45 protein-coding genes (1 of these 45 running past the window's edge) are annotated in these 57,671 nt (G+C 70.1%); 25 read left to right on the forward strand and 20 right to left on the reverse strand.

Translation table 11 applies throughout. The annotated features are described in order from the left end of the window. The 4 genes from ACH442_RS04030 to araD form a co-directional block, all read left to right on the forward strand. Nucleotides 1-1,197, forward strand: a 1,197-nt coding sequence (locus ACH442_RS04030) for a DUF3320 domain-containing protein (RefSeq protein WP_396121085.1), incomplete at its 5' end; no start/stop codon positions are given. A gap of 259 nt (nt 1,198-1,456) precedes the next feature. After that, the gene (locus ACH442_RS04035) at nt 1,457-2,797 is read left to right on the forward strand and encodes a hypothetical protein (protein WP_396121086.1); all 1,341 of its coding nucleotides are present in this window, start codon (nt 1,457-1,459) and stop codon (nt 2,795-2,797) included. Nucleotides 2,798-2,807: 10 nt separating this feature from the next. Continuing rightward, nucleotides 2,808-3,857 (forward strand): phosphate ABC transporter substrate-binding protein PstS, encoded by a 1,050-nt coding sequence (gene pstS / locus ACH442_RS04040; protein ID WP_396121087.1) that lies wholly within the window; start codon nt 2,808-2,810, stop codon nt 3,855-3,857. Between the two features lie 109 nt (nt 3,858-3,966). Further along, nucleotides 3,967-4,683, forward strand: a complete 717-nt coding sequence (araD, locus tag ACH442_RS04045) for an L-ribulose-5-phosphate 4-epimerase AraD (RefSeq protein ID WP_396121088.1) — start codon at nt 3,967-3,969, stop codon at nt 4,681-4,683. A gap of 991 nt (nt 4,684-5,674) precedes the next feature. Here araD and ACH442_RS04050 read toward each other — a convergent pair. From ACH442_RS04050 to ACH442_RS04060, 3 genes are read right to left on the reverse strand one after another with little or no spacing between them, the layout of a single operon-like run. Then, entirely contained in the window at nt 5,675-6,367 is a 693-nt protein-coding gene (locus ACH442_RS04050; RefSeq protein WP_396121089.1) for a hypothetical protein, read from the reverse strand. A 60-nt stretch (nt 6,368-6,427) separates the two neighbouring features. Beyond that, nucleotides 6,428-6,907 (reverse strand): DUF3592 domain-containing protein, encoded by a 480-nt coding sequence (locus ACH442_RS04055; protein ID WP_396121090.1) that lies wholly within the window; start codon nt 6,905-6,907, stop codon nt 6,428-6,430. 22 nt (nt 6,908-6,929) lie between these two features. After that, nucleotides 6,930-7,928 (reverse strand): LacI family DNA-binding transcriptional regulator, encoded by a 999-nt coding sequence (locus ACH442_RS04060; protein WP_396121091.1) that lies wholly within the window; start codon nt 7,926-7,928, stop codon nt 6,930-6,932. Nucleotides 7,929-8,271: 343 nt separating this feature from the next. Here ACH442_RS04060 and ACH442_RS04065 point away from each other — a divergent pair, with 343 nt between their 5' ends. The 6 genes from ACH442_RS04065 (at nt 8,272) to ACH442_RS04090 (ending at nt 17,294) form a co-directional block, all read left to right on the forward strand. After that, the gene (locus ACH442_RS04065; protein WP_396337070.1) at nt 8,272-9,246 is read left to right on the forward strand and encodes an ABC transporter substrate-binding protein; all 975 of its coding nucleotides are present in this window, start codon (nt 8,272-8,274) and stop codon (nt 9,244-9,246) included. 67 nt (nt 9,247-9,313) lie between these two features. Continuing rightward, a complete protein-coding gene (locus ACH442_RS04070; RefSeq protein WP_396121092.1) occupies nt 9,314-10,846 on the forward strand; it encodes a sugar ABC transporter ATP-binding protein in 1,533 nt (510 codons plus the stop codon). Further along, the gene (locus tag ACH442_RS04075; protein ID WP_396121093.1) at nt 10,843-11,862 is read left to right on the forward strand and encodes an ABC transporter permease; all 1,020 of its coding nucleotides are present in this window, start codon (nt 10,843-10,845) and stop codon (nt 11,860-11,862) included. Before ACH442_RS04070 ends, ACH442_RS04075 begins: the two co-directional genes overlap by 4 nt. Further along, on the forward strand, nt 11,859-12,884 hold the full coding sequence (gene yjfF / locus ACH442_RS04080) for a galactofuranose ABC transporter, permease protein YjfF (RefSeq protein WP_396121094.1): 1,026 nt from the start codon (nt 11,859-11,861) through the stop codon (nt 12,882-12,884). The genes ACH442_RS04075 and yjfF overlap by 4 nt, the downstream gene beginning before the upstream one ends. A 172-nt stretch (nt 12,885-13,056) precedes the next feature. After that, nucleotides 13,057-14,541, forward strand: a complete 1,485-nt coding sequence (gene araA, locus ACH442_RS04085; protein ID WP_396121095.1) for an L-arabinose isomerase — start codon at nt 13,057-13,059, stop codon at nt 14,539-14,541. A gap of 188 nt (nt 14,542-14,729) precedes the next feature. Beyond that, on the forward strand, nt 14,730-17,294 hold the full coding sequence (locus ACH442_RS04090; RefSeq protein WP_396121096.1) for an EAL domain-containing protein: 2,565 nt from the start codon (nt 14,730-14,732) through the stop codon (nt 17,292-17,294). Nucleotides 17,295-17,380: 86 nt separating this feature from the next. On the opposite strand, the gene ACH442_RS04095 is transcribed toward ACH442_RS04090, so the two are convergent. After that, nucleotides 17,381-18,505 carry an LCP family protein gene (locus tag ACH442_RS04095; protein ID WP_396121097.1) on the reverse strand — a complete coding sequence of 375 codons (1,125 nt, stop codon included), beginning with the start codon at nt 18,503-18,505 and terminating at the stop codon, nt 17,381-17,383. 179 nt (nt 18,506-18,684) lie between these two features. Beyond that, entirely contained in the window at nt 18,685-19,383 is a 699-nt protein-coding gene (locus ACH442_RS04100; RefSeq protein WP_396121098.1) for a laminin G domain-containing protein, read from the reverse strand. 207 nt (nt 19,384-19,590) lie between these two features. Here ACH442_RS04100 and ACH442_RS04105 point away from each other — a divergent pair, with 207 nt between their 5' ends. Further along, nucleotides 19,591-20,298 (forward strand): hypothetical protein, encoded by a 708-nt coding sequence (locus ACH442_RS04105; protein WP_396121099.1) that lies wholly within the window; start codon nt 19,591-19,593, stop codon nt 20,296-20,298. 70 nt (nt 20,299-20,368) lie between these two features. On the opposite strand, the gene ACH442_RS04110 is transcribed toward ACH442_RS04105, so the two are convergent. From ACH442_RS04110 to ACH442_RS04125, 4 genes are read right to left on the reverse strand one after another with little or no spacing between them, the layout of a single operon-like run. Further along, nucleotides 20,369-21,202: a fumarylacetoacetate hydrolase family protein gene (locus ACH442_RS04110; protein WP_396121100.1), complete on the reverse strand. Its 834-nt coding sequence runs from the start codon at nt 21,200-21,202 to the stop codon at nt 20,369-20,371. Next, the gene (locus ACH442_RS04115) at nt 21,202-22,074 is read right to left on the reverse strand and encodes a fumarylacetoacetate hydrolase family protein (RefSeq protein ID WP_396121101.1); all 873 of its coding nucleotides are present in this window, start codon (nt 22,072-22,074) and stop codon (nt 21,202-21,204) included. Before ACH442_RS04115 ends, ACH442_RS04110 begins: the two co-directional genes overlap by 1 nt. A gap of 37 nt (nt 22,075-22,111) precedes the next feature. Continuing rightward, a complete protein-coding gene (locus tag ACH442_RS04120) occupies nt 22,112-22,711 on the reverse strand; it encodes a carboxymuconolactone decarboxylase family protein (RefSeq protein WP_396121102.1) in 600 nt (199 codons plus the stop codon). After that, nucleotides 22,708-23,505 (reverse strand): IclR family transcriptional regulator, encoded by a 798-nt coding sequence (locus ACH442_RS04125; RefSeq protein ID WP_396121103.1) that lies wholly within the window; start codon nt 23,503-23,505, stop codon nt 22,708-22,710. The genes ACH442_RS04120 and ACH442_RS04125 overlap by 4 nt, the downstream gene beginning before the upstream one ends. 118 nt (nt 23,506-23,623) lie before the next feature. Here ACH442_RS04125 and ACH442_RS04130 point away from each other — a divergent pair, with 118 nt between their 5' ends. Genes ACH442_RS04130 through ACH442_RS04140 form a run of 3 tightly spaced genes read left to right on the forward strand, consistent with a single transcriptional unit; the run spans nt 23,624 to nt 25,448 of the window. Beyond that, nucleotides 23,624-24,379, forward strand: a complete 756-nt coding sequence (locus tag ACH442_RS04130; protein WP_396121104.1) for an SDR family NAD(P)-dependent oxidoreductase — start codon at nt 23,624-23,626, stop codon at nt 24,377-24,379. Between the two features lie 11 nt (nt 24,380-24,390). Further along, entirely contained in the window at nt 24,391-25,176 is a 786-nt protein-coding gene (locus ACH442_RS04135) for an SDR family NAD(P)-dependent oxidoreductase (protein WP_396121105.1), read from the forward strand. A 53-nt stretch (nt 25,177-25,229) separates the two neighbouring features. Then, nucleotides 25,230-25,448, forward strand: coding sequence for a hypothetical protein (locus ACH442_RS04140; RefSeq protein WP_396121106.1), 219 nt, complete (start codon nt 25,230-25,232; stop codon nt 25,446-25,448). A gap of 21 nt (nt 25,449-25,469) precedes the next feature. On the opposite strand, the gene ACH442_RS04145 is transcribed toward ACH442_RS04140, so the two are convergent. Next, a complete protein-coding gene (locus tag ACH442_RS04145; protein ID WP_396337071.1) occupies nt 25,470-26,744 on the reverse strand; it encodes an MFS transporter in 1,275 nt (424 codons plus the stop codon). A 215-nt stretch (nt 26,745-26,959) separates the two neighbouring features. Between ACH442_RS04145 and ACH442_RS04150 the strand changes: the two genes are divergently transcribed. Next, a complete protein-coding gene (locus ACH442_RS04150; protein ID WP_396121107.1) occupies nt 26,960-28,222 on the forward strand; it encodes an amidohydrolase family protein in 1,263 nt (420 codons plus the stop codon). Continuing rightward, nucleotides 28,219-29,298: an alpha/beta hydrolase fold domain-containing protein gene (locus ACH442_RS04155; RefSeq protein WP_396121108.1), complete on the forward strand. Its 1,080-nt coding sequence runs from the start codon at nt 28,219-28,221 to the stop codon at nt 29,296-29,298. Before ACH442_RS04150 ends, ACH442_RS04155 begins: the two co-directional genes overlap by 4 nt. Here the strand turns inward: ACH442_RS04155 and ACH442_RS04160 are convergent. Both ACH442_RS04160 and ACH442_RS04165 read right to left on the reverse strand, forming a co-directional pair. Then, nucleotides 29,286-30,914, reverse strand: coding sequence for an amidohydrolase (locus tag ACH442_RS04160; RefSeq protein ID WP_396121109.1), 1,629 nt, complete (start codon nt 30,912-30,914; stop codon nt 29,286-29,288). The two genes, ACH442_RS04155 and ACH442_RS04160, sit on opposite strands and share 13 nt — an antisense overlap. A gap of 12 nt (nt 30,915-30,926) precedes the next feature. Then, nucleotides 30,927-32,054 carry a hypothetical protein gene (locus ACH442_RS04165; RefSeq protein ID WP_396121110.1) on the reverse strand — a complete coding sequence of 376 codons (1,128 nt, stop codon included), beginning with the start codon at nt 32,052-32,054 and terminating at the stop codon, nt 30,927-30,929. A gap of 375 nt (nt 32,055-32,429) precedes the next feature. Here ACH442_RS04165 and ACH442_RS04170 point away from each other — a divergent pair, with 375 nt between their 5' ends. Beyond that, the gene (locus ACH442_RS04170; RefSeq protein ID WP_396121111.1) at nt 32,430-33,023 is read left to right on the forward strand and encodes a TetR/AcrR family transcriptional regulator; all 594 of its coding nucleotides are present in this window, start codon (nt 32,430-32,432) and stop codon (nt 33,021-33,023) included. 16 nt (nt 33,024-33,039) lie between these two features. After that, nucleotides 33,040-35,217, forward strand: a complete 2,178-nt coding sequence (locus ACH442_RS04175; protein ID WP_396121112.1) for an MMPL family transporter — start codon at nt 33,040-33,042, stop codon at nt 35,215-35,217. Between the two features lie 246 nt (nt 35,218-35,463). On the opposite strand, the gene ACH442_RS04180 is transcribed toward ACH442_RS04175, so the two are convergent. The 6 genes from ACH442_RS04180 to ACH442_RS04205 form a co-directional block, all read right to left on the reverse strand. Beyond that, nucleotides 35,464-36,561: an arabinogalactan endo-beta-1,4-galactanase gene (locus ACH442_RS04180; protein ID WP_396121113.1), complete on the reverse strand. Its 1,098-nt coding sequence runs from the start codon at nt 36,559-36,561 to the stop codon at nt 35,464-35,466. Between the two features lie 35 nt (nt 36,562-36,596). Continuing rightward, nucleotides 36,597-37,676 carry an arabinogalactan endo-beta-1,4-galactanase gene (locus tag ACH442_RS04185; RefSeq protein WP_396121114.1) on the reverse strand — a complete coding sequence of 360 codons (1,080 nt, stop codon included), beginning with the start codon at nt 37,674-37,676 and terminating at the stop codon, nt 36,597-36,599. 100 nt (nt 37,677-37,776) lie between these two features. Beyond that, entirely contained in the window at nt 37,777-38,814 is a 1,038-nt protein-coding gene (locus ACH442_RS04190) for a LacI family DNA-binding transcriptional regulator (protein WP_396121115.1), read from the reverse strand. Next, the gene (locus ACH442_RS04195) at nt 38,811-39,674 is read right to left on the reverse strand and encodes a carbohydrate ABC transporter permease (RefSeq protein WP_396121116.1); all 864 of its coding nucleotides are present in this window, start codon (nt 39,672-39,674) and stop codon (nt 38,811-38,813) included. Before ACH442_RS04195 ends, ACH442_RS04190 begins: the two co-directional genes overlap by 4 nt. A gap of 3 nt (nt 39,675-39,677) precedes the next feature. Further along, nucleotides 39,678-40,646 (reverse strand): carbohydrate ABC transporter permease, encoded by a 969-nt coding sequence (locus ACH442_RS04200; RefSeq protein ID WP_396121117.1) that lies wholly within the window; start codon nt 40,644-40,646, stop codon nt 39,678-39,680. Nucleotides 40,647-40,704: 58 nt separating this feature from the next. After that, nucleotides 40,705-42,018, reverse strand: coding sequence for an ABC transporter substrate-binding protein (locus ACH442_RS04205; RefSeq protein ID WP_396121118.1), 1,314 nt, complete (start codon nt 42,016-42,018; stop codon nt 40,705-40,707). Between the two features lie 173 nt (nt 42,019-42,191). On the opposite strand from ACH442_RS04205, the gene galT reads away from it, so the two are divergent. Then, on the forward strand, nt 42,192-45,590 hold the full coding sequence (gene galT, locus ACH442_RS04210) for a galactose-1-phosphate uridylyltransferase (protein WP_396121119.1): 3,399 nt from the start codon (nt 42,192-42,194) through the stop codon (nt 45,588-45,590). 122 nt (nt 45,591-45,712) lie between these two features. Beyond that, nucleotides 45,713-47,119 (forward strand): aromatic acid exporter family protein, encoded by a 1,407-nt coding sequence (locus ACH442_RS04215; protein ID WP_396121120.1) that lies wholly within the window; start codon nt 45,713-45,715, stop codon nt 47,117-47,119. 69 nt (nt 47,120-47,188) lie between these two features. Here the strand turns inward: ACH442_RS04215 and ACH442_RS04220 are convergent, their stop codons facing one another. Together ACH442_RS04220 and ACH442_RS04225 are read right to left on the reverse strand one after the other, a co-directional pair. Continuing rightward, a complete protein-coding gene (locus ACH442_RS04220; protein ID WP_396121121.1) occupies nt 47,189-47,782 on the reverse strand; it encodes a hypothetical protein in 594 nt (197 codons plus the stop codon). Then, nucleotides 47,779-48,111, reverse strand: coding sequence for a hypothetical protein (locus ACH442_RS04225; RefSeq protein WP_396121122.1), 333 nt, complete (start codon nt 48,109-48,111; stop codon nt 47,779-47,781). The genes ACH442_RS04220 and ACH442_RS04225 overlap by 4 nt, the downstream gene beginning before the upstream one ends. A gap of 65 nt (nt 48,112-48,176) precedes the next feature. Between ACH442_RS04225 and ACH442_RS04230 the strand changes: the two genes are divergently transcribed. From ACH442_RS04230 to ACH442_RS04250, 5 genes are all read left to right on the forward strand, one after another. Continuing rightward, entirely contained in the window at nt 48,177-53,411 is a 5,235-nt protein-coding gene (locus ACH442_RS04230) for a caspase family protein (protein ID WP_396121123.1), read from the forward strand. Between the two features lie 41 nt (nt 53,412-53,452). Next, a complete protein-coding gene (locus ACH442_RS04235; protein ID WP_396121124.1) occupies nt 53,453-55,462 on the forward strand; it encodes a TRAP transporter permease in 2,010 nt (669 codons plus the stop codon). Further along, nucleotides 55,447-56,448, forward strand: coding sequence for a TAXI family TRAP transporter solute-binding subunit (locus tag ACH442_RS04240; protein WP_396121125.1), 1,002 nt, complete (start codon nt 55,447-55,449; stop codon nt 56,446-56,448). The genes ACH442_RS04235 and ACH442_RS04240 overlap by 16 nt, the downstream gene beginning before the upstream one ends. A 385-nt stretch (nt 56,449-56,833) precedes the next feature. Further along, nucleotides 56,834-57,331, forward strand: a complete 498-nt coding sequence (locus ACH442_RS04245; RefSeq protein ID WP_396121126.1) for a SigE family RNA polymerase sigma factor — start codon at nt 56,834-56,836, stop codon at nt 57,329-57,331. Between the two features lie 11 nt (nt 57,332-57,342). Continuing rightward, nucleotides 57,343-57,671: the 5' portion of a hypothetical protein gene (locus tag ACH442_RS04250; protein WP_396121127.1), read on the forward strand. Its footprint extends 496 nt past the window's final position; 329 of the gene's 825 nt are visible here — the first part of the coding sequence; the start codon lies at nt 57,343-57,345; its stop codon lies off the right edge, out of view.

Raw genomic sequence — 57,671 nt, forward strand, 5'->3', positions numbered from 1 at the left:
CGTGACGAGCCCGAAGCCGTCGAATGGCCCACCGCGAGCCGTGACGAGCCCGAAGCCGTCGAATGGCCCACCGCGAGCCGTGACGAGCCCGAAGCCGTCGAATGGCCCACCGCGAGCCGTGACGAGCCCGAAGCCGTCCAGGGGGCCACCCCGGCGGAGGAGACCGCCGCCAGCCAGGAGGACCTGGCCGAGGTCGCCGCCCGCTTCGGTGTCGGCACCGAGGAACTGGCCGCGGCCGCCGCCCAGTTCCTCGCCGGGCTGGACGAGAGCGCGGAACCCGCCGACCGCCTCGGCGCGATCACGCAGATCCGCGCGGAGCTGACCGGGGCCACGAACTTGCACCCCGGGCTGGCCGACGCCGCGGCCGCCGTCGCCGAACGCTCGGTGCGTTCCGGGCCGACCGGGCGTCACACCTGGTACGAGGAGATGGAGGGGCAGCCCGACATGGCCGCCGCGGTCGCCGAATTCGAGGAGACGATGGCCGCGCCGCCCGGCTGGACCCACCGTGAGCCGGAGCCGGCGGCCGGTCGGGACCTGGCCGCCCCGGCGGCCGAGGCGCCCATCGAGGTGGTGGCGCACACCGGCGAGTGGCTCCACCCTTACCGCCGGGCCGCCCTGGACCCGTTGCCGCAGGCGGCCTCCCTCACCGACCCGGCGTTGCGGCCGGAGCTGATCGCCGCCGTGCGACGCCTGGCCGAGGTGGAGGGCCCGGTGCACATCAGCGTCGCCCTGCAGCGGATGCGCGAGGAGTGGGGCCTGGCCCGGATCACCCGGCCCGCGCGCACCGCGATCGAAGCCGCGATCGAGGAGGCGGGGGTGGCCTGGGACGGCACTTTCCTCGGTGACCCGGACCAGGCGATCCCGCTGGTGCGGCACCGCGCCGACGGCGTGGCTCGCAAGGCTGACCAGGTCGCCGACGCGGAGTTGGTGATCGCGTGCGAGAACCTGGTGATCGACGGTGGTGTCGTGCCGATCGAGGATCTGCTCGCCGCGGTCGCCCGGCTTTACGGCTGGTCGTCGCGCCGCTCGACCGAGCTCGACGCGCGTCTGACCGGACTGCTGGCCGACCTGGTCGCCGAGGGCCACCTGCTGCAGCAGCCCAACGGGCTGGCCGCCGCGCACGGGCTGCCGGACGCCATCCAGCTGCCGCGGCACGACACCGCTCGCCGCCACGCCCATCACCCCTCCCACCGCTGACGATCCACTCCCGCCGACCGGCCGTTCCCGCAGAGAAGCGGGGCGGCCGGTTCGTCGCTGAGGCAAGGCTGAGGTCTGCCCCAGGGGCAGAGTCAAGCCCGATCAAGAAAGAGGCGAACAATTAATCGGAATGATGTGAACAAATCGCTTCAACCCCGCTTCTAGCTGCGAGAATGACATTCAGGGAAACGTCGGGTTAACGATTGAAAGAGTTGCCCGCGCGGCTGGACGAATAGCGGGAATGGATTACCGTGGCGGCGTGCAAGCGGTCATGGAAGCGACCAGAACCACCGTTCGTGATCTGGTCCGGAACGAGACACCCGCCCGCCTCCGCCTGTGGTCGGCGCTGGTGGTCCTCGCGGCCACCGCCCTGCTGATCGCGACCAGCCTGGTGATGGCCCGGGTGCAGGACCAGGTCCGGATCATCGGCCGGGAGGCGGCGCCCCAGGCGGCCACGGCGGCCGACCTCTACTTCACGCTCAGCGACATGGACGCGCAGGTCACCCGCTTACTGTTGACCGGCGACGCGGACGCGCTGGCCGGCACCCGCGTCGACGCGCAGGGGCAGTATCAGGCGCGTTCTCGTCAGATCGACGCCGACCTGCAGCGTTTCCTGACGACCGCGGCAGGTGAGGGGGAGCGGTCCGTCGCCCTCGATCTCCTGGACGGCCTCACCGCCTACCACCAGCGAGTCGGCCGGACGACAACGGCCGCGGCCGAGGCCGCCGGGGGGCAGGCCACGGGCAAACTCGCCGCCGACGCCCTCGGCTACTACACCCAGGCCACGAACATCCTGCACCTGCGCCTGCTCCCGGCCGCCCAGCAACTACGGGTCGCCGCCACCGCCCGCCTCGACCAGGCCTACGCCGACAAGCGCGCCGGCGAGGCCACCGGCTACACCCTGGCCGTCCTCTTCGGCGGCTCGCTCCTGACCCTCCTGGTCTTCCTGCAGATCTGGATGGCCCGGAGGTTCCGCCGCTCGTGGAATCCCGCGTTGCTCGCCGCCACGGCCCTGAGCCTGGTGCTCACCCTCGCCTCGATGATCGTGCTCGGCAGTCAGGCCGGCCGGATGTCGAGCGCTCGCTCCGACGACCTCAACCCGTATCTCGCGTTGTCCCGGCTGCGCGCCGTCGGCTACGACGCCGCCGCCGACACCAGCCGCTATCTGGTCAGTGCGAACCTGGCGTTCTACAAGGACGACTTCACCGCCAAGTCCGACTGTCTGGCCGCGGCGAACCCGGTGGCTGTCCACAAGTGCGGCCCGGGCATCGCCGAGCTGGCCGGCTCCGATGCGCTGCAGCGCTGGCAGGCCTATCAGCGCGATCACGAGAAGGTGGTCGCGCTCGCCGACGCGGGCCGTTCGGACGGCGCGGTGGAGGCGCTGACCGGCATCCGGCGCGGCGACGCGGCATTCGACTTCGCCTACTTCGACGCCGCGGTGGGCGCTGTCACCGACGTACGCAAGCAAGGTTTTGATCGTGCCCTGAGCGGCGCGGAACGCACGCTGCGCGGCTGGGTGGTCATCCCGATCGTGGTTCTCGGGCTGGTCGTCCTGCTGGTTCCGATCGGCGTGCGCCGCCGCCTGGCCGAATACCGCTGAGAGGTCCGCGATGAAGAAGGTCACGGCGGCCGTCGCGATGGCCGCGCTCTTGTCCGTCACCGCCTGCTCCGAGCCGGAGCGGAAGGCCGACCCGGTCGCGTGCGCGGACGGTTCGGCGGCCGGGCAGGGCTCGTCCGCGCAGGCCAACGCGGTCAACGAGTGGATCAAGCAGTATCAGATCGCCTGCGCCGGCGCGGCCGTGGCGTATGCGAGCGTCGGCTCCGGCGCCGGCGTCACGTCGTTCCTGTCCGGCACGGGTGACTTCGCCGGCACCGACGCCGTGCTCGGCGACGCGGACCGGTCGGCGGCCGCGAAACGCTGCGGTGGTGCCCCGGCGATCCACCTGCCGCTGGTGATCGGCCCGATCGCGCTGGCCTACAACGTTGCCGGGGTCGGTGAGCTGCGGCTGACGCCGGCCACGATCGCGAAGATCTTCAACGGCCGGGCCACCGCCTGGAACGACAAGGCGATCGCCGCGGACAATCCGGGTGTCGTGCTTCCGGCGACACCGATCCGGGCCGTGCACCGGGCCGACAGCTCCGGCACCACCTCGAACTTCACCCGCTTCCTGGCCGGGACGGCGAAGGCGGACTGGCCCTACGAGCCGGCCGGTGCCTGGCCCGCGCCGGGCGGGGTGGCGGTCAAGGGCAGTGACCGGCTGGCCGCGGCGATCGCCCGGACGGACGGCGCGATCGGCTACGTCGAGGCCTCCTACGCCCGGGTCGGCGAGCTGACCACGGCGCTGGTCGGGGACTCGCGCGGCGGTTTCGTGGCACCGACCGACGCCGCGGCGGCGGAGGCGGTGGCCACGGCACGGCCGGCCGACGGAGGCGACCTGCGCCTCGACCTGAATTACGACGACTTGTACGGTGGTGCCTATCCGCTCGTGCAGGTGACCTACGAGGTGGTCTGCCCGTCGGGTGCGTCAGCGGTGGCGCGCGGCTTCCTGTCGTTCGCGGCGAGTCCCGCGGGTCAGGCGGCGGCCGGCACGGTGGGTTACGCGGCGCTGCCCGACGCCCTGCGGGAGCGGGTCCACGCGGCGGTCGCGAGCCTGCGGTGACCTGCCGCGGCTTCTTCGTGTTGGCGCTCACAACCCGCCACTCCCAGCATTACGCTGGGGCGGGTGATCAAGTATGGTGAGCGCTAACATTCGGATGGAGGATGGCGACGTGACGATCGGCTCGGAGGCCCTGCGCCAGGATGTCTGGCTGGCCAACCAGGTGATCCCGAAGGCCGGGCTCGCGCAGCTCACCTGGGGCAACGTCAGCGGCGTCGATCGCGACGGCGGCTACTTCCTGATCAAGCCGTCCGGCGTCTCCTACGACGATCTCACGCCCGACATGCTCGTCCCGGTCGACCTGGAGACCGGCAAGGTGCTCGGCGGTGACCTGCGTCCCTCGGTCGACACCGAGTCGCACCGCGCCTTCTACCTGGCCTGGCCCTCGATCGGCGGCATCACCCACACGCACTCCACCAACGCGGTCGCGTTCGCCCAGGCCAACCGGGACATTCCGGTCCTCGGCACGACGCATGCGGACACGTTCAACGGCCCGGTGCCGGTGACCCGCGGGCTCACCCCCGAGGAGTGCGCCACCGACTACGAGTTCAACACCGGCCAGGTGATCATCGAGCTGATCGGTGATGACGAGGCCGCGGCCGGGATGCCGGGCGCGCTGGTCGCCAACCACGGCCCGTTCACCTGGGGCGTCAGCCCGAAGAAATCGGTCGAGCACGCGATCATCGTCGAGGCGGTGGCCGAGATGGCGATCAAGACCCTGGCGCTGAACCCGGACGCGTTCACCCCGCAGCACCTGCAGGAGCGTCACTTCAAACGCAAGCACGGCCCGGGTGCCTACTACGGGAATCCCGGCGCCACCAAGTCCTGACCAGCCTCACCCGGACAGCGAGCAGCACACTGTCCGGCCCCGAGACACGGCCCGGGTCCTGACCCGGCGCCACCCGAACGACCCGGGTCGTGAACTCCTGACCCGGGTCGAGCACGCGGCGCGGGTCCGAACGGCAGACCCGCGTCACCAAGTCGACCCGCCCAGGGTGCATCCGTAGCCGGCCGTCGCGGCAGCGAACGACCGGCGCCGAACAGTACGGCATGCGCCCCGGGGCGGGCCCTCTCGGGCCGCTGCGCCCCGGCTCCGTCGAGTAGCCGGAACGACGTGCGGCCCGCCGGCCCGGGCGTAGCTGGGAGCATCGCCCGGGCCGGCAAAAACCTTTCAACCCCTTTCCCCGTACGCCGTGAGCCCGGCCGCCCCGCGAACCCTCAACAGGTCGGCGCCCACGGGCCGCCCTCGCCGTTGACTGCCGCACCGGCCGCGCGGCAGCCGTGACCGTGACACCCGCCCACCTCGCGGGTCCGACCGGCAGCCGTGCCTCCGGTCACCGGCCCCCACCCCTCGCGGGTCCGACCGGCAGCCGTGCCTCCGGTCACCGGCCCCCACCCCTCGCGGGTCCGACCGGCAACCGTGCCTCCGGTCACCGCTGCCGCACCGTCCTCACCGGCCGCGAACTTCGCTCGGGCACCGGCCCGCAGCGCGGGTCCCGTCCCGGCCGGCTCTCACCGTTGTTATGCCGCAGAACGAATGACAACGGTGAGAACCAGCCGGAGGGGCGAGCGCGCCGCCCACTGGGACCACCCGCCCCGGTCGCGGACTCCGGCGGGCGGGCGCGCGCCGCACATACCTGAGCCGAGGACGGGTTTGCTGCTCTGAGCTCGACCCGCCACGGAGGCCGCCCTCGCGGGTCTCGCGTTCTGGGCCGCCTGCGGCCCTGCGAGGCCCGCGAGGGTCCCCGCGGGAGCGGCGGAGCAGGACCACAGCGGAGTTGGGACATGAAGCATTTGATCGTGGGTTTGACGCTTTTTGATCAGTGACGCGACGGGTGCGTGAGGTCTCGGACGAGGTCTTTGACCCGCTGGCGCAGGTTGGAAGTGGCCGAGCGGGGTCGCGGCGGGCGAGTGTTCCGGGCCGGGGCGGGATCGCGACTGGCCGAGGGCGCGTTATTGCTGGTGAAGCGGGTCGTGACCGGGCCGGTGCCACCGTGACCGGGATGGGGCTCGCCGCCGGGATCGGAGCTGGAGCCGGCGGAGAGGCCCGGGTCGCGGGGATGGGGGATGACGGCCGCGGCGGAGGCCGAGTGGTCCGCGCCGGAGGCTGCCGGGCCCGCGTCCGAGGCTGCCGGGCCCGCGTCCGAGGCTGCCGGGTCCGTGGCGGAGGCTGCCGGGTCCGTGGCGGAGGCCGGCTGGTCCGCAACAGGGCAGTGCCAGGTGAACGAGGCGCCGCCCAGTGTGACCGTGGCCCCGGCCGGGCAGAGGCCCGACTCCCGATCCCGAGCAGCCGCCGTGCGGCCGTAACTGATCATCAAGCTGGTCGTGGTGGCATCGGTGTCGGTGTGGACCGCCCAGACCTCGCCGTGGCCGGTCAGGCCGGTCCCGCCGGTGGTGAGGACGGCGGCGCGGCCGCGCAACGGGATCGTGATGTCGTGGCCGAGGGTGTCGCGGACGCGCAGGGTTCCGGAGAGCCGGGGGTGCCGGCGGCGGAGTCGGCCTGTCTCGAACACCCCTCGGACTGTAACGGGAGTGAGCACCGGGGTGCGGGTTCATTCACCGTTGCGGGTGAATTACGGCATGCCGCCGAAGGGGTTGCCGTTCGGCAGCAGCATCGAGCTGACCAGGTACAACGCGAACCCGGCGAAGAGCAGGAAGATCGATCCGAAGACGAGGGCCCGCGCGGCCCCGCCGGTCTGCCCGGTGGTGGCGACCGCCCGGTCCGGCTGTTCCGGATCGAAGGCCACCGTTTGCTGTGTTCCGGTGAGATGCGACCGGAAGCTGATCTGCTCGGTGAGCACGGTCCGCACCTCGCGTCCGGTCAGGGTGGTGAACGTGACGACCGGCCGGAAGGAGAGCGAGCCTTTGCTCCCGGACTGCACCTGGTTGTCGACGACCGTGGCGACGGCGTGTTCGCCGGTGCCGGTGAGGCGGCGGACGCGGTTCCAGTGCCGGAGACCGCCAATGATCATCGCGAGGCCCGCGGCGGCGGGCAGGAGCACCACCAGAGCCGACACGACCAGCGCGAACACCGTCATCTCACCATCGATCATGAGCGGCAATGTAGCCGACCTGTCAACGGGCCGGCGCGGTGCTGGACCGCAGGATCACCTCCGGCACGACGAGGACGTGCGAGGGCGGCGGCGCGTTCCCGTCGTCCTGCGACATGTGGTTGAGGAGCAGCGACAACGCCCGCCGCCCGAGTTCTCCGAAGTCCTGGTGCATGGTGGTCAGCGGCGGCAGGAAGTATCCCGAGTCGGGCATGTCGTCGAAACCGATCACGCTGACGTCCTGGGGGACGCGCCGGCCGGCTTCGTGCAGGGCCCGGAGCACGCCGAGGGCGATCCGGTCGTTGGCGCAGAAGATCGCGGTGACGGCCGGGTCGGCGGCGAGGCGGCGGCCCTGTTCGTAGCCGGCGGCCGCGTCCCACCAGCCGGGGGAGATGGGCGGGACGACCGCCCCGGCGGCGTAGAGGGTTTCGCGCCATCCGTCGACTCGGGCCTGGGCTTCGGGCCAGTCGGGTGGGCCGGCCGCGTGGTGCACGGTGGCGTGCCCGAGGTCGAGCAGGTGCTGGGTGGCGAGGCGGGCGCCGGTGGCGTTGTCGATCCGTACCGTCGGGAAGGGATCGGCTCCGGAGCCGGCGCCACCGACCGCTACGCAGGGCAGGCCGGTCGGGGCGTGGGTGAGCGCGGTGGTCACCGCCGGTTTGGGGGAGATCGCGATGATCCCGTCCACGTCGTGCTGGGCCAGGCGGTCGACCGCTTCGAGGACCGGCCGGTGGGCGAGCTCGCGCACGGTGGCGACGCTGACCAGGTATCCGGCGGCGCGGGCCGCGCTCTCGATGCCGTAGAGCATCGATTCGGGTCCGAAGAGGGTGGTCTCGAATCCGATGATGCCGAGGGTGCGGGACTCGCGGGTGGCCAGGGTGCGGGCCGCGAGGTTGCGCCGGTAGTTCAGCGAGCGCATCGCGGCGAGAACCCGTTCCCGGGTCTCGGCCCGAACATTGGGATGGTCGTTGATGACTCGCGAGACCGTCTGGTGGCTGACCCCGGCCAGTTTGGCGACGTCGCGCATGACGCTTCCCCGCTCCTTGCCGGATCGGCGCCGGGGAGTGGAAAAGAGCATCTGGGCAGCCGGTTCGGTGTCCGGCGCGGAGTCTGAGGTCGGCATTGGACGATGTTTACCAGGTAACCGTGTAGTGGCCGCGCGTGACATCGGAGTTCTTGCAATCTTCCGGAAACAACGATCCTGATCTCTTGACGAGCACGATGAGAACGGTAACACTCACGAAACGCAAGCTGTGACGCCGGTCGCAGCGGCTTAGAGATCTCCCCGGTGCAGGTCGGTACATGCCTGCCGCTGGTCAGTTTGTTAACGGTAACAAGTTTTCTTGGAGGTTAGGGTGCGCGTGAAGTTTATGGCGGCGGCGCTGACGGGCCTGCTGGCCGTGTCCGCGCTCGCCGGTTGTGGCGACAAGGGCGACGACGCCGGCTCGGGTAGCAGCGGGGGCGACGGCAAGCTCGTCCTCGGCTTCTCCCAGGTCGGTGCGGAGAGCGGTTGGCGTACCGCCAACACCAAGTCGATCCAGGAGGCGGCCGCGGCCGCCGGTTACGAGCTGAAGTTCTCCGACGCCCAGGGCAAGCAGGAGAAGCAGATCGAGGCGATCCGCAGCTTCATCACCCAGAAGGTCGACGTCATCGCGTTCTCGCCGGTGGTCACCTCGGGCTGGGACGCCGTGCTCAAGGAGGCCAAGGACGCCGACATCCCGGTGATCCTGACCGACCGGGCGGTGGACTCGCAGGACAAGTCGCTCTACAAGTCGTTCCTCGGCTCCGACTTCGTCAAGGAGGGCAAGGAGGCCGGCGACTGGCTGGTCAAGCAGTACGAGGGCAAGACCGACCCGGTCAACGTCGTCGAGCTGGAGGGCACCGTCGGCGCCGCGCCCGCGATCGACCGCAAGAAGGGTTTCGACGAGGCGATCACGGCCAACCCGAACATCAAGGTCGTCAAGTCGCAGTCCGGTAACTTCACCCGGGCCGAGGGCAAGACGGTGATGGAGAGCATCCTCCAGTCCACCCCGAAGATCGACGTGCTCTACGCCCACAACGACGACATGGGTCTCGGTGCGATCGAGGCGATCGAGGCGGCCGGCAAGAAGCCCGGCACCGACATCAAGATCATCACGGTCGACGCGGTCAAGGACGGCATGACCGCCCTGTCCGAGGGCAAGATCAACTACATCGTGGAGTGCAGCCCGCTCCTCGGCCCGCAGCTGATGGACCTGGCCAAGAAGGTCCACGCCGGTGACACGGTCGAGCCGCGGATCCTGACCGAGGAGACCACGTTCACCCAGGAGCAGGCCAAGGCCGCTCTGCCGACTCGCAAGTACTGAGTTGAGGTAGGTGCGGGCCACTCCGGGCGACCGGGGTGGCCCGCACGGCCGCGGAACGGAGTTCATCATGGGCGAACCCGCCACAAACCCGGTCCTCGAGATGACCGGCATTCGCAAGGTCTTCCCCGGCGTCGTCGCCCTGGACGGCGTCGACTTCCGTCTGTTCCCCGGCGAGGTGCACGCCCTGATGGGCGAGAACGGTGCCGGGAAGTCCACCCTGATCAAGGTACTCACCGGCGTCTACGAGATCGACGGCGGTGACATCCGGCTCGGCGGCGAACCGGTCCGCATCGCCGGCCCGCTCGCCGCGCAGAAGGCCGGGATCAGCACCGTCTACCAGGAGGTCAACCTCTGCACCAACCTCACGGTCGCGGAGAACATCTTCATCGGCCGTGAACCGCGGACCTTCGGCAAGATCCGCTGGGGCGTGATGCGCAAGCGCGCGGCCGAGCTGCTGAAACGGCTCGACCTGGACATCGACGTGTCGGCGCCGCTGAGCACGTACTCCCTCGCGATCCAGCAGATGGTCGCGATCGCGCGCGCGGTCGACATCTCGGCCCGGGTGGTGATCCTCGACGAGCCCACGTCCAGCCTGGACGCCTCCGAGGTGGAGCAGCTGTTCCGGGTGATGCGCCGGCTCAAGGCCGACGGGGTGGCGATCCTGTTCGTGTCGCACTTCCTCGACCAGATCTACGAGATCTCCGACCGGCTCACGGTGCTGCGCAACGGCCAGCTGATCGGCGAGTACAAGACCGCCGAGCTGCCGCAGGTCCAGCTCGTCGAGAAGATGATCGGCAAGGAACTGGCGACGCTGGAGGGGCTCGAGGACAAGGCCCAATCCTCCCGTACGAGGTCTGCCGCGGCCGAGCCGATCCTGGAGGCCAAGGGGGTCGGCCGGACGGGAGCGATCGCCCCGTTCGACCTGACCATCCACCAGGGTGAGGTCGTCGGCCTGGCCGGGCTGCTCGGCTCCGGCCGCACGGAGCTGGCCCGCCTGCTCTTCGGCGCGGACAAGGCCGACCAGGGTGAGATCAGCATCGACGGCAAGCCGGTGACGCTGCGCGACCCGCAGGTGGCGATGAAGCGGGGGATCGCCTTCTCCTCGGAGAACCGCCGCACCGAGGGCATCATCGGCGACCTCAGCGTCCGGGAGAACATCATCCTGGCGCTGCAGGCCGCCCGCGGCTGGACCCGCCCGATCCCGCGCCGCAAGCAGGACGAGATCGTCGACAAGTACATCAAGGCGCTGCAGATCCGGCCGGCCGACCCGGAACGCCCGGTGCGCAACCTGTCCGGCGGCAACCAGCAGAAGGTGCTGCTGGCCCGCTGGCTGATCACCGAGCCGCGGCTGCTCATCATCGACGAGCCGACCCGGGGCATCGACGTCGGCGCCAAGGCGGAGATCCAGAAGCTGGTCGCCGAGCTCTCCGATGGCGGCATGGCGGTGCTCTTCGTCAGCGCCGAGCTGGAGGAGGTCCTGCGGCTCAGCCACAAGATCGCGGTCCTGCGGGACCGTCGCCTCATCGAGGAGCTGGACAACAGCGTCGGGGTCGACGCCGATCGCATCATGCAGTCCATCGCCAGCGGAGCAACCTCATGACCATCCTCAAGAACCGGCTGTTCTGGCCGGCCGCCATCCTGTTGGCGCTGCTGATCGTCAACGTGTTCACGTCCAACCAGTTCATGACCCTGCAGGACGGACACCTGTTCGGGACTTTGATCGACATCCTCCGGGGCAGCGCGCCGCTGATCCTGGTCTCGCTCGGCATGACCCTCGTCATCTCGACCGGCGGCATCGACCTGTCGGTCGGCTCGGTCATGGCGATCTCCGGCGCGGTGGCCTGTCTGCTGATCAAGGACCTGGGCAACCAGAACGCCGTCGGCTCGGTCCTGCTGATCATGGCGGTCGCGATCGCCGTCTCGGCCGCGCTCGGGCTGTGGAACGGCGCGCTGGTCGCGGTCGTCGGCATCCAGCCGATCATCGCGACCCTGATCCTGATGGTGGCCGGGCGCGGGCTGGCCCAGCTGGTCACCGGCGGGCAGATCATCAACGTGCAGTCCAGCCCGTACGCGACGATCGCCACCGGGTTCTTCCTCACCCTCCCGGTCGCGTTCCTGATCGCCATGGCGGCGGTCGCGCTGATCACCGTGCTCACCCGGCGGACCGCGCTCGGCCTGCTGCTCGAATCGGTCGGCGGCAGCCCGAGTGCCAGCCGTCTCGCCGGCATCCGGGCCAGACGAATCACGATCATGGTGTACGTCGTGTCGGGCGCCTTCGCCGGCCTCGCCGGCCTGATCTACAGCGCCAACATCAAGAGCGCGGACAGCATCTACGCCGGCAACCTGATCGAACTCGACGCGATCCTGGCGGTCGTGATCGGTGGCACCGCGCTGATCGGCGGCCGGTTCTCCATCCTCGGCACCGTGCTCGGCGCCGTCCTGATCCAGACGTTGCAGGTGACCGTGGTCGGCATCGGCGTGCCGTCCAAGGCCACGATGCTGTTCAAGGCGGTCGTCGTCGTGGTGCTCTGTCTGTCCCAGTCCCCGATCTTCCGCGAGAAGGTCTTCGGCCGCTTCAAGCCGCGTCCCGCGGTCCGGGCGGAGGTGCCCGCATGACGACCATCGACGCCACGCCGCCGGCCGCGGACGAGAAGGGCACGGCGGTCAACCCGCGCCGCCGCGTCTACCGGCCGAACGGCAAGTACATCCCGATCCTGGCCACCCTGGCACTGCTGGTCGCCATGTACGTCGCCGGCATCGCCAACTACCGCAACTTCGACCAGCCCAGCGTCGTCGTCAACCTGTTCCGGGACAACGCGGTGCTGCTGGTCGTCGCGGTCGGCATGACGTTCGTGATCCTCACCGGCGGCATCGACCTGTCGGTCGGCGCGGTCATCTCGCTCACCACCACGCTGACCGCCACCCTGCTGCAGGGCGGCTGGCCTCCGCTGCTGGTGCTGCCGCTGGTGCTGCTCCTCGGCGCGCTCCTCGGCGCCGGGATGGGTGCGGTGATCCACTACTTCAAGGTGGAGCCGTTCATCGCGACCCTGGCCGGGCTGTTCCTGGCCCGCGGGCTGGCGCTCTTCATCAACCAGGAGTCGATCCCGATCCGGGACAAGCTCTGGACGACGCTCTCCGACATGCGCATCCCGCTCGGCGCGCACACCAAGACGACGCCGACCGCGATCGTGGCCCTGTCGGCGGTGCTGATCGCGGCCGCGATCCTGGCCTGGACCAGGTTCGGCCGCAACGTCTACGCGATCGGCGGCAGCGCCGACTCCGCACTGCTGATGGGTCTGCCGGTGGCCCGGACCCGGATCGCCGTCTACACCGTCAGCGGGTTCTGCGCCGCGCTCGGCGGGGTGCTCTACACGATCAACTCCACCTCGGGGCACGCGCTGCAGGGCAGCGGTACCGAGCTGGACGCGATCGCCTCCTGCGTCATCGGTGGCGTCCTGCTCACCGGCGGCGCCGGATACGTCATCGGAAGCCTGCTGGGCGTGCTGGTCTACGGCATGATCGGCACGATCATCAACTTCCAGGGTGACCTGAACTCGGCCTGGACCCGGATCGTCGTCGGCGTCCTGCTGTTCGGCTTCATCGTCCTGCAACGCCTGGTCACGCGGAGAGCGCGATGACCGAGTCGTACCTGCAACGCCTGGTCACGCGGAGAGCGCGATGACCGAGTCGTACCTACAACGCCCGGTCACGCGGAGAGCGCGATGACCGAGTCGTACCTACAACGCCCGGTCACGCGGTGGGCGCGATGACCGAGTCGTTCCAACCGCGCCTGGTCATCCGGAGGGCAAGATGAGTAACGGGGAAATCTGGTTCCTGACCGGCAGCCAGGGCCTCTACGGCCCGGAGACCCTGGATCAGGTCGCCTCCCAGTCCCGGGAGATCGCCGAGAAACTGAACGCGCAGCTCGACGCGGACGTCATCTGGCAGCCGGTGCTCACCAGCGCCGAGCAGATCCTCGACGTGTGCCGCCGCGCGTCGTCGACCCCCGGCGTGCTCGGCGTGATCACCTGGATGCACACGTTCTCGCCGGCCAAGATGTGGATCGCCGGCCTGGACGCGCTACGGGCCCCGCTGCTGCACCTGCACACGCAGCACAACGTGGAGCTGCCCTGGTCCGAGATCGACATGGACTTCATGAACCTGAACCAGGCCGCGCACGGCGACCGTGAGTTCGGGTTCATCGAGACCCGGCTCGGCGTGCCGCGCAAGACCGTGGCCGGGCACGTCAGCAACCCGGCCGTGGCCGCGCGGATCGCCACCTGGGTGCGGGCGGCCCGCGGCTACTCGGCGATGCGGTCGTTGAAGCTGGCCCGGTTCGGCGACAACATGCGCGACGTCGCGGTGACCGAGGGCGACAAGGTCGAGGCGCAGCTGCGGTTCGGGGTCTCCGTCAACACGTACGGCGTCAATGATCTTGTCGACGTGGTCGATCAGGTGCTGGATGCGGAGATCGACAAGCTGGTCGGCGAGTACTCGGACGTCTACGAGGTCGCCGGCGTCCTGCTCGACGAGAAGAAGGAGTCGCTGCGCTACGGCGCCAGGATCGAAATCGGACTCCGGCAGTTCCTCACCGACGGTGGCTTCAAGGCGTTCACCAGCAATTTCGAGGATCTGGGCGGGCTCAAGCAGCTGCCCGGGCTGGCCGTGCAGCGGCTCATGGCCGACGGTTACGGTTTCGGCGGCGAGGGCGACTGGAAGACGTCGGTCCTGGTCCACACCCTGAAGGCGATGGCGCCCGGTGGCGGCACGTCCTTCATGGAGGACTACACCTACGATCTGACCCCGGGCAACGAGGTCATCCTGGGCGCGCACATGCTCGAGGTCTGCCCGTCGATCGCCGCGTCCACGCCGAAGCTGGAGATCCACCCGCTCGGCATCGGTGGCCGTGAGGACCCGGTCCGCCTGGTCTTCGACGCCGCACCCGGCAAGGCGATCGTTCTCGGACTCGCCGACCTGGGGGAGCGCTTCCGCCTGGTCGCCAACGAGATCGAGGTGGTGCCGCCGACCGCGCCGCTGCCGAAGCTGCCGGTCGCGCGCGCGGTGTGGAAGCCGGCCCCGTCGCTCTCCACGTCGGCCGAGTGCTGGCTGACCGCGGGCGGCCCGCACCACACGGTCCTCTCGTCGGCGGTCGGCGCCGAGGAACTGGCCGACCTGGCCGACATGCTCGGCACCGAGCTGCTGCTCATCGACGAGAACACCACCACCAGGCAGTTCGCCAAGGAGGTCCGCTGGAACCAGGCCTACCACCGCCTGGCCCGCGGCCTCGCCCGCTGAGAGGCAGCCGAGCAGGCTGACGGCCGAGGCCGCCCGGAGGTGCCGGGCGGCCTCGGCGTCTCTCACCCCTTCCCGCGTACGTCTCTCCCCCCGCCCGTCGAGGCCGATCGCGCCAACGGCTCAGGTGTCAGCGCCGCCGGTCGATGGCATGACGGATACATCCGGCTTACACGGCAGGTGGAGTCACAGTGAGCGACGACGCATCGCGGGCGCGGGACCCGGAGAACCTGCGTACTGCCTTCGACCATGCCTCCACCGGGATGACGCTGGTCGACGACGCCGGCCGGTACGTCGAGGTGAACCACGTGTTCGCCGCCATGCTCGGCTACGCGCCCGAGGAGCTGATCGGACGGCATTTCGGCGACTTCACGCAAAGCGGCGATCACGACTCCGACGTGGCGATGATGGGCGATCTGATCTCCGGGACCCGGCGCTCGGTCGTCCGGGAGAAGCAGTACCGGCATCGCGACGGCACCCTGCTGACCGCCCTGGTCTCCAGCTACGTGGTCCGGCCGGACGACAGTGTCTCGTGGCGGCTGCTGAGCACGGTCGAGTCGCTGGCCGGGGAGCAGTCGGCAGCGCAGCGGCTGCTGGAGACGCGGGCCGCCGGCGACGGCATCGTCACGCTCGACGCCGCCGGGCACGTCGTCGCCTGGAACCCGGGCGCCCAGCGGGTGTTCGGCCATCCCGCCGCCGACATGCTCGGCGGGCCGCCCGGCCGGCTCGTTCCGGCTCACCAGGAGCGGACCTTCACGGTAGCCCTGCGCCGCCTGCTGGCCGGCGACAGCCGGCTCGTCGGCCGCACCGTCGAGGTGGTCGCCAGGCACGCCGACGGCCGGGAACTGCTCGTCGAGCTGTCACTGTCGGCGTGGATCCACGACGGCGACCCGCGGTTCACCGCGATCGCTCGCGACATCACGGTGCGCCGGCGTGCCGAGCAGGCCGCCGCGCTGATCCGGCACGCCGCGGTCACCGCCAACAGCGCCAACTCGTTCGCCGAGGCGGCGGCCGAGGTGGTGCGGGAGGTCTGCGCCCGGCTGCGGTGGCGTGCGGGGCAGGCCTGGACCGCCGGCTGCGGGCCGGTCGTCTGGCACGTCGAGGACCATTCCCACGAGGCGTCCGGCGGGGCGGAGCCCGGCTGTGGCCTGCGGCGGCTCGCGGCGCAGGGCAGCGCGCCGACCGCGGAGCAGGTGCCGGCCGACGCCTTCACCCGGATCGCCCGTCCGGAGGAGCTCACCGCGATGGGCGCCATCGTGGGGGAGTGCGGCATCGGGTCCGCGGTGGCGGTGCCGGTGCTGGCCGGTGGCGAGGTCGCCGGAACGCTGGGCTTCTACCTGCCCGCCGGCAGCCCGCCGCCGGAGCACGATCTGGTCGGTGCCCTGGAGCAGATCGGCCTCGCGCTGGGCCGGGTCGTCGAACGGCAGCGGACCAGTGAGGCCCTGGCCTGGCAGGCCACCCACGACCCGGTCACGGACCTGGCCAACCGGCGCCTGTTGCTGGATCACATCCGCCGGAGCGGGCGGGCCGCCGTTCGCCGCAGCGCCCTGCTGCTGATCAACCTGGATCGGTTCCGGCTGGTCAACGAGGCGCACGGGTACGCCATCGGTGACCAGTTCCTGCGGCTGGTCGGGGAACTGCTCCGGGCGACGGCGGACCCCGGTGACCTGGTCGCGCGGCTGAGCGCCGACGAGTTCGTCGTGGTCACCACGCCGGACGCGGCCCGGTCGGCCGGGACGCCGTACCTGATGCTCGCCGACCGGATCCTGCAGGCGCTGCGCCGACCCTTGATCATCGGCGGGCACGAGTTCCGGCTGCGGGCCAGCATCGGCATCCGGGTCATCACCGGCGACGACTCGGAACAGTTCCCGGCCGCGGTGCTGCGTGACGCCGATGCCGCGTTGCGGCAGGCGAAGAGCCGGGGCAAGGATCAGACGGTCGTCTTCGACGACGCCATGGCCGGCACCGCGGAACGGCGCATGGACGACGAGATCGCCCTGGCCCAGGGCATTCTCGACAGCCAGCTGGTGCTGCACTACCAGCCCATCATCGCGCTGGACACCGGATTGCCGGTCGGCGCGGAGGCGCTGGTGCGCTGGGACCGGCCCGGGCACGGCATGCAGTCGCCGGACCGGTTCATCCCGCTGGCCGAGGAGAGCGGCCTGATCATCGAACTCGGGCGCTGGGTGCTGAACCAGGCCTGTCGCGACGCCGCGGCCTGGCCGAGCGTGGTGCCGGCCATGGCCGGGGCCACGGTGAGCGTCAACGTCTCGGCTCGCCAGCTGACCCACCCACGGTTCATCGCGGATCTGCGCGAGGCGTTGTCCGGCAGCGGGCTCGCTCCCGACCGGCTGATTCTCGAGATCACCGAGACCGCGCTGATCAGCGAGCCCGATGCGGCGATGGACACCCTCCGGGCGGTGCGGGCGTGCGGCGTGCAGCTGGCTCTCGACGACTTCGGCACCGGCTACAGCTCGCTCAGCTACGTCCAGAAGCTGCCCGCGACCATCCTCAAGATCGACAAAAGCTTCGTCGACCCGATCACCGGGCCCGGCGCCGGCACGGCACTGAGCGAGGTCGTCATCAAGCTGGCGCAGGCGATCGGCATGCGGACCGTGGCCGAAGGCGTCGAAACGCCCGCGCAGGCCGCGGCGCTGCGCTTGCTCGGCTGCCATCGCGGCCAGGGTTACACCTGGTCACGGCCGGTTCCGCAGGCCGAGCTCCAAGCTGCCGCAGCACGGCTGGTGCCGGCCTAGGGTGCTTCCCCGTGCGCCCTCGCACGGGGAAGCACGGCGCCGCGACCCGATCCGCACGTCGCGATGCGCGCTCGCCCGCGAGTTGGTCAGTTGGCCGAGACGAACTTCGGGTGGGTCAGCAGGAAGTTGTCGATCTGATCCTTCTTGATGGCCCTCAGCAGCTGCATCGTGTCGTCGCTGAGCTTCTCCACGCTCTTCCCGTCGATGGTCGCGGAGTTCAGCCGGCCCTCGTTGGTCTTGATGGTGATCATCTTCTCCGGTTTGAGGTTGCGCATGGCCAGGGCCCAGTCGACGAGCTCGTGCCCGCGCGCGTCCACCGTCATCGCCTTGCCGAAGGCGCCGAGGATCGTCGGCAGCTTGGTCGGCGAGTCGAGGCCGTCCTTGATCGCCTGGTTGATGATCGCCTTGAAGAACTGCTGCTGGTGCCGCTGCCGCCCGTAGTCCAGCGACTTGTCCTCCAGCAGGTCACGCTGACGGACGAAGTCGAGCGCCTGGCTCGGGTTGAAGCACTGGTTGCCCTTCTTGTAGATGTTCGGCGTCACGCCGGCGATCTTGTGGTTGATCGTGCCGTTGCTGTTGATGACGTACGGCTTGGCGGTCTGACCGTTCTTGTCCTTGCCGAGGTGGATCGAGGTGGTCGTGGTGTCGACGGTCATGCAGACGCGGCCGAGCACGTTGACGACGGCCCGGAAGCCCTGGAAGTCGATGATCGCTCCGGCGTCGGGGGTGATGCCGGTCAGCTCCTTGATCGTCATGGTGAGCAGCTCGAAGCCGTGTTTCAGCGCCTCGTTGCCCTTCAGGCCCATGGTCCCGTACGCGAAAGCGGCGTTGATCTTGTCCTTGCCGGAGTTCCGGCTCGTCCTGCCGTTGTTGTAGGCCGGGATCGTCACCCAGCTGTCGCGCGGCAGCGAGATCATGTAACCGCTGCTGTGGTCCTTGTTGATGTGCAGCAGGATGATCGAGTCGGAGCGCAGCGCCTCGCCGTTGGTCTCGTCGGGGCGCTGGTCGATGCCGACGAGGAGGATGTTCTTCGCCCCGTCGAGGCTGGTGTCGACCTTCTCCGTGGGCTTGGGGTCGACCGGGATCAGGTCTTCCTTGTCGATCTGTTTCTCGGCCGCCTGCAGCGTCACCCTCATGGCGACCACGCTGCCACCGCCCGCCACCAGCAGTAACGCGCCCAGGATCGCGGTCCAGAGGGCCCATCGGGGCATTCGTCGTCGTTTGCCGGTGGCTGCCAAAACATCTCCCCGTGGTCAGGTGGTGGTTCCACCTTCAAAGACGGGGTTGACACGGCAAAATGCTGTCTGCGAACAGATGGATTATGGATGACTTTTAGGTTAACGGAAGTTGAACTTCATGCTGTGAGCACGTAACTTCGGTACGCGGTCGATCATGCGGTAGCGAGGCTCACGTAGTCCAGGTCCCCCGCGTAGTAATCGCATCCGACGGTCCGCTGGTCGCAGTCCAGCTTCCCGCCGATCGTCAGAGGCCAGTTGTTGCGGATGGCGCCGGTCCACCCCTGCCGTCCCGCGACCCGCTGCCCGTCGATGGCGAGCGCCACCCCGGTGCTCACCCGCACGCAGGTCACGACGTGCCAGGCGCCGTCGTTGATCGCGTAGGGCGCGTCCGCCTCCAGCACGCCCCGGTCGCCCCGGAACGAGCACTGCACCTTCCCGTTCGGGATCTGCAGCTTGAAGTTGCCGCCCTCGGTCGCGGACTGGCCTTTCTGGATGATATTGCCGAAATGGCCGGTGGTGCGCAGCCGCAGCGTCACCGCGAAGTCCCGGGCGCCGGGATTCATCGCCGGGTCGTCCGGAACCACGACCAGATGGCCGGGGTGGGCCGGCGGGGTGTCCGGTTCGAGCCGGTCGAAGCGGTACCCGGTCGCGCCCCGCACGGCCGTCCCGGTGCCGACCTCGCCGCCGATCTGTCCGTCAAGTCGGTTCCCGCTGCTGTCGGACATCCGGGTGGCGCCGTACGGCTCGTCCATGCCCCAGTACGCGATCGTGGCGACCGCCGAGGCGTGCGCCGGCATCGGCGTACCGGTCAGCAGGATCGTCGTGGCCAGCAGCGGGAACCATCGTCGCATCGGGGACCTCGGGGGATGTCGGAACAGAATCCTTACGAGACTAATCGCGCATACCCTGACTAATGCAAATAACCAGGCAAAACCCCATCCGTCGGGTGCTCGCCGACCCTGGCTGAGTGCCGGTTCAGCTTGGTAGCATCCCGCCGATCATGAGTGACAACCCCTCGGTCGTCATGGCGCTCCAGTGAAGATAAGGATCGTGGCGAAGTGCTGCTGAACGGGACTGACGGTGAGACCTCGGAGCACAAGGTGATCGCGCCCAACTCGGGCCTGCCGGGCCCCGGCCTGCCCAGCTCCGGCCTGCCCAACCAGGCTCTGCAGGTGCTCGCCCTCGCGCAGCGCACCGCCGAGGAGCACGTCGCCAGCGCTCAGCACCACGCGGACAAGATCCGCACCGACGCGCTCGCGGCCGCCGAGCAGATCGCCCGTGACGCGCAGGCCCACGCCAACAACGTGCGCCAGGAGGCCGACCGGGTGCTCGCCGAGGCGCGGTCCGCGGCCGAGCAGATGGCCCGGGAGGCGCAGTCGCGCGCCGAGGAGGCCCGCCGTGCCGCCGACAAGATCGTCGCGGACGCCCGTCAGCGGGCCGAGTCCATCGGCGCCGACGCGATGCACGGCGCCGAGCAGCTGAAACTGCAGGCCCAGCAGCGCTATGACGACGTGGTCGGCAGCCTCGGTGCCAAGCGTGAGGCGCTGCAGCAGCAGATCGAGGCGCTGGAGAACTTCGACCGGGAGTACCGGGGCCGCCTGACCCAGTTCATGCAGGGCCAGCTGCGCGCCCTCTGGGCCGACGCGCCGCAGGTCACCGCCGAGGTGATCGACGAGGAGCCGGTCGCCGAGGAGATCGAGGCCGGCCCCCGCCACGGCCATCACGCGGTCACCGGCGAGCCCGCGCAGCCGGACGAGGAGCACTGAGCTCCAGCGAGGCGAGAAACGGCCAGGACCGGCGTGGTCCTGGCCGTTTCGCTTGCCGCGGTACGCCGTGTCAGCGGAAGTGCTGGCGGATCTCCCCGATCCCGTCCACCCGGCTGACGAGCACCTCCCCGGGCTGGAGACAGCGCGGCGGTTCGCGCCGGTTGCCCACGCCGGCCGGTGTCCCGGTGAAGATCAGGTCCCCGGGCAGCAACGGGCACACCGCCGAGATCTTCACAACCAGTTCATCGATCGGAAAGATCATCTCGCTGGTCCGCCCGTGCTGGACGCGCTCGTCGCCGAGGAAGCACTCGAACCCGAGGTCGTCCCGGTCGCCGAACTCATCCGTGCTCACCGCGACCGGCCCGGTCGGCCCGAACCCGGGGAACGACTTGCCCAGCGAGAACTGCGCCGGCTTGCCCCGCGACTGGACCGCCCGCTCGGACAGATCCTGCCCCACGGTCAGCCCGGCCACCGCGTCCCACGCGTCGGCCCGCGCAATCCGGTGCCCGCCCGTCCCGATCACGGCGACCACCTCGATCTCCCAGTCCGGCTTCCCGGGCGGCAGCGTCACCTCGGTGACCGGCCCGGTGATGCAGCTGGGGAACTTGGTGAACAGCAGCGGCTCGTCCGGCGCCTGGAACCCGGCCTCGGCGGCGTGCGGCCGGTAGTTCAACGCGACCGCGAAGACCTGCCGCGGCCGCGGGGACGGCGCACCCAGCTCGTCGGCGGCGAACGGCACCGCCTCGGCGAAGTCCGCGGTCGCGGCCCACGCGGCGAACTCGGTGAACCGGGCGAGGGTCGTGTTGGCGTCCGCGGAGAACCGGCCGCCGCTGTGCTTCTCGACGTCGAGCGCGCGGTCGCCGTCGACGACGACCAGGCGCCCGGAAAGGGTCCCGAACCGCATCAGCTGTAGATCGAGCTGGAGTAGGGCTCGGTGTCGTGCGCCGACTTCCACGGCACCACCGTGTTGCGCAGCAGGCCCACGCCCTGGATCTCGGCCTCGACCACGTCTCCGGGCTTGAGGTAGCAGTCGAACGGGTTCGGCTGCACGGCCGCCACCCCGGAGATCGTGCCGGTGGTGATGATGTCGCCGGCCGAGTAACCCTGCGGCGAGTGGAACGCGACCAGGTCCGCCAGCTTGAGAACCATGTCCGAGGTGTTGCCGGACTGCCGCACCTCACCGTTGACCCGCAGCTCCATGCCCAGGTCGTGCGGGTCGCCGATCTCGTCGGCGGTGACGATCCACGGCCCGATCGGGCAGAACGTGTCGATGCCCTTGGAGAACGAGAACACGCCGGACTGCATCTCGCGCCGCTGGATGTCGCGGGCGGTGATGTCGTTGAACACGGTGTAGCCCGCGATGTAGTCGCCGGCTTCCGCACGCCCGAACCAGCGGCCGGATCTGCCGATGATCACGGCCAGCTCCAGCTCGTAGTCCAGCTCCTCGGTCAGCCCCTCCGGGTAGACGATGTCGTCCTCGGGGCCGATGATCGCGTCCACGTTCTGGAAGAACACGATGCCCTTGTGCACCGGGTGCGACCAGTTCACCTTCTGCAGTTCCTGGTGGTGCACGGCGAAGTTGCCGGCGGTGTGGAAGAACTTCTTCGGCTGGATCGGCGCGCGCAGCCGCACGCTTTCCAGCGGCAGCACCGTGTGGGTCTCGTCCACGACACCGCCGCGCTCGAAGTATTCGCGGGTCGAGCCGACCGCCAGCTCGACGACCTCGTCGCCCTCGATCCGGCCGACCCGTCCCTCGTCGAATGTCACCAGTCGCATGCTCGCCTCGTTTTCACTGTGTGAAAGTCTTTTTCATTTACGAAAAATCCTCCGTCGCGGAACCCGCGGTGTCAAGGGACCCCGGTGTTGCGACCCGGAACACCCGCAACTGGAGAGCAAGCGTGCAGTAGTAGCCGATCAGTGTCGTGAGCTCGAACAACACCGGCAGGCCGAGGTGATCGCGGGCGCTCGCGAACTCGTCGCCGGTCAGGTCACCGCGCTCGGCCAGCGCCGTCGCGAGATCGAGGACCAGCCGATCGGCCGGGTCGGGAAAGGCGCTGACGTCACCGTGCCGCAGACCGTTCACCTCGGACGCCGTGAAACCGGCTGCCGTGGCGACGGCTTCATGGGCGTACCGCTCGAAATCGGACTGCTGGACCCGGGCGACCGTGAGAATCGCGATCTCCCTGGCCCGGGTGGTCAGCGCGGTGCGGTAGCGCACCGCGCTGCCGAGTTGCTGGAGCGCGCCGCCCAGCGCGGGCTGCAACAGCATCGCGTTGAACGGCCCCTCCAGCCCGCCGTCCTCGTCCACGAGCCGGAACGCCGAGCCGCTCGCGCGGGGGCCGTCGGCGATCGCGTCGTAGACCGCGCGCTGCTCGTCGTCCAGTTCCTCCGGGCGGAACCTCGGCAGCCTCATCCTTGGTGGCCCAGCAGCGCCGAGATGTCCTGGCAGGCCTCGCTGATCAGCGGTTTGAGCTCGCGGACGATCCGCTGCGTGGACCAGTCGCGCGACTGCACGGCCAGGTTCGCCCCGGCGACGACGACCCCGTCGGCGTTGCGGACCGGTGCCGCGACCGACCGCAGCCCGTACGCCAGCTCCTCGTCCTGCATCGCCCAGCCGTCGTTACGGATCTTCGCCAGTTCGTCGCGCAGCTCGTCCAGGCTGACCTTCGCGTTCGGCCCGTGCAGGCGGGCGAAGGAACTCTCCGTCACTCGTGACTTCAGATCGTCCTCGTCGAGGTGCGCGAGCAGCAGTTTGCCGATCGACGTGTGCACGGCCGGCAGCGTCGAGCCGACCTGGATGTTCGCCGTCACCAGGTCCGAGTTGCGCAGCCGGACCAGGTAGAGCACCTGGTCGGCGGTGAGCACGGCCAGGTTGACCGTCTCGCCGGTCGCCGTGGACAGTTGCTGCAGCCGGGGCGTGGCCAGCTCGACCAGATCCAGGCTGCGCAGGGCGGCGGTGCCGAGGGTCAGAACTCGTACCCCCGGGCGGTAATCGCCGTTCGGCAGATGGTCGAGATAGCCCTCGGCGGTCAGTGTCATCACCACCCGGTAGACGGTGGGCAGCGGCATCCCGACCGCCGGGGCGATGTCGCTGACCCGCCAGGTGGGGCGCTGCTCGCTGAAGAGCGAGAGGATCCGCAGGCCCTTGGCCAGGGCCTCCACCCGGTACTCGGGTTTCTCCCCGTCCTTCTTCTCCGGCATTCGCATCCTCGACCTCCCTCTCGCACGGCTGGACAGAGGTCCGTGCCGCGGTCTAGCGTTGACGCAAGAAACCTACTTTCATCTAGTGAAAGTTAGCAAGTGCTTCCGGGAACGGTGAGGGCGGATGGACTGGTTGCAACTACGTGAGCGTCCCACCCTGGTGGTCGGCGCGGGCGGTCTTGGCGGCGCCGGCGCGCAGGCACTCGCCCTCGCCGGGGCGCGCGTGCTCCTGGCCGACGTCGACGCGGAGGCCCTGGAGGCAGTCCGGCTCCGCGTCAAGGAGTCAGGGGCGGAAATCCACACCGTCCACACCGATGTGCGTACGGCGTCGGCCTGCCGAGCCCTCGTCGCGGAAGCGGTCTCCCAGCTCGGGGGCCTCGACGTGTTCCTGCACGCCGTCGGGCGCAACGTGCGCAAACCACTCGTCGAGCTGGACGACGACGACTGGGAGTCGGTGCTGAACCTGAACCTGTCGACGGCCTACTGGACCGGTCAGGCCGTCGGCCGGGCCATGGTCACCCAGGGCTACGGCCGGATGGTCTTCTGCTCGTCGGTCTCCGGGCTGCTCGCCCACGCCCACCACGCGCCCTACGCGGCGACCAAGGGCGGGCTCAACCAGCTGCTGCGCGTGATGGCCCGGGAATGGGCACCGCACGGCGTTACCGTCAACGGGGTCGCTCCCGGCTACATCGAGACCGGCTTGACCAAGGCGTATCTCGACAAGGACGGCAACCGGGAGAAGCTCGAGTCGCTCGTCCCGGCCGGTCGGCTCGGCCGCCCCGCCGAGGTCGCCGACGCGATCACGTTCCTCGCTTCGGACCGGGCGGCGTTCGTCACCGGTCAGATCCTCTACATCGACGGTGGCCGCACCCTCGTCTAAGGAGTTCGCTCGTGTCCCACCCTGTCATCACTCAGCGCTTCCCGGGCCGGTCCGTGCTGGTCACCGGGGCCGGCACCGGCTTCGGGGCGGAGCTCGCGTTCCGCGCCGCCCAGGAAGGCGCCCGGGTCGGCGTGCACTACCGCAGCTCCAAGGACGGCGCCGAGCGGACCGCCGAGCGCATCCGTGCGATCGGTGGCGAGGCCCACCTGTTCCAGGCCGACATCACCAGCTGGGACGACATCAAGCGCCTGGCCGACGAGTCGTTCACGGCCTTCGGCGGCCTCGACGTCCTGATCAACAACGTCGGTGACGTCGCCCGCGACCAGATGTCGTGGCGCGACATCACCGAGGAGTCGATCGACCACGTCCTCGACGTCGACATCAAGGGCACGCTGCTCTGCGTCCACGAGTTCGGTGCCCGCATGCTGGACCAGGGCCACGGCAACATCGTCAACATCGGCTCGACGGTCGTGGTCCGCGGTTCCGCCCGCGCACCCCAGTACGCCGCCGCCAAATACGGCATCATCGGCCTGACGAAGTCGTATGCGGCGGCTTTCGCCCCCGTGGTCCGCGTGAACGTCTTCGCCCCCGGCTTCATCGAGACGGAGGCCACGCTGAAGCGCGACGACTGGAAGTCCGGCCGCGGCGACAAGCTCCGGGCGATGACCCCGATGGGCCGCATCCCGGGCCCGGCCGAGCTGGCCGGCGCCGCCCTGTTCCTGGCCACCGACGACGCCGCGCACATGACCGGCTCGTTCATGGTCGCCGACGGCGGCTACAACATGATCGGCGCTTGATCGTCAGCCGCATCCCTGCGAGCATCGGTCCCCTGTCCATCGATGGGGGACCGATGTCTCGTCGGGTGCGTGTTCTCACCCTGGCCCTGGCTCTGGCCGGCGTCGCGGTGGAGTTGTTCGTCCTGTTCGGCGGCGATGCCGTCGACCGCAGCTGGTTCCCGTTCGGTCTGGCCCTGATCGTGGTCGCCGCCGGTCTGACCATGATGCACCGCCAGAGGTCCAGAGACGCGGCCGGCGCTCACGGCCACTCCGGAGATGCGGAGCGGCGATGAGCGCCGGCTGAGGCCGTGGGGTCAGCGGATGCGCCGGACGAACCGGATCGTCACCGCGGAGAGCAGGCCGAGGACGGCCAGGACGGCGAAGAACGCCGGGTAGTTCGAGGAGCCGCCGGCGGCCAGAACGGCGACGGCCACGATCGGGGCGCCCACGTTCGGGAGCAGAGTGGCCACCTGGTAGACGCTCATGGCCTTGCCCGCGTGGGCCTGGTCCGGCACCACTTCCGCGGCGATGGCGATGTCCACGGTCAGGTAGACGGCCTGACCGGCCGAGAGGATCAGCCACGCGGCCAGGAAACCGTCGAGTGACCGCGTGACCGAGGCGACGACCAGGCCCACGGCCAGGATGACCGCGCCGGCCGTCACGAACGCCTTGCGCCGGCCGAGGCGGTCCGAGAGGTAGCCGGAGAGCAGGAAACAGACCACCGAGACCGGCGTGGAGATCGCGGTGAACGTCGCGTACTTCGCGGTGGCGTCGTCGATCGACATCCCGACCGTGTCGGTCAGGTAGTACGTCGCGTAGGTCTGCACGCCCACGTACGCCAGGCCGATCAGGAACCGGCTGATCCAGTTCCACGCGAAGTCGCGGTCGCCGCCGGTGCGGATCCAGTAACTGGCGGCGAAGTCCCGTATTCCGAAAGCCGGGAGATCACCGGTGGCGGGACGGTCGGCGTGGCGGATGACCTGGGCCAGGAGCAGTGCGGCGGCGACCGCGACGACGCCGGGCCCGGCCAGCATGAGCAGCTGCTGGTGGATGAGTTCGCTGCCGAGGAAGACGCCGCTGAGGACCGACAGGGCGACGACGAAACCGATCAGGCCGGAGAGGCGGGCGCGCAGCCGGTCGGGGACGAGTTCGGGGATCAGTGGCAGGAAGCCGGAGAACGCGGCGCTGACCCCGAGCGACCCGATCGCCCAGCCCACGGCGACGCCGCCGACGCTCGGGACGCTGCCGGCGATGATCAGGCCGAGCAGCGCGGCGATCGCACCGCCGACGAGCCAGGGGCGGCGCCGGCCGAAGCGTGACCGGGTTCGATCGCTGAGGGCGCCGAACAGTGGCAGCGACACGATCGACATGACCGCGCCGGCACCGATGACGGTGGAGAGCGCGACGGTCTTGCCGTCCGGGTCGATCTCGGTGATCCGGACGGCGAGCGTGACGATCTGCGGCGTGAGGCCGGCGAAGTAGAGGCCGAACGCGGCGAGCACGAGCGCCGGGACGAGCAGTTTCGTCTCAGGCCGGTCGGCGGGCGGCCGAACATCATCGTCAGGTGGGACGACCGAAGCGGGCGACATGTCGGACACGAAGGCCTCCCAGGCTGCACTTTCACTGTGCGAAAGCTGTTTTCAAGGTGATTGCCGCGACATTAAGCCCGGCAGTCGCGCATGTCCACCGATCAGGAGCCACGACCTGGAAGATCTTGTGGCGGTTGACACATGCGCGCGAACCGAGAAACACTCGGGTGACACGCACTGGAAAGTGATTCTCACCTAGTGAAAGTGGCGGAGCCATGGCGCGCACGGTTTTCACCAACGGACTGGTCTTCGACGGCTCAGGCTCCGCCCCGGCCCCCGGTGAGGTCGTCGTCGAGGGCGACCGGGTGACCGAGGTGCACGCCGGCCGGCGGGACACGCACGAGCCGGACGACGTGATCGTCGACGCGACCGGCTGCACCGTGATGCCCGGCATGATCGAGTCGCACTGTCACCTGACGTTCCCGTCCGCGGTCGGGCACATCGACCCGAGCTTCAACCCGCCGCTCGACGTCAGCTTCTTCACGCACATCGAGGGCCTGGAGTCCGAGCTGGCGCGGGCCGAGCGCAACGCGAAGATCCTGCTCGACCACGGCTTCACCTCGGCGTACTCGGCCGGGTCGATCCTCCCGATGCCGGTCGAGGTGATCCTGCGCGACAAGATCAAGGCCGGTGTCGTGCCCGGGCCGCGGATGCGCGCGGCGAGCATGGAACGTGACAACCACCCGGTCCGGCCGGACGGCCACGTCGAACCCGACTGGCAGGGGCCGGACGCGTGCCGCCGCTGGGTGCGCGACATGGCCGCGCAAGGCTACGACAGCGTGAAATTCCTGCTCAGCAACGACGACGTGTTCGTGCCGGGCGGCTCGCACCTCACCCAGTACACCGAGGAGGAGGCCCGCGCGGCCGGGGAGCAGGCGCGCGAGTCCGGCGTCTGGCTCAACTGCCACGCGCAGTCGGCCGAGTCCGTCAAGATCGCGGTGCGGGCCGGGTTCCGGTCGATCTACCACTGCACCTACGCCGACGAGGAAGCCCTGGACCTGCTGGAATCGGTCAAGGACACGGTCTTCGTCTCGCCCGCACCCGGCATCATCTACGCCAACGTGCACGAGGGCGAGGAGTTCGGCATCACCCGCGAGGTGGCCGAGAAGATGGGCTCGGTCGACGCGCTGGAGGGGATGGCCCGCGTCTACCCGGAGATCCGCAAGCGCGGCATCCGGGCGCTGCCCGGCGGCGACTACGGCTTCCCGAACAACCCGATCGGCCGCAACGCCCGTGACCTGCAGCTCTTCGTCGACGTGCTCGGGTACACGCCGCTGGAGATGCTGGTCGCGGCCACGAAACTCGGCGGCGAACTGGTCGGCTTCGGGAACCTGGGCATGCTCAGGGAGGGCTGGATCGCCGACGTGCTCGTCGTGCGCGGCAACCCCGCCGAAGATCTGCGCCTGCTGCAGGACTCCGGCAACCTGCTCGCGATCATGCAGAGCGGCACGTTCCACAAGACCCCGGTCGCCGCGTGAGCACCACGGAGTACAAAGCGGTCATCTTCGCGAGGCGGCCGGGCTTCCGGCCGCTCGCCCTCGACCTCTACGTCCCCGAGAACCCGGAGGCGCTCTGCGTCTACCTGCACGGCGGCGGCTGGCGCGCCGGCTCCCGCACCGCGGGCCCGGGCAACGTCACAACCGGGAAACCCGGATTCTTCCCGTACGCCGTGAGCACCGGCCTGGCCATCGCCTCCGTCGACTACCGGCTGTCCGCGGAGGCGCAGTTTCCGGCCCAGCTGGACGACGTGACGGCGGCCCTCGACTTCCTCGCCGAGCACCGCGCCGACTTCGGGATCACCACCGACCGCACCGTGATCTGGGGTGTCTCCGCCGGCGGCCACCTCGCCGCCCTCGCCGCTCTCACGCAGCCGCCCGCGCTCACCCCGCCGCCCGCGCTCACCCCGCCGCCCGCGCTCACCCCGCCGCCCGCGCTCACCCCGCCGCCCGCGCTCACCCCGCCGCCCGCGCTCACCCCGTCGCCCGCGCTCACCCCGTCGCCCGCGCTCACCCCGTCGCCCGCGCTCACCCCGTCGCCCGCGCTCACCCCGTCGCCCGCGCTCACCCCGCCGGCTGCGACCACCCTGCCGGCCGCACCCGCTCAGCTGGCCGCGCAGGAGCCCGCACCCACGTCCGACCGGCCGGCCCGCCCCCGCATCAGCGCCGTGGTCTGCTGGTACCCGGTCACCGACCTCGACGCCCTCGCGAAGGACATCGCGGAGGCCGGCGGCCGGCCCGACCGCAGCGCCGCGTCCCGTGAGGGTTCGCTGCTCGGCGCGGCTCTCGACGACGTCCCGGACCTGGTCGCCGCCGCGAGCCCGGTCCACCACGTCCGCCGGGGCGCGCCGCCGTTCCTGTTCCTGCACGGCGACGCGGACCTGGCCGTCCCCGCCCGCCAGTCGGAGCGCCTGGCCGAGGCCCTGCGCGCGGCCGGCGGCACAGCGACGGTCGTGCTGGTCCCAGGCGCCGGCCACATGTTCCCGGAGCTGGACGAGCCGTCGACCCGCGCCGTGACGGACAGGTCGGTGCGCTTCCTGCTGGATCACGCCGTATAGACGGGCCTCCCGTCGACGAAGGTCATCGCCACCGACGCGTCCCCGATCTCGCCGGGCGGCCCCGCGAACGGGTCCCGGTCCAGCACGACGAGGTCAGCCCGGAACCCGGGCCGGATGCTCCCGGTGTCGTCGAGCCGGTTCACGAATGCCGACCCGGCCGTGTACGCCGTCAACGCCGTGGCCAGATCGAGTTCCTGCCCCGGCAGGAAGGCGTCATACCCACTCCCGTGGTGAGCCCGGTTGACCGCGACGTGGATGCCCTGCAACGGGTCGGGTGTGGTCACCGGCCAGTCGCTGCCGGCGGCCAGGTGCACCCCGGCCCGCCACAGGTCACCGAACGGGTATTGCCGCCCGGCCAGCTCGGGCGTCAGGAACGGGATGGTCAGCTCGTCCATCTGCGGCTCGTGCGAGGCCCAGAACGCCTGCAGGTTGGCCGTCGCGCCGAGCGCCCGGAACCGCGGGACGTCGTCGGGGTGCACGACCTGCAGGTGGGCCAGGTGGGGCCGGGTGTCGCGGAACCCGTTGGCGGCCCGGGCCGCCGCCACCGCGTCGAGCGCTTCCCGCACCGCCCGGTCCCCGAGGGCGTGGAAGTGGGTCTGGAAGCCGTGCGCGTCGAGCGAGGTGACGAACTCGCGCAGGGCGGCCGGGTCGATGAACGACAGCCCCGCATTCGTGGTGGCGCACCCGCACGAGTCGCGATAGGGCTGGGTCATGGCGGCCGTGAAGTTCTCCGCGACGCCGTCGAGCATCAGTTTCACGCTGTCGGCGCGCAGCCGCCCGACGGTGTGCCGCTCGCGCTTGGCCAGCAGGTCGGGGATCTGCTCGGCGCCACGGTCCCGATCCCACCAGAGGGCGCCGACGACCGTGGCGGTCAGCTGCCCGGTGGCGGCCGCCTCGAGGTAGGCGTCGGAGACGTCGGGGTAGCCGTTGGACGCGCAGAGCATCGCATCCTGCCAGGCGGTGACGCCGAGCGAGTGCAGCAGCGTCTGCGCCCGGAGCAGCCCGGCGAGCCGCTCGGCCGGGGTCACCTCGGGCAGCAGTTTCGCGACGAGCTGCATCGCACCCTCCTGCAGCCCACCGGCCGGGGTGCCGTCGGGCCGCCGGTCGATGCGGCCGTCGGCCGGGTCGGGTGTCCGCTCGTCGATCCCGGCGATCTCCAGGGCGCGGCTGTTGACCCAGGCGCCGTGGTGGTCACGGTTGATCAGGTAGACCGGGCGGTCGGGGACGACCCGGTCGAGCAGCTCACGGCCGGGGACGCCACCGGGGAAGACCTCCATGGCCCAGCCGCCGCCGCTGATCCATTCCAGCCCGGGGTGGGCGTCGGCGTAATCCTGGACGCGGCGCAGGTATTCGTCGAGGTCGGTGGTGCCGGTCAGGTCGCACTGGTTGAGCTCGGTGCCGCCGAGCACGGCGTGCACGTGCGCGTCCTGGAAGCCGGGCAGCAGCAGCCGGCCGGCCAGGTCGATCACCTCGGTCCGCGGGCCGGCCAGGTCGCGGACGTCGTCGGCGCCGACCGCGAGGACCCGCCCCTGCGCGACGGCCACGGTGGTGGCCGGCCCGCGCAGGGGGTCAGCGGTGAAGACGGGACCGTTGGTGAGGATCAGATCGGCGACCATGCGCCCACCTAATCACGCCACCGGTGTCACCGGAGTGTCAGCCGCCGACACCTCGACGGGCCGCCGGGACTCCCCGGCGATCAGCAGCGCGACCAGCCCGGCCAGCCCGGCGACGGCTCCCGGCACCTGGTGGGCGGCCACGCAGGCGACGAGCGCGAGGTAGCCCAGCGACAGCCCGAGCACCTGCCGCCGCGCCCGTGCCCCGTCACCCAGCAGCGCGAACGCCAGGATCGTCGCGACCGCGACCGGCGTCCAGTAGTAGCGCAGCGCCACCGGGTCGGTGAGCAGCCGCATCAGGCTCGTCGCGGCCGGCGCCGCGGCGTACACGATCCGCTGCTCCCGGAAGCACCACGCGACCGCCGCGCAACCCCCGGCCACCAGCACCGCCTGGATCAGTCGCAGCTCCCACGTCACCTCGGTCAGCTGCGGGAACAGCTGCGAGACCAGCGTGCCCGGCTCGACGTCCCACTTGTGACCGAACATGTTGAAGTTCCCGGCCAGCACGAACGGCAGATAGAACGCGACCCCGATCCCGCCGGCGAGCACCCACGCGCGGATCGCCCGGCGCAGCCCGGTCACCGCCAGCAGGCAGGGAAAACCCAGGATCGCCCAGGGGGCGATCGCCACCGCCACCCCGAGACCGGCGGCGGCACTCACGCTCCGCTTCCGGCGGAAGAGCCGGATCGCGTACGCCCACAGCACCGGAACGACGAGCTCGGCCGGGTGCCCGAACCAGGGGAGCGGCACGGCGAGCCAGAGCAGCACCAGCGCCCCGGTCGCGGTCTCGCGCAGCGCCGCCACCGGTCCACGCCCGGTCCCGAAGCGCCGGCACATCGCCATCGCGCCCAGCGTCAGTCCCACGTTCACCGCGACGCGGGCCGCGCCCGCCGGTGTCCCGGCCGACCCGCCGATCATCAGCAGCCGGCTGATCACGAGCTGGACCGGGCCGGCCTGGTTCCACCCGTCCTCGTAGATCCCGCTCAGGTGCCCGTCGAGGATCCGCTGCCCGTACGCCGCGAACTCGGCCAGGTCCACCGGCTGTTCCGTGATGACCAGCGCGAGCAGGGTGGCGCCGAGCACCGCGGCGACCCACCGGCCGCGCAGCACCGGCTCCACCCAGCGCGGGAGTTTCTGTTCCACATCCCGTTAGTTCGGCAACCGGGCCGGGGGATGAGGGTGCCGGTCGGGTGCCGGTCAGGTGCGGACAGTGCCGGTCCAGCAGGTCCCGGGCGTCGGGGAGGAGCGCCGCGGGCCGGTGCCGGTGGACCGGCGGGACCGGGCCGGGCGGACCGGGCACCGGCGGGGCGGGCACCGGCGGGGCGGCCGGCGAGCCCGGGCCGGGCGGACCGGGCACCGGCGGGGCGGCCGGCGTGCCCGGCATCGCGGGGGATCGACGGCCCGGGCCGTACCTCGGCAAGCTCTTCGAAGAGATCGAACGCCAAACCCTGAGGGGATGTGGGGACCGCCACGGTCCCCGACGGACCAGTCTGGTCCAGAAAGGTCTACGGTGGTCCCATGCCCCGTCCCACCAAGCAGCAGATCGACGACGAGATCCTGGACGCCGCCGCCAACCTGTTTGCCCGGCACGGCTTCAAGGAAACGTCGGTCCAGCGCATCGCCGATGCGGTGGGTTACTCGAAGACCGGGCTGCTGCACCGCTTCCCCACCAAGGAAGCGCTGCAGGAATCGGTCATCGAGCGCTGCGTGGGGCAGATCCGGGAGGTGGCGGCGCTCGCCGCGCCCCTGCCGCCCGGGCCGGAGCGTGACCGCACGGTGATCAGCGGGGTGGCCCAGCTCGCGCTGGCGCAGCCCGGCGCGGTCGCGTTGCTGCTGTCCTGCCTGCTCGCCGACCGGGAGAGCGAGTTCGGCGCGGCGCTGGAGACGATCGGTGAGGAGGTCGCCGCGGCGTTCGGTGACCATCCGTTCACCGGTGCGGCCTTCGGCACCGCGGGCTCGCTCGCCGATCCGATTCGGTCAGTGCGGGTCGTCGGAGCGCTCGGGGCGCTGGCCGTCGCCGCCGTCGCCCTGCGGGACTGCTTCACCTCGGACGCACTCACCACGCTCGTCGATGTCGCCTACGACGCGCTCGGGCATCCACCCATTCACTGAACAAGGGAAATCTCCCATGGCAACGCTGTTGCACCGCCTCGGCCTCGGCGCCGTCCGGCATCGCATCATCGTCACCGTCGTCTGGTTGCTCGCCCTGCTGGCCGTGGCCTTCGGGGCGGTCAAGCTCTCCGGCGAGACCGTCAACACGTTCCGCATCCCGGGGCAGGAGTCGACGATCGCGCTCGACCTGATGAAGGACCGGTTCGGCGACGCGTCGGCCGGTGCGACGGTGCAGGTGGTGTTCGAGGCGCCGGCCGGTCAGAAGATCACCGACCAGGCGCTCGCGGGGCAGGTCGCGCAGTCCGTCGCCACGTTCGGCAAACTGCCCGGCGTCGTGCGGGTCAGCAACCCCTTCGACCAGCAGAACCCGTCGGTCTCGCGCGACCTGAGCACGGCATTGACCACCATCACGTACGGGGTGCAGCCCTCCGAGCTCACCGACGACGAGCGTGAGGCCGTGAACAGCGCCGTCACCAACGCGCGCACCGGCTCGCTGACCGTCGAGGCACGCGGTGAGGCGCTCAGCAACGCGGCCGACATCGGCGGCGCGTCCGAGCTGATCGGTGTCGCCGTGGCGCTGCTCGTGCTCGCGCTCAGCTACGGTTCGCTGATCGCCGCCGGGATGAACCTGCTGACCGCGATCATCGGCGTCGGCATCGGCGTCGCCGGGATCACCACGCTCTCCGGCTTCGTGCAGCTGCAGTCGACCACGCCGATCCTGGCGGTGATGCTCGGCCTGGCCGTCGGCATCGACTACGCGCTGTTCATCGTCACCCGCTTCCGGCACGAGCTGCGCGCCGGCAAGGACGTCGAGTCCGCCGCGGCGTACGCGGTGGGCACCGCCGGTTCCGCGGTGGTCACGGCCGGCCTGACGGTCGTCATCGCGCTCGCCGGCCTGTCCGTGGTCGGGATCCCGTTCCTCACCGAGATGGGCCTGGCCGCCTCGGCCACCATCGTCGTGGCCGTGCTCGTCGCGATCACGCTGGTCCCGGCGATCCTCGGGTTCATCGGCAAGCGCGCACTGCCGCGCAAGCTGCGCGACCTGCCGCCGGCCGCCCTGCACGAGGTTCCGGAGGGGCGCGGCTTCATCCGCGGCTGGGCGGGCATGGTCACCCAGAAGCGCGTGATCAGCCTGGTCCTCGCCGTCCTCGCGCTCGCCGTGATCGCACTGCCGTTCTTCAGGATGCAGACCACGCTGGCCCAGCGTTCGCCCGAGGGCAGCACCCAGGCCAAGGCCGACGCGATCATCGACGAGCGGTTCGGCCCCGGCGTCAGCGGCCCGCTGCTGATCCTGGTCGACGGGCCCGGCGCGGTGACCTACGCGGCCACCGTCCAGAAGCAGATCGCCACGCTGCCCGACGTCGCGCTGGCCACCCCGCCGCAGCCTGACCAGAAGCAGACGGCCGCGCTGATCACCGTCATCCCGGGCTCCGGCGCCGAGGACCAGAAGACGGTCGACCTGGTTCACAACATCCGCGATCAGGTCGCCGACAGCGACGGCGCGAAGGTCTACGTCACCGGCCAGACCGCGATCAGCATCGACGTGTCGCAGAAGCTCAACGCCGCGCTCCCGGTCTACCTGGCGCTCGTCGTCGGCCTGGCCTTCGTGCTGCTCGTGCTGGTGTTCCGGTCGCTGCTGGTGCCGGTCGTCGGCGTCCTCGGCTTCCTGCTGACGATCGGCGCGTCGTTCGGCGCGACCGTCGCCGTCTTCCAGTGGGGCTGGGCCAAGGAGGTGGTCAACGCCGGCTCGACCGGGCCGATCATCAGCCTCGCGCCGGTCATCATCGTCGGCATCCTCTTCGGTCTCGCCATGGACTACCAGGTGTTCCTGGTGTCGCGCATGCACGAGGCGCACGCCCACGGCGCCTCCCCGCGCGACGCCATCGTCACCGGTTTCCGCCAGGCCGCCCCGGTCGTCGTGGCCGCCGCGGCGATCATGTTCGCGGTCTTCGCCGCGTTCGTGCCGCAGGGCAACGACACGGTCAAGCCGATCGCGTTCGCCCTGGCCGTCGGCATCGTCTTCGACGCGTTCGTGATCCGCATGATCGCCGTCCCGGCGGCGCTCGCGCTGCTCGGCAAGTCCGCGTGGTGGCTGCCCAGCTGGCTGCGCCGGCTCCCCGAGCTCGACGTCGAGGGCGCGGCCCTGGAGCGCAAGGCCGCCGCTGCCCGGGAGGCCGAGCCCGCGTCCGTCTGACCTCACTTCTCGGCGGCCGGGCGCCGTCGTCGGGTCTTGCGCCCTGACCGTGCCCACCCACGGACGTCGCCCTTTCGGGCTGAGCGTTCAGGGGCGCCCCGCGCCCCTGCTCGGCCCGGAAGGGTCCCCGCGGGAGCGGCGGAGAAGGACCACGGCGGACGTGGGACATGAAGGTCTTGATTCTGCGCATCGAGCCGGCCCGGCGCTTCGGGGAAAGTGCCGGGCCGGCCTTTTTCAGGGGATGGGTCAGGCGGCCCACTTCACCGCGGAGTTGAATCTGCCGGTGGCGTCGAAGGTCGCCATGTTGTCCCAGCCGTCGCCGGTGCCGTTGATGTTCGCCGGGTCCCAGCCGTTGCCGGAAATGGCGTACCAGGTCGGTTCCCAGTAGAAGACGCCGATCGCCCCGGCGTTGCGGGCGGTGTTCTGGATCCAGGTGAACTCGGTGCCCTGGCCGGCTTTCGTGGCGGGTTGGCCGTCGCACGTCGTCGTTCCGGGAATCGAGTTCGTCTGGCCGTCGGCATTGGCGGTGGTGTACATGTACGCCGTTTCCACCACCAGGACCGGCTTGCCGTAACGGGATTTGACGTCCGCGATCACGTTGTACAGGTTCGCGAGCGTGCCGTGCCACATGCAGTAGTACGAGAGTGCCGTGATGTCCCAGGTCACGCCCTGCGCCTTGATGCCGTCGTAGAACCAGCGGGCGTTGGCGTCACTGTCCGCGTCCGCGGTGTGGATCATCACCTGGGTCGAGCCGTTGCACGCCTTGGTCGCGTTGTAGCCCTGTTTGAGCAGGCCGGCCAGCGGCGCGAAATTGTTGTTGGTGACCTGACCGTTGGGCCACAGCATGCCGACGTTGATCTCGTTGCCGATCTGCACGCTGTCCGGTGTGGTGCCCTGCGCTTTCAGGGCGGTGCACACGTCGTAGGTGTAGTTGTAGACGTCGGTCTGCAGCGTCGCGAGGGAATGCGAGCCCCAGGCCACCGGAGGGTACTGCTTGCCGGGGTCGGCCCAGGTGTCCGAGTAGTGGAAGTCGACGAGCAGTTTCAGGCCTTTGGCCTTGATCGCCTTGGCCTGCTGGAGCACCTTGGCCTTGTTGTTGTAACCGCTGGCCGGGTTGTTCCAGACGCGCAGCCGCAGGTAATTCGCGCCGGCGCCTTTGAGGATGTCGTAGGGGTCGGCCTGGGCACCGGCCGCGGTGTAGTACTTGCCGCCCAGATCGAGCGTGCGCTGCAGCGAGGAAACGTCAGCGCCGAGCATGGTGAGGGACGCGGCCTGGGCCGGGCCGGGGGTGAAGGCCAGCATCAGGAGGACGGCTCCGATGACGGCCACGAGGGATTTGCGCATCTCGCTCCTTCGGGGATAGGAACGTGCCGGTTTTCTCAGCGGCGCCAGACGATGTACGGGTTGATCCGCCCACGGTCGTCGAACGTCGCCATGTTCTCCCAGGCGTTGCCGGAGTTCTCGATGTCCTCGGTGTCCCACCCGTTCCCGTCGATCGCGGTCCAGGTGGGCTCCCAGTAGAAGACGCCGAGCGCCCCGGATGCCCGGGCGACATCCTGCACCTGCGAGAACTTGGTGGCCTGGCCCTGCGGCGACGCGGGGATCCCGTCGCACGGCGCGGCCGAGGTGACGATGTTCTCCAGGTGGTCGTAGTTCTCGGTGGTGTACGGGTACGCGGTCTCCGCGATCACCGCCGGCTTGCCGTAACGGGTTCGGACGTCGGTGAGGACGGACGCCAGGTTCGTCAGGTCGCCGTGCCACATGCAGTAGTAGGAGAGCGCGGTGACGTCCCACTTCACGCCCTGCGCGGCGATGCCGTCGTAGAACCAGCGCGCGGCGCCGAGGCTCCCGGCGTCCGCGGTGTGGATCAGCACCTGCGTGCGCGGGGAGCAGGCCTTCGCCGCGTCGTATCCGGATTTGAGGAGACCGGCGAGCGGCCCGAAGTCGCTGTTGACGACTTCACCGACCGGCCACAGCATGCCGGTGTTGATCTCGTTGCCGATCTGCACGCTGTCCGGGTGCGCGGCCCGGCAGACGTCGTAGGTGTAGTCGTAGACGTCCTTCTGCAGTTGCTCCGGGGAGTGGCCGGCCCAGGCGGCGGGGATGAACTGCTTGCCCGGGTCGGCCCAGGTGTCCGAGTAGTGGAAGTCGATCAGCACTTTGAGGCCGTGCCGGCGGGCCGCCTTCGCCTGGGCGACCACCTCGGCCTTGTTGCTGTAGCCGCTGGTCGGGTTGTTCCAGATGCGCAGGCGGATGTAGTTGACGCCGGCCTTCTCGAGGATCTCGTAGGGGTCGGCGCGGTGGCCGCGGGCGTCGTAGAACTTGGCGCCCAGGTCGAGCGCGCGGGGGAGGGTGGACACGTCGGCACCGCGCATGGTGAGCCCGGTTCTCTCGTGCGCGGATGCGGGGGTGGCGGGCACCAGGAGGAGCCCGGCGGCCATCAGTACGGCTAACTTCATGACGCTCCTTTGTGGACAAAAGGGACGCACTTGGTGAGGAGGGTCGATCTCGAGGTGAGGGGGACATCAAGATCGACCCCCATGGGGGGCCCGGCAAGGATCAGGTGGGCGAGGAGGCTCGCAGGACGAGGCTGGTGGGCACGGTGATGGAGAGCGGGGTACGGCCGTTGATCACGTCCACGAGGAGCCGGACCATCTCCTCGCTGATGCGTTCCAGCGGCTGGCGCACGGTGCTGAGCGGCGGTTCGGTGGTGGCGGCCAGGCCCGAGTCGTCGAAACCGACCACCCGCACGTCACCGGGCACGGACCGCCCGGCCTCGCGCAGCACCGGCAGGGTGGCCGCGGCGATCGCGTCGGAGGCGGCGAAGACCGCGTCCACGTCCGGGGCGCGGTCCAGCAGCGTCCGCATCCCGGAGGCGCCGTTCTCCCGGCGCCAGTCGCCGTGCACGATCAGATCCTGGTCGATCGGCAGGCCGTGCGCCATCAGCGCATCGGTGTAACCGGCGAGCCGGTCCACCCCGCCGGACGTGTCGAGCGGCCCGGTGATCGTGGCGATCCGCCGCCGGCCGGCCGCGATCAGGTGTTCGGTCGCGGAGCGCGCGCCGGCCCGGTCGTCGGCCGAGACCGAGCTCATCACGTCCTCCAGACCGAGGACCCGGCCGCAGGCCACGATCGGCACCTGGGCCGTGACCAGCTGCTTGAGCAGCGGGTCACCGGAGTGCGGGGAGACCAGCAGCACGCCGTCGACGTGACCGCCGTTGAGGAACGCGATCGTCCGGCTGCGTTCCTCGGGCGTCGACGCGATCATCAGGATCAGGGTCAGCTCCCGGTCGGAGAGCGCCTGGGCCACGCCACGCAGCAGCACCGAGAAGTTCGGGTCCTCGAAGAGCAGGTGCTGCGGCTCGGTCAGCAGGAACGCGATCGACCCGGAACGCCCGGTCGCCAGGGAGCGGGCGTGCTGGTTGGTCGTGTACCCGGTCCGGGAGATCGCGTCCCGGACCGCGCGCACGGCTTCCGGGCTGACCCAGTCGCGCCCGTTCAGGACCCGCGAGACGGTCGCGTACGACACCCCGGCCTCGCGAGCGACATCGCGGATCGTTGGGCGTTTACGCGACACGTTCGGGATCATAGTCGTCATGCCTTCACACCACCGGCGGCCAGGTCGACCTGCCAGTAACGCTGGAGCGTGAGGAACAGGGCGATCAGCGGGACGATCGACACGAGGGCGCCGGTCACCACCGCGGTGTACATCGAGGGCTGGCTGGCACCCTGGTTGAGCAGGCCGTTGAGCCCCACGGTCAGCGGATAGAGCTGGTCGTTGCCGAGCATGATGTACGGGAGCATGAAGTTGTTCCAGATCGCCACGAACTGGAACAGGAAGACGGTCACGAGGCCGGTGCGCATCATCGGCATGACGACCCGGACGAAGGTGCGCCAGTCGCCGGCGCCGTCGATCCGGGACGCCTCGAGGATCTCCGACGGGACGGCCGCGGCGGCGAAGATGCGGGCGAGGTAGATGCCGTACGGGCTGATGAAGCTCGGCAGCAGCACCGCCCAGTAGGTGTTGGTCAGGCCGATCTTGGCGAGCAGCAGGTACTGCGGGATGGCCAGGATGACGCCCGGGACCAGTACGCCGGCCAGGATCACGTTGAAGACGAAACCCTTGCCGGGGAAGTCGAACTTGGCCAGGGCGTACCCGCTCATGGCCGAGACGAACGTGGAGACGGCCGCGCCGACCCCGGCGTAGAGGGCGGTGTTGAGCATCCACCGCCAGTACAGGCCGTCGCGGTAGCTGCTCAGGTCGGCCAGGTTGTCGAACAGGTGGGTGCCGGGGGCGAGCGTGAACGTGGAGAACAGCTGGCCGGCGCTCTTGCTCGACGCGATCAGCACCCAGATCACCGGGAGCAGGCAGTACGCCGCGCCCAGCAGCAGGAGGGTGGCAGCGATCTTGCTGGTCCCGCGCCTGGTGGACGGCCGCTCCGCAGACGTCGTGGTCATTGCTCAGTCCTCCTGGTTGAACGCGCGACGGCCCACGAGCTTCAGGAAGCCGAAGGACAGGATGAACGTGGCGAGGGCGATGACCACCGAGGTGGTGGCCGCGGCGTAGATGTCGTTGCGCACGAACGCGTCCCGGTACACCTTCATCAGCGGCGTCCAGGTGTACGAGATCGTGTTGCTCAGCGGCTTCAGCGTGATCGGCTCGGCGAACACCTGCAGGGTCGCGATCAGCGAGAAGACGAACGTCATGATCAGCGACGGCAGCACGATCGGGATCTTGATCCGCCAGGCGATGGCGAACTCGGACGCGCCGTCGATGCGGGCCGACTCGTACAGGCTGGTCGGCACGGACTTCAGCGCGGTGTAGATGACGATCATGTTGAAGCCGGTGCCGCCCCAGACGGCCACGTTGGCGACCGCGTAGAGCACCCACGACGAGGAGAGCAGTTCGGGCGCGGTGATCCCGATCTTGTCGAGCGCGTAGACGAACGGGCTGACCCGCGGCAGGTAGAGGAAGCCCCAGAGCAGCGAGGCGACCACGGCCGGCACCGCGTACGGCAGGAAGATCGAGATCCGGGCGAAGCTGCTCAGCGCCGGCCGGGTGCGGTTGGCGTCCAGCAGCAGGGCCATCAGCAGGGCCAGGCCGAGCATGGCCGGGACCACGATCAGGCCGTAGCCCAGAATCCGGTAGACGCTGGGCAGGAACTCCGGGTCGGTCATCGAGCGGGCGTAGTTGCTGAACCCGGCCCACACCTCGGTGCGGGACTTCGAGCCCAGGCCCAGGCCGCTGACCTTCACCTTGCGCAGGCTCAGGTAGCCGGCGTAGACGATCGGGGCGGCCAGGAAGAGCGTGAACAGCAGCAGGCCGGGGGCGAGGAAGGCGTACGGGACGCCGCCGCGCCCTTTCCGGGCGGGCCTCGCGGCGACCGGTGCCGCGGTGGTGGAACGGGGGAGCGTGGTGGTCAGCGCCATCGCCGAAACCTTCCTGGGAGGACCGGGTGGGGCGGCATGACACCCCACCCGGTACCGGTCATCCGGCGACGGTGAAACCGTTGTTCTTCATGTCGTCCACGGTCGCCTTCTGGATGGTCGCGAGCGACTCGGTGAAGGCGGACGCCTTCTTCGACTCCGCGGCCTTGCCGAAGGTGTCGTTGAAGGAGCTGTACGCGACGTTGACGTTCGGCCCGTACGTGAAGGGCTTGGTCTGCTTCCCGGCCTCGGCCGCGATGCTGTAGAAGTCGCTCTGGTCCGAGAAGAACGCCGGCGGCGTGGTCAGCACGCTGGTCGCGTCGTTCGCGGCCGGGTAGACGTTGGCCGTGCCGGCGAGCAGCTTGAGCGCGGCCGGGTCGCTGTTGAGCCACGCGATGAACTCGGCCGCCTCCTTCGGGTGCTTGCTCTGCGCGGTCACGCTGGTCGCCGAGCCACCCCAGTTGCCGGTCGCGGGGGCCGCGGCGTCCCACTGCGGCATGGGAGCGGCCTTCCACTTGCCCTTGGTGTCCTTGGCGCTGCCCTCGAGCACGCCCGGCGCCCAGACGGCGGAGACCCAGCCGACCTGCGTGCCGTCGTTGAGCGCGGCGTTCCACTCCGGCGTGTACATCGGCTTGTTGTCGACGGTGCCCTTCTCGACCAGGCCACCCCAGTACCCGGCGACCTTCTGGGTCGCCGCGTCGTTGATGTTGACGGTCCAGGAGTCGCCGTTGACGCCCCACCAGGACGCGCCGGCCTGCTGCGCGAGCCCCACGAACAGGCCCGCGTCGGAGGCGGAGAACGTGCCCAGGTACTGCTTCGGGTTCGCCTTGTGGATCTTCTCGGCCGCCGCGGCGTAGTCGTCCCAGGTCTTCGGCGCCTGCAGGCCGTTGGACTCGAAGACGTCGGAGCGGTAGAAGAACATCAGCGGACCGGAGTCCTGCGGCACGCCGTAGAGCGCGTCGCCGCCCAGGGTGACGCTGTTCCAGGCGGCGGCCGGGAACTTGTCCTTGAGCGAGCCGGCCTCCTTGGAGATGTCGGCGAGCGCGTCGGCGGAGACCAGGGTGGGGATCTTCTGGTACTCGGCCTGCATCACGTCGGGGGCGCCGGAGCCGGCCTTGATCGCGGTGAGCAGCTTGGTGACGGCCGGGTCGCCACCGTCCTGCTTGTTGACGGTGACCTGGATGTTGGGGTGGGTCGAGTTCCAGCCCTCGACGACCTTGTCCATGTTCGGGGCCCAGCTCCAGTAGGTCAGCGCGACCTTCTCGGTGCTGGGGGTGCTGCTGTCCGAGGAGTCGTCGGAGCTGCTGCACGCGGTGGTCATGAACAAAGCCGCTGCGGTGAGGGACGCCAGCACAGGGGCGATCTTTTTCGACATTGATCCTCCTTGATAGGCACACCGGGTGAGGGCCGCGGTCGATGCCTGTGACCGGTTACAGTGCTGCTGTTACGAGCGTGTGTCAAGACCTTGCTTTGCAGCACTTGATCCTGTGTATCGTTCGGATCTACCGGGCTGTGACCGGTTACAGTCCTAACGGAAAGAGGGTTCTCGTGCCCGATCAGACGGAGCCGCTCTCCGTGCGCCACCAGCCCTGGGCGACACCCCTGCGCCGGCCGCGGATGAGCAACGCGGAGGACGTGCGCCCCGGCCTCTCGCTGACGAACCGCTACCTGACCAGGAACGGGACACCGGTCATCCCGGTCTCCGGGGAGATGCACTACAGCCGGGTCCCGCGCCACCGCTGGGCCGAGCGCCTGCGCCAGATGAAAGCGGGCGGCGTCACCGTCGTGGCCAGCTACGTCTTCTGGCTGCACCACTCACCTGAGCAGGGCGAATACCGCTTCGACGGCAACCTCGACGTCGGCGCGTTCGTCGACCTGGTCGTCGAGACCGGCCTGGACGTCGTGCTGCGGATCGGCCCGTGGGTGCACGCCGAGAGCCGCAACGGCGGCTTCCCCGACTGGGTGCAGCAGGCCCCGGTCCGGCACCGCACCGACGACCCCGGCTACCTGCGCATGGTCGAGGAGTTCTTCGCCGCCGTCGGCGCGAACGTCGGTGACCGCTTCGAGCGGGTGCTCGGCATCCAGATCGAGAACGAGCTCTACACCCAGCCCGGGCACCTGCGCACCCTCAAGCGGATGGCGCGCGACGCCGGCATGCACGCGCCGATCTGGACCGCGACCGCGTGGGACAGCGCCGAGCTGCCCGAGGAGGAGGTTCTTCCGCTGTACGGCGGGTACGGCGACGGTTTCTGGGTCGACTCCGACGCGCCGTGGGCGCCGAACTTCCGCGACCATTACTTCTTCTCGCACGTCTGGGACGACCCGGGCATCGGGGCTGATGTCCGGCGCGCGCAGAACATCGAGGCGGCCAAGGGCGGCCCGCGCACCCCGTCGGACGAGTTCCCGGCGGCGACCTGCGAACTCGCCGGCGGGATGGCCACCGCGTACCACCGCCGGCCGCGCCCGTCCGCGCTGGACGTGGCCACCATCGCGCACTGCAAGATCGGTAACGGGTCGGCCTGGCAGGGCTACTACATGTACACCGGCGGCACCAACCCGCCCGGCGACATGCAGGAGTCGCACGCCACCGGGTACCCGAACGACCTGCCCCGCCTCGGCTACGACTTCCACGCGCCGATCGGCGAGGCCGGCACGCTCGCCCCGAGCCACGCCGAGCTGCGACGCCAGCATGCGTTCCTGTCCGCTTTCGGCCATAAGCTCGCCGAGATGCCGTCGAGCCTTCCCGACGTACGCCCGAACGGCGTCGAGGACGGTGAAACGCTGCGATGGGCCCTGCGCAGCGACGGGACCAGCGGTTTCCTCTTCGTCGCGTGGCACCAGCCGCACTTCCCGCTCGACACCTACCGCGGCGCCCGTTTCCGGCTGAACCTCGACGGCCAGACGCTGGAATTCCCGTCCCGGCCGGTGGACGTCCCGCCCGGCACCCTCGCGCGCTGGCCGGTCAACCTGACCGCGGGCGGGGTGCGGCTGGCCTGGGCCACCGCCTCCGCGCTCACGCTGCTGCCCGGCGCGGTCCCCACGCTGGTGCTGCTGGCCGAGGCCGGCATCCCGGTCGAGCTGGCCGTCACTGATCAGGAGCCGCGCGTGATCGAGCCCGGCTACCAGCCGGTCCGCCTGCAGACCGCGACCGGCACGCTCGACGTGCTCGTCCTCCCGGCGGAGACCGCCGGGTCGGTCTGGGTCTGCGAGGAGGCCGGCCGCCGGGTGCTGCTCAGCGACGACGAGCTGCAATGGGACGCTTCCGGTCGCGTCGTGGTCAAGGCCGCTTCGATTGCCGCGGTACGGGTTTACGACCCGGCCGCCCAGGCCTTCGCCGACCTGCCGGTGGCGCCCGTGCACGTCCCGCTGACCGTCGACGTCACCGCCGCCGAGCTGCGTGCCGCCGGGGCCGTCCCCGCCGAGTACGGCAAGCACGACGGCCGCGCGTCGGCCCCGGGCCGGGCCGCGTTCGACGAGCACGCCGCGGTGTGGCGCCTGGACCTGCCCGCATGGGCCGCCGACCCCGCCCACGACGCGCTGCTGCTCGTCGACTGGGCCGGTGACGCCGGTGAGCTGCGCATCGACGGCGTCCCCGCCACCGATCGGTTCTGGGACGGCTCCCGCTGGCAGGTCAGCCTGATCGACGCCGGGTACCGGGCGGGCGCCGAGGTCACCCTGCACCTGCTGCCGCTGGCCACGGTCTCCCGCGTCTCGGTGCCCGAGGACGCCCGGGACCGGCTCGTCGCGGCCGGCTCCCAGCTGCTGGCGATCGACGCGATCCGGGTCGTGGGCCGCAGCACCACGGCCGAGCCCGAGCACGTGCACCGGGTGCGCCGGACGTCGCGGCGGATGGCGGACGGGCGGGAGATCATCTACTTCGACGACACCGAGCCGTACGTCTCCGGCGCGGCCACCCGGCAGGCCGAGGACACCCGGCCGCTGCCCCGCGCCGAGGAGGTGCTCAAAGGCGGCGCGCAGGTCCGCTACGACCCGCTGACCGGCGAGTGGATCGCGATGGCGGCACACCGCAACGACCGTACGTTCATGCCGCCCGCCGACCAGGATCCGCTCGCGCCGACGGTGCCCGGTGGCTTCCCGACCGAGATCGCCGAAGCCGGCTACGACGTGGTGGTCTTCGAGAACCGCTTCCCGTCGTTCTCCCCGCGCAACGGCGGTTCTTCGGCATCGGTGGACGGCGATCCGCTCTGGCCGACACAGCCCGCCACCGGCCGTACCGAGGTGATCTGTTTCTCCTCGGCTCCGCAGGGGTCGTTCGGGAGCCTGAGCCCGCAGCGGGCCCGGACCGTCATCGAAGCCTGGGCCGACCGCACGGTCGAGCTGGGCGAACAGCCCGGCGTCGAGCACGTCTTCGTGTTCGAGAACCGTGGCCAGGAGATCGGCGTGACCCTGCCCCACCCGCACGGGCAGATCTACGCGTTCCCGTTCGTCCCGCCCAAGCCGGCCCGGATGCTGGAAATGGCCCGCGCCCACCGGGCCAGGACCGGCGGCAACCTGTTCCGCGACATCCTCGACGCGGAACGCCGCGCCGGCATCCGGGTCGTCGTGTCGTCCCGGCACTGGACCGCCTACGTCCCGGCCGCCGCCCGCTGGCCGGTCGAGGTGCACCTGGCCCCGCACCGCGACGTCCCCGACCTGCCCGCGCTGACCGGCGCCGAACGTGACGACCTGGCCCGGATCTACCTGGACGTGCTCGGCCGCCTCGACCGTTACTTCCCCGGGCCGGAACCGCTGCCCTACATCGCCGGCGTGCACCAGGCGCCGGTCCGCGAAGGCCGCGACGAATTCCGGCTCCACCTGCAGGTCTTCAGCATTCTGCGCGCGCCCGGCAAGCTGAAGTACCTGGCCGGCGTCGAGTCCGCGATGGCGTCCTGGATCAGCGACACCACCCCGGAACGGATCGCCGCCCGGCTGCGCGAGATCGGCTGACCCGGCGGCGGCGACCGCCATCACAGTTCCCCCGAACACTGCGCATCGGGCCGGAACCGCGGCTAACTTCGGCCCAGGCCCTCGGGCCCGGACCGAACCGCTCGTGAAGGGAAAGCCGCACCGTGCCGCAGTCGATGGAGGGCGCCGATCCGAGGGCCGTCGTGGCCGTCGGACTCGCCCTCTGCGCCGCGATCGTCATGCTGCTGCGGCGCAAGGTGCGACCGGTGGTCGAGTCGGTGACGCGGGCCATGATCGACCGGCTCGGCCCGCACCTGCCGTCCGCGCTGCGGCAGCGGGCCCGGCACCTCGCCGACCGGCTCGACTCCGACACGGTCCGGTCCACCCTGGTGACCGCGGTCGCGGCCGGGATCGCCTGGGCCGCGGCCGGCACGCTGGGCCTGACCGCACCGGTCACCGCCGTGATCTCCGCCGTGCTGTCGGTGCAGCTCAGCTCCCATGCGTCGCTGCGCGAGGGCGCCCAGCGCCTGATCGGCCTGCTCGCCGGGATCGCCCTGACCGTGGTGGTGTGGCGGCTGTTCGGCCTCAGCCTGATGTCGATCGCCGTGATCGCCGGCTGCGGGCTGGCCACCGGCCGCCTGCTGCGCCTCGGCGACGGCGCCGTCGCGGTGCCGGCCACCTCCCTCGGCATCCTCGTCGTCGGTGGCACGGTCACCGAGTCGTTCGTCGGTCAGCGCGTCGAGGCCACCGCCCTCGGCATCGTCGTCGGCGTCATCCTGTCCCCGCTGGTCGGCGGCATGACCCTGCGGGAACGTGCCCGGCACGAGCTGGAACACCTCTCCCGCGAGATCGCCGGCCTGCTGGCCGCGCTCGGCGCCGGCGCCCGCGACGGCTACGACACCGAGCAGGCCGAGCAGTGGCTCGCCCGCTCCCGCGAGCTCGGCGAGGACCTCGACGAGGCCGTCGTCGCCGTCCGCGACCTGGTCCAGCAGGCCCGCTGGTCGCTGACCACCCCGGTGAGCCAGGTGGCCCCGCTGCGCGAGACGCTGCACGCCCTCGAGCACGGCGTGCATCAGGTCAACTCGGTGGCCCGCTCGATGTTCGACGCCGCGGCTGCCCCGGACGCGGCCGCCGTCCCCGAACAGATCGGCCAGGTCCTCGGCGTCGCCTCCGAAGCGTTCGCGGCTCACGCCGCCCTGGTCGCCGACCCCGGCGCCGACCCCGCCACCGACGCCGGGCACCTCGACGACCTGGTCGAACGGCTCCGCGAAACCCGTCAGCGGACCATGCGCACCGTCCGCAGCGAGGTCGACGACACCGGAGTGCTGGTGCTGACCGGTTCGATCATCACCGACGTGGACCGGATGGCCGGCTCCCTCGAACGATCCGCACCCGCGCTGGCCGTCGGCGTGGCGAAGGTCCCCGAGCCGGAACCGGTCATCCCGGCGGTGTCCGAGGTGCTGCCGGTGGTCCGGGAGATCTGGGAACGGCGGCGCGTCAAGACCCGGTTGCGGGCCGAGCACCGCCGGCGCCCCCACCTCACCTCCCCGAGCCGCACCCCACGCCGCTGACCGCTTGTGGTGAGGACGAGCCGCTTGCCGAGGCGAGGCCGCGGCTCGCCGCGCCGATCGGACACCGCCTCAGCGCGCCGGGCACTTCGTCGCGATGGTTACCGTCGACGAGGCGTCGAGCGTGAGCGACAGCGTCAATCCGTCCTTCAGCGGCACGCATGACACGTCGGCGCCCCGCCTGATCACCAGGACGTCGCCGGCCTCCTTGGGCGCGAACCAGCCCAGCGCGACCGCGGCCAGCAGCGCCCCCATCGCTGCCACGACCAGGAATTTCGCGCGTTGCAGAAGAGTCCTCGCCTCGTCCTCCTGCTTCCGGAACTCCTCACTGACCCGCTTGGCGGTGCTGAGCGTCGGCCTGATGCTGCCCTGTGCGGCCTCGGCGGCGCACCAGGTCGCACCCCCCGCGCAGCAGATGGCGGTCAGCACACAGATCCCCGCGATGATCCGCCAGGCCACGGGCAGTTGGTCCGCGGCCCGCGGCCCGCCGACCAGCGCCACCAGGCTGAGCAACCCGGTGAGCGACCCCACGGTCGCGGCCCCGCGGCCGGCGACTGCTCGCACGTCGTACAACGAGTCGAGGGTCAGCCGGCGTGCGCGAGCCTGCCACTCACGGTCGACATCGCTCACCGTCCCGGGCCGGGCTCGCAGCTTGTATCGGGTCATGACTCGTCTGTCATCAGGTCCAGGTATGCGGCGCGGCCGCAGCCGGAACGCCCGGCCGGACGACCCGCATGCTCCATGGCGCACTCGCAGACGACGAGCAACTGCTCGGGCCGGGACAGGTCGAGTGACTTCGTGTCGGGCTGCGGCCGGGCGCCGGGCGCCAGCGTGACATGCAGGATCAGACTCTGAGTCGGATGACCGCACGTCGGACATGGGCCGGAGAGCCGCACACCATTCGTGACGTCATCGACGGCCCAGCTCTGAGCCACAGCCTCGGGCCAGCCGTCCGGCGACTCCTCGCGGTACGAGATGCTGTCCGGAACGCTCATGGCAACACCCCTTCGTAGTGATAACTTGGCGCAATGTTAGGGGCCGGAATCCACAGGCGACAGTCGTGACGGAATTCCATGCACTCCTGATCGGTGTCCCGCACTACGGAGCATCCGATTTCCCGGACATCCCTTACATCCAGAATGATCTTGACGGTGTTCGCCGGGCGTTGACGGCCACCGGCTATCCCGAGGACAGGATCCGGGTCGTCAGTGGCGCCGAAGGGGCGAACCGCCCGACCACCGGTGAGATCCGTCAGGCCATCGAGGAGCAGATCGTCGCGGCCGGAGAGGGGATCCTGCTCATCTACTTCAGCGGGCACGGCGTGTCCCTGCGCGGCAGCGATTATGTGGTACCGGCTGGAATCCCGTCACGGTCGAGTGCCCGGGCGAACCCGGATCTGCTCGTCAGCACCGATCTCAGCCGGTTCCTCACCAACTGCAAGGCTCGGGCGGTCATCCTCGCCGTGGACGCCTGCCGCGAGATCCTCGACGAGGACAAGGGCTTGTCGCTGCGGGCGGGCTCCACGTCCGGGCGCGGCGCGCTGAACCCGGCGCACAAGACCAGAGTGGCCACCATCTTCGGCTGCGACGCCGGGCAGACCTGTCTGTACAGCGACGACCTGAAGATGAGCCTGTTCGCCAAAGCCCTCGCGACCGTGCTCGCGCCGCAGCATCCGGCGCGCACCCTGACCGAGGTCTCCGTCGCCGTGCGGGACGAACTCGCCGAGCTGGTCCGGAGGTTCAAGCCGAACCGGGTCCAGAACGCCGTGCTCGCCCGCGAGTACGGCTCGGGCGATCTCGCCGATCAGCAGATCTGTGCCAGCGAAGCGGCTGAGTGGCAGACCGCGATCGACGGCTCACCGCTCTGGAACCGGGTTCGGCCCGGCACCGACGTCTCGGCCGAGCGGAAGGTGGCTGAGCAGCTTGCCGGGATGGTGTGGAGGACCTGGCACGCGGCTCGTGCCGAGCTACCCGACGACCCGTGGCGCGATGCCGATCTCTACCGGCGCTGCCTCGAGGCAATGGATCAGCTGATTCCCGAGGACGCCGAGCTCTTCCCCGCCGAAGCTCTGACCCTGATCGCCGCCCCGTTGATTGCCGAGGCCACCCACGTGGCCGGGATCCGCGCCCTGGTCCCGTACGAGCCTCGAAATCTGCGAAGAGACCTCGGCGCTGCACCGGTGCGCCGTGAGCTGGAGGCGATGCACTCAGCGCACTCCCGGGTGTGGCAGAAGGCCGTGTCGCTCGATCAACGTCCCGGCGACCAGCACGCGCTGGCGGACTGGCTGGCCCATCGTTGCGTGTTCCGCCAGGTCGGCCTGTGGCGGAGTGAGCCGACGATCAGTCTGTCCCGGTTGCTGGCCGAGACGATCGAGGACCGGCCCGGTTTCCGCGGTGAGCTGACCGGCGCGGTGCTGGGCCTGGCATCGATGCTCGGCGCGAGTGAGGAGGACCTGACAGTCCTGCTCAACGGCACGGCGCAGGGTGATCGGCTGCGCGCGGCCGCTGTCCGGACCTTCCGGGGCGAGCGGGGCGTCCTGCGCGGCCGCACACTGGCCGTCGTGCTGAGCGTGGCCGGTGTGCTCGCGCTGGACGTGCGGCGGCTCGGCGAGGTGGTCGTCGACCACATCGGTATCCACCAGCCGTTGGAGCCGGCTGCCCTCCACCGAGCCGTCCAGGATGCGGAGTGGGAGGTCGACCACGAGAAGCGGACCCTCGCGCTCACCGCTCGTTGTTCACACCAAGCCATACACCTGGCTCTACGCGAGGCCGCGGAGGAGGCTCAGCAACAGCTCCGGGCGATGCGGCAGTGGCTTGACGAAGCCCCCGGCCGGTCGGACGGTGTCATCGGCCGGTTGCCGCTCACGGTCAGCACAGCCGGGCTGAAGCCGGAAGAGGACTTTGCGACGGGCCGCAAGCCGTACGAGACACCGTTGCTTCAGTTCCGGCTCGACCACCGAGAGATTCGTGACCTGCTCATGGGCGTGCAGTTGTACGGCGACCCCGCCCTGGCGATCCGGGAACTGTATCAGAATGCCTTGGACGCGTGCCGCTATCGCGATGTGCGAACCCAGTTCAAGGGCCAGGACTACCGGGGGAAGATCAGTTTCACGCAGAGCTTCGACGAGGACGGCCGGGAATACATCGAGTGCGTCGACAACGGCGTCGGGATGGGCCGCAGCGAGTTGAAGAACACGTTCTCGAAGGCAGGCCGCCGCTTCGTCAACTCGACCGACTTTCTCTGGGAGCAGGCTGAATGGCAGAAAACGACCGACCTGCGCTTCTGGCCGAACTCGCGGTTCGGGATCGGGGTCTTCAGCTACTTCATGCTGGCCGACGAGATCCTGATCGAGACGGCCCGCGTCGACCGTGAGACCAATGCGCCCCGGGAAACGCTGGAGGTCCGCATCGCGAGCAGCGGCAGCCTGTTCCGCATCAACACCGTGCCGTCGAGACCGGGCGTCGGCGCCGGTGGAGGCACGCGGGTGCGGCTCTATCTACGGCCGAACCCGGAGTCGCCCGTATCCTGTGTGGACACGGTTCGACAGCTCCTCTGGTACTCCGAGTTCGAAGTCGAGGCACGGGATGCCGGCCGGCGCCTCGCCTGGCCGCCGGGTGAGTTGCGGCCCCCGCAGGGGTACAAGTGGGTGGAGCCGGCGAACGGTATCTGGTGGGTCGAAGGCTCCGGGATGGTGCTGTCCGACGGTATCGCCACCGATCGCCGCGTTTTCGGCTATGTCGCGAACCTCTCCGGCGAACACAGCGCGACGTTGTCGGTGGACCGCAAGTCGGTGGAAGCCTGGGACCGCAAGTGGGTGCGCGCACAGCTGACCGAGGCGATCGACCGGCTCGTCACGACGACGAATGTGACCTTCACCTGGCTGCGGGCGTTTGCGGTGGAGGAGCCGGGAGTCGCTCAGTCACTCGTGGAGGCGATCGGCGAACGAGGTCGGCCCCTGCCGAACTCACGTGACGACAATCGGTCGGCTCGCATCGCTGACGTCGGCCTCTGGCCGGTCAAGGTCGACGGCGATCCGGAACCCGGCGCGATGCCGGGCGCCGAGTACGACGGTCGCCGTCTCTGGCAAATGTCGGTGCCGATGATCGGCGGATCCGCAGTGGCTCGCTGGCGGGCCGGCGGTGTGCCGGTTGCACTCGACGGTGCCGATATCGATGACTCCTTCCCGTTTTCTGCGGAAGACGCATCTCGGCTCCCCGCAGCACCGCACGGGCACCCGCTCTTCGAGCCGATGGACATCCCCGCGGTGCTACGGCCACCGCTGGTGACGAGCTCCGACGACCTCACTGTTCTGCTGGAGAACAGCCAGGTTCAGGGAAGGCCGGTGGCCGATCTGCTGAGCAGAACTCGAAGATTCGTGGTGCACGGAGCTGTTCCGCCTCCGTCCACCGGGGATGACTGGAACCGGGTAGCCGATGTCAAAGACATTCAGGTGTGTGAGGCGTTCAATCAACCTCGATCGGAAATCGTCGTTCTTGCTGAGTTCTCGTACCGAACACAGACTCCGCTGGCCTCGTGGGTCGAGCGGGCCGAAGCCATCCTTCGCCTGAAGGGAAGGAGGCCGCTCGGGATCACTCTGGATCCTGAGTACAAGTGCAGAGCACAGGATGTGGCTGCCCTGGAGGCGGCGACTGCTTCGGAAGCCGCCATTTTCGCGGGTGGGGCGCTCAAGCCGCATTCGTGGGTGCATGCCCTGCTCGCGAGGGGATGCGATCGACCCGGCGCGATGCAGCTGCTGACGGCGTTCGGTCAGCCTGTCGGGCAACTCGTGCGGCTGGCTGAGGCGGTGTGGGACGACAGGCTGCTTGCAGTGCTGTCGGAGAACGCCCTTCCCGGTTCGGGGCCCAGTGGTTGGCTGCACGGCGAGGTGACAACGCTGGACCTTCTGGTCGCGGTCACCGCTCGACTGGGAACCGCCGCGGAGATCGTTGCCGAGCTGGCACTCTTCGCTGAAGTACTGGACATCCGGCTACCGGCCGATGCGGCTCGGCTGCCGACCGCGGCGGCGCCTGCTGAGGCGCTCCCGGTCCTCCGGGCCGTGAATCGCCACCGACGCCTTCTCACCAGGTTGTCGGAACGGGACCGGGATGAGAGCAGCGGTGAGCGGCCGGCCCTCCTTGCCTGGCTCTGCGCCCAGTGCCTGCTGTCGCCGGACACGATCCTTGCCACGCTCAGGCCGTTCGGGCCGATCCTCGGCGTCTCTCTTCCGGACAACCGTGGTCTGTTGCCTGAGCGACCGCCGACCGATGTCGAGGCCACGCTGCTCACCGAGCTGATCGACAGTGGCCGACGGGGCACCACGTGGGAAAGAGTGAAGGAGGTGGCCAGGAAACTGGGCCGGACTCCCGATGATGTGTTGCAGGTGGCGCAGGTCTGGGGCGTTCCGGTGAATGACGAGCAGTCTGCCGCGATCGGCGGTGTCTTCGTCTTACCTGCCGGAGGCGAAGGTCTGCCGAAACACGATCTGGTCGTTCTGTCCCATCACAGCACCGGCTCCGAGCCGTTCCGGGCGGGCTGCCTGAGTCCGGCATCCGTTCTCATGTCGGCGGTCATCAACGGGGAGTCCATCGCGCGCACTCTGGAACGCGTCACCGAGCTCGGCGGTCGCTTTCCCATCTCTGCGCGGGAGTTCGATTGGGGGGACATGCTGGGGGAGGTGCCGCCCAATGACCTGCGTTGGATGGACAGGGACAACATTGATCTGACCGGGTCGTTCCTGATCTTTTGTGCAGGTCGGTACCGCAATCCGATCTCGGATGTCGTCAACAGATATCAGGCTCTGCTGCGACTCCATCAGTGGCCTGAAATCAGCGATGGGCAGCTCAGAGACCTGAGTTTCTGCCCGGACGACATCGACATGCTGTCTGCGCTGCCTTATCTGAACACTCAAGCCGCAGGCGATGTGACCTATTCGTGGAACGGGCATCATGTCATTCGCGTCGCTGCCCGCCTCGGCATGCGGGTCGGAGAGATAGGCCGGCGGGTTGCCCGGCTCCGCCCGCTTCTGGGAACCCTTGATGGCGACGGGGAACACGTGGTCGTGGCGCCGGCGCTCATGGAGGTGCCGGCCGGGCTGGCCGATCGAGTGCCGGACTGGCGCGACGTGGTGATCCTTACGCCGGGTCTCGACGGCCGCCGCCTCGTCACCGATGTCGATCTCACCGATGAATGGATCACGCGGGCCGCCCGCGAGGTCGAGGCGAGCGAGGATGAGGTCCGGCGCCGGTTGGCGCTGTTCGCGGAGTACTGCGGGTTCACCGCGCCTGCTGTCGACTGATCGGGACCTCGCGCGGGCAGCGGCATAGTAGATTCCCGTACATGGGCGATGATCGATCTATTGCCGTCGACGAGCCGGCCGCGGTTCACTACGACGACGAGGAGCGGCCCGCCCGTGAGCTGCGCGGACATGTCGGCACGGGGGTGGCGGTCGTCGCCGCCGGGGCCGGTGTCCGCACGCTCTGGCAGGTGTTCCGTCCGCTGGCCCAGGGCAGCCAGTTCTACCTGATCATTTTTCTGGCGCTGACGCTGCCACTGGTCTTCCTCGCGTACAAGGGAAGAAACAACAGTGGCCGGAAGCCGACCGTGACCGACTGGATTCTCGGTGGGGCCGCAGTGGTCGCGTGCCTTTATCCGGTGAATCCGTTCACCGGTGGTTATGACGGTTTCCTCGACCGGCAGGCCCTGCTGGAGCCGGTCGACGTGGCCTTCGGCGCGGTCCTGCTCGTGCTGGTCGTCGAGGCCGCGCGACGAACGACCGGGCTCGCGCTGCCGATCGTCTGCGTCGCCTTTCTGGCGTACGGATATTACGGCGGCCTGCTCCCGCAGAATTGGCCGATCGCGCACGCCGGCCTCGATTTCGCGCAGATCGTCGACGCGCTCTACAACTCGGGCAGCGGGTTCTACGGGACGCCGCTGGATGTCGCCGCGACGTACATCGTGCTGTTCACGATCTACGGCGCCGTGCTGGATCTCTCCGGGGCGAGCCGGTTCTTCGTCGACCTGTCGGTGGCGGCGTTCCGCAGGTCGCGCAGCGCGGCCGGGCGCACCGCGGTCGCCGCCGGGTTCCTGCTCGGCACCGTGTCCGGTTCCGGCACCGCGACGGCGGTGAGCGTGGGCGCGGTGACCTGGCCGATGCTGCGCCGCGCCGGGTACCCGCCGGAGCAGGCCGGGGGCATGCTCGCCGCGGCCGGGGTCGGGGCGATCCTGTCCCCGCCGACGCTGGGCGCGGCCGCGTTCATCGTCGCCGAGTATCTCGACGTCTCCTACCTGACCGTGCTCGGCTGGGCGATGATCCCGACGCTCCTCTACTACCTGGGGATTCTGCTGGCGGTCGAGATCGACGTGCGCCGGTTCGGGGTCCGCGCCGTCGACATGCCGGCCACCAGCGCGTGGCGGCTGCTGGCCCGCTTCGGCTACCACTTCTCGTCGCTGATCCTGATCGTGGTCCTGCTCGCGATCGGGGTCAGCGCGACCCGCGCGGTCGTCTACGCCACGCTGCTCGCCGTCGTCCTGTCCTTCCTCGACAGAAATGCCAGGCTTTCCCCGGTACGTCTTTTCACCGCCCTCGCCGCCGGCGTCCGCGGTGTCCTGCCGGTGGTCGCGGTCTGCGCCGCGGCCGGCGTGATCACCGCGATCACCACCAAGACCGGCCTCGGCGCGCAACTGGCGTCGCTGCTGGTCAACGGCGCGCAAGCGGTGACCGGCAACCCGGATGTGGTGCTGGCGCTGACCGTCGTGCTGGCCGCCGTCGCGCTCTCCGTCCTCGGACTGGCCGTGCCGGTCACCGCGAGCTTCATCATCGGCTGGGTGATCATCGGACCGGCGCTGCTCGGGCTGGGAGTGGGCGCGCCGGCGGCCGCGATGTTCGTCTTCTACTACTCGGTGCTCTCCGAGGTGACCCCGCCGACCGCCCTGGCCGCGGTCGGCGCGAGCGCGATCACCGGCGGGCGGACCATGCCGACGATGTGGCAGGCCCTGAAGTACGCGTTGCCGGCGTTCCTCGCCCCGATCGCGTTCGTGCTCACCGACCGCGGCGAGTACCTGCTGGCCCGCGGCCCGATCGGCGGGATCCTGTGGACGACTGCGGCGGCCGGGCTGGCCGTCCTCGGTCTGGCCGTGGCGACCGGTGGCTGGGTCCCCGGCGTGGGCCGTGCGGGTGTGCCGAGCCGCATCCTCGGCGCGATCGCCGGGCTGTTGCTGCTCTATCTGGACCCGGTCGCGTTCGGGATCGGGGTGGCCGCGCTGGCGATGTCCGCGGTGCTGGCCGCGGTGACGAAGAACCGGATCAAGAAGACTGTGAACGGAGGACCCGCATGCGACGAATCCTGACCGTCACCACCCTGTCCGCTCTCGCGCTGGCCACCGCGGCGTGCGGCGGCAAGCAGAACACCGCCGCCACCGACTCCGGCGGCGACGTCACCTGCCAGGTCGGGCAGGACACCCGGATCGGCATCGCGACCGGCAACGCCACCGGCGTCTACTTCGCCCTCGGCAACGCCTTCGCCGAGCAGGTCAACGCGTCCGGCAGCCGGGTCCAGGCGACCGCCGCGGAGACCGGTGCCTCGGTGCAGAACATCCAGCAGCTCGTCGCCGGCACCTACGACGTGGCGTTCTCGCTGGCCGACACGGCGGCCGACGCGGTCGACGGCACCGGCAGCTTCACGTCGCCGCAGCCGGTCGCCGCGCTGTCCCGGATCCACACCAACTACACGCAGGTGATCGTCCGCAAGGCCGCCGGCATCAAGGACGTGGCCGGGATGAAGGGCAAACGTGTCTCGACCGGCTCGCCGAAGTCCGGCACCGAGGTGATCGCCGACCGGGTCCTGAAAGCGGCCGGCCTCGACGCGGCGACGGACGTCAGCGCGCAGAAACTGGACCTGACCAAGACCGTCGACGGCATGAAGGACGGCACGATCGACGCGCTGTTCTTCTCCGGCGGGCTGCCCACGCCGGGCCTCACCGACCTGCTGACGACCGCGAAGGATCAGGTCGAGTTCCTCGACATCACCCCGCTGCTCCCGGAGATGCAGAAGATCAACCAGGTCTATCAGCAGGCGGTCATCCCGGCTGCCACGTACCAGCAGGCCGCCGACGTGAAGACGATCGTCGTCCCGAACGTCCTGCTCGTCCGTCAGAACCTCGACCCGAACGTCGCCTGCGTCCTCACGAAGACCCTCTTCGATCGCAAGCCCCAACTGGAGCAGGCCAACGCCGCCGCCAAGGAGATCAGCCTCGGCACCGCCCGCAAGACCACCCCGGTCGCCCTGCACCGAGGTGCCGAGAAGGCCCTCGACGACCTGAAGGCCCCCGAATAGAACCCTGCGGCAGTACGCCGTTGGCCTCCGCCCGTGCGACCGCCTCCGCGATCCGGTCCCGGTGCCGGCCCGCGGCGCGGCTCGCTCTCCCGGCCGGTTCTCACCGTGGTCATGAGGGACGAACCACCACGGTGAGAACCAGCCGGAACCGCGCGTCCCGGCCGCAGCCCGGTGTCCTGCGGGCCCGCGCGGCGCGGCCCGAGCCGCCCGATCGCCGGGCCGGAGCGAACACCGAACTCCTCGGCACGTTCCCGTTCCGGCGAAAGTCGAGTCTCGTGCAACCCCGGCGGCCGGTGACCCCGTGTTTGTCGCGACCGAACGATGGGGGACGGCATGAGCGAGCTCGTGACTCACGGCGACGCCGGAGCGCAGCGGAGGTGGCGCCATGAGCGATCGTGACGAGACGTTCGCGGAGTACTTCGCGGCCCGGTCGGGGAGCATGCGCGCCACGGCGTACCTGCTCTGCGGCGACTGGCACCGGGCGCAGGATCTGGTGCAGACCACGTTCACCAAGCTCTACCTGCGGTGGAACAGGGTGCAACGGCGGGAGTCGCTGGATCCGTACGTCCGCCAGGTGATGATCCGGACCTTCATCGACGAGGGCCGGTGGGGCTGGTGGCGGCGGGAACGTCCGCACGACACCACGATCGACCGCCCGGCTCCGCCCGGCGCCCCGGTCGAGGACCGCCTGATGCTGTTGCGCGCGCTCGCCGAGGTGCCGCCCCGGCAGCGGGCTGTGCTGGTGCTGCGCTACTGGCAGGACCTGAGCATCGAGGAGACCGCGGCGGCGCTCGGCACCACCACCGGCACGGTCAAGAGCCAGGCCGCCCGCGGTCTGGCCACGTTGCGCGCGGTGATCGGCGCGCCCGTCCCGGCCGAATGAGGGGGAACACCATGGACGAGAACGAGTTCCGCGACGCCCTGCGCACGGTGGTGACGCAGAGCCCCGAGCCGCCACCGATGGAGTCGTCGACGGCTGTCGCCGCCGGAAGACGAGCAGAGCGCCGGCGTACGGTCGTGGCCTGCACCGGCGCCGTCGTAGCGCTCGCCGCCGTGACCGTCATCCCGGCGCGTTACCTGTCCACGACCCCGGGGACCATCCCGGTCGCGGGTCCGGCCCCGAGTGCGTATGCCACGCCCCCGCCGCCCGGGTCGGCCGCCGGTGGGACTCCGGACCCGAGTGAGAGCAAACCGTCCTGGCCGGCCGAGGCGAACGGCGACGC

Source organism: Actinoplanes sp. NPDC020271 (genome assembly GCF_044388125.1).
In the GTDB taxonomy this organism is placed as follows: Bacteria; Actinomycetota; Actinomycetes; order Mycobacteriales; family Micromonosporaceae; genus Actinoplanes.

Coding starts and splice junctions, on each gene's coding strand:
- ACH442_RS04170 (WP_396121111.1), top strand. CDS start 32,430: ATGCCCCGTCCCACCAAGCAGCAGATCGACGACGAGATCCTGGACGCC.
- ACH442_RS04245 (WP_396121126.1), top strand. CDS start 56,834: ATGAGCGATCGTGACGAGACGTTCGCGGAGTACTTCGCGGCCCGGTCG.
- ACH442_RS04130 (WP_396121104.1), top strand. CDS start 23,624: ATGGACTGGTTGCAACTACGTGAGCGTCCCACCCTGGTGGTCGGCGCG.
- araA (WP_396121095.1), top strand. CDS start 13,057: ATGAGTAACGGGGAAATCTGGTTCCTGACCGGCAGCCAGGGCCTCTAC.
- ACH442_RS04125 (WP_396121103.1), bottom strand. CDS start 23,505: ATGCGAATGCCGGAGAAGAAGGACGGGGAGAAACCCGAGTACCGGGTG.
- ACH442_RS04075 (WP_396121093.1), top strand. CDS start 10,843: ATGACCATCCTCAAGAACCGGCTGTTCTGGCCGGCCGCCATCCTGTTG.
- ACH442_RS04185 (WP_396121114.1), bottom strand. CDS start 37,676: ATGAAGTTAGCCGTACTGATGGCCGCCGGGCTCCTCCTGGTGCCCGCC.
- ACH442_RS04070 (WP_396121092.1), top strand. CDS start 9,314: ATGGGCGAACCCGCCACAAACCCGGTCCTCGAGATGACCGGCATTCGC.
- ACH442_RS04205 (WP_396121118.1), bottom strand. CDS start 42,018: ATGTCGAAAAAGATCGCCCCTGTGCTGGCGTCCCTCACCGCAGCGGCT.
- ACH442_RS04095 (WP_396121097.1), bottom strand. CDS start 18,505: ATGCCCCGATGGGCCCTCTGGACCGCGATCCTGGGCGCGTTACTGCTG.
- ACH442_RS04110 (WP_396121100.1), bottom strand. CDS start 21,202: ATGCGGTTCGGGACCCTTTCCGGGCGCCTGGTCGTCGTCGACGGCGAC.
- yjfF (WP_396121094.1), top strand. CDS start 11,859: ATGACGACCATCGACGCCACGCCGCCGGCCGCGGACGAGAAGGGCACG.
- ACH442_RS04220 (WP_396121121.1), bottom strand. CDS start 47,782: ATGACCCGATACAAGCTGCGAGCCCGGCCCGGGACGGTGAGCGATGTC.
- ACH442_RS04225 (WP_396121122.1), bottom strand. CDS start 48,111: ATGAGCGTTCCGGACAGCATCTCGTACCGCGAGGAGTCGCCGGACGGC.
- ACH442_RS04065 (WP_396337070.1), top strand. CDS start 8,272: ATGGCGGCGGCGCTGACGGGCCTGCTGGCCGTGTCCGCGCTCGCCGGT.
- ACH442_RS04120 (WP_396121102.1), bottom strand. CDS start 22,711: ATGAGGCTGCCGAGGTTCCGCCCGGAGGAACTGGACGACGAGCAGCGC.
- ACH442_RS04115 (WP_396121101.1), bottom strand. CDS start 22,074: ATGCGACTGGTGACATTCGACGAGGGACGGGTCGGCCGGATCGAGGGC.
- ACH442_RS04235 (WP_396121124.1), top strand. CDS start 53,453: ATGGGCGATGATCGATCTATTGCCGTCGACGAGCCGGCCGCGGTTCAC.
- ACH442_RS04180 (WP_396121113.1), bottom strand. CDS start 36,561: ATGCGCAAATCCCTCGTGGCCGTCATCGGAGCCGTCCTCCTGATGCTG.
- ACH442_RS04145 (WP_396337071.1), bottom strand. CDS start 26,744: ATGTCGCCCGCTTCGGTCGTCCCACCTGACGATGATGTTCGGCCGCCC.
- ACH442_RS04150 (WP_396121107.1), top strand. CDS start 26,960: ATGGCGCGCACGGTTTTCACCAACGGACTGGTCTTCGACGGCTCAGGC.
- ACH442_RS04175 (WP_396121112.1), top strand. CDS start 33,040: ATGGCAACGCTGTTGCACCGCCTCGGCCTCGGCGCCGTCCGGCATCGC.
- ACH442_RS04200 (WP_396121117.1), bottom strand. CDS start 40,646: ATGGCGCTGACCACCACGCTCCCCCGTTCCACCACCGCGGCACCGGTC.
- ACH442_RS04060 (WP_396121091.1), bottom strand. CDS start 7,928: ATGCGCGACGTCGCCAAACTGGCCGGGGTCAGCCACCAGACGGTCTCG.
- ACH442_RS04055 (WP_396121090.1), bottom strand. CDS start 6,907: ATGATCGATGGTGAGATGACGGTGTTCGCGCTGGTCGTGTCGGCTCTG.
- ACH442_RS04190 (WP_396121115.1), bottom strand. CDS start 38,814: ATGACGACTATGATCCCGAACGTGTCGCGTAAACGCCCAACGATCCGC.
- ACH442_RS04140 (WP_396121106.1), top strand. CDS start 25,230: ATGTCTCGTCGGGTGCGTGTTCTCACCCTGGCCCTGGCTCTGGCCGGC.
- ACH442_RS04240 (WP_396121125.1), top strand. CDS start 55,447: ATGCGACGAATCCTGACCGTCACCACCCTGTCCGCTCTCGCGCTGGCC.
- ACH442_RS04195 (WP_396121116.1), bottom strand. CDS start 39,674: ATGACCACGACGTCTGCGGAGCGGCCGTCCACCAGGCGCGGGACCAGC.
- ACH442_RS04160 (WP_396121109.1), bottom strand. CDS start 30,914: ATGGTCGCCGATCTGATCCTCACCAACGGTCCCGTCTTCACCGCTGAC.
- pstS (WP_396121087.1), top strand. CDS start 2,808: ATGAAGAAGGTCACGGCGGCCGTCGCGATGGCCGCGCTCTTGTCCGTC.
- ACH442_RS04100 (WP_396121098.1), bottom strand. CDS start 19,383: ATGCGACGATGGTTCCCGCTGCTGGCCACGACGATCCTGCTGACCGGT.